Here is a 47,861-nt window from a genome sequence, read left to right on the forward strand (position 1 = left end):
AGCATGTGCGCGCCCTCGCGGATCTGGTCCCGCGCCATCTCCACGCAGTCGTCCCAGCGACCCTCCAGCATGGCCTCCCGGAACTTCTTCGACCCGTTGGCGTTGGTCCGCTCGCCGATCGCCAGGTACGAGGTGTCCTGCCGGAACGGCACGTGCCCGTACAGGGAGGACGCCCCGGGTTCGGGGACCGGCCGGCGGTCGAGCACGGCAGCGCCGCGCACCCGCGCCACGATCTCCCGCAGGTGCTCCGGGGTCGTCCCGCAGCAGCCGCCGACCAGGGCCGGTCCGTACTCCCGTACGAAGTTCTCCTGGGCGTCGGCCAGTTCGGTCGGCGACAGGGGGTAGTGGGCGCCGTCGGCGGTCAGGACCGGCAGGCCCGCGTTCGGCATGACCGAGATCGGGATCCGGGCGTGCCGGGAGAGGTGCCGCAGGTGCTCGGCCATCTCCACCGGGCCCGTGGCGCAGTTCAGGCCGATCATGTCGATGCCGAGCGGCTCCAGGGCGGTCAGCGCCGCGCCGATCTCCGAGCCGAGCAGCATCGTGCCCGTCGTCTCCACCGTGACCTGCACGATCACGGGCAGGTCCACGCCGACCCAGTCGAGGGCCCGGCGGGCGCCGACGACGGCCGCCTTCGTCTGGAGCAGGTCCTGCGAGGTCTCGATGAGCAGGGCGTCGGCGCCGCCGCGGATCAGGCCCTCCGCGTTCTGCTGGAAGGCGTCCCGGAGCGGCCCGTACGTGACGTGTCCCAGGGTCGGCAGCTTCGTGCCGGGTCCCATGGAGCCGAGGACCCAGCGGGGGCGCCCGTCGGCGGCCGTGTGGGCGTCGGCGGAGGCGCGGGCGATGCGGGCGCCGGCCTCGGACAGTTCGTACACCTGGTTCTCGATGCCGTACTCGGCGAGCGCGGTCAGGTTCGCCCCGAAGGTGTTGGTCTCGACGCAGTCCACGCCGACCGAGAAGTAGGCGTCGTGGACGGCGGCGACGATGTCGGGGCGCGTGAGGTTGAGGATCTCGTTGCAGCCCTCCAGCTGCCGGAAGTCGTCCATCGACGGGTCGGCGGCCTGGAGCATGGTGCCCATCGCCCCGTCGGCGACGACGACCCGCGTCGCGAACTCCTCCCTGAGCGACGGCCTCATGTGAGCCCCCTCAGGTGGGTGACGAGCGTCGCCGTGCAGCCGACGCCGTACGTCGTCCTGATCCGGTCCAGGAGGGAGTCCCGGTGCAGCCGGTACTCCTGCGTCCCCACGGAGGCGAGGACGGTCGCCGCGACCGCGCAGCCCAGCTGGGCCGCGCACCGCTCGGGCACGCCCCACAGCGTTCCCGCGAGGAACCCGGCGCGGAAGGCGTCGCCGACGCCGGTGGGGTCGGCGACCGCGGGGACCTCCACGGCGGGCACGGAGAGCGGCTCCCGGCCCTCGCCCCGGATGCGGACGCCGGCCTCGCCGTGGGTGGTGACCCAGGTGCCGACGCGGCGCAGGACCTCCTCCCGGGGCCAGCCGGTCCTCTCCAGGAGGAGCGCCGTCTCGTACTCGTTGGTGAACAGGAACCGGGCCCCGTCCACCAGCTCCCGCACCTGTTCCCCGTCGAGCCGCGCCAGCTGCTGCGAGGGGTCGGCGGCGAAGGGGATCCCCAGGTCACGGCAGGCGCGGGTGTGCCGGAGCATGGCCTCGGGGTCGTCCGGGGAGACCAGGACCAGTTCCAGGCGGCCGGTGCGCGCGGCGACCTCGCGGAGGTCGATCTCGCGCGCCTCGGCCATCGCCCCCGCGTAGAAGGTGGCGATCTGGTTCTGGGCCCGGTCGGTGGTACAGACGAAGCGGGCGGTGTGGAGCGACTCGCTGACGCGCACCGAGTCGGTGTCCACGCCGTGGTCCTTCAGCCAGACCCGGTACGGCTCGAAGTCGGCGCCGACCGCGCCCACGAGGGCGGGCCGCAGTCCGAGGACACCGAGCCCGAAGGCGATGTTCGCTGCCACTCCGCCGCGCCTGACCTCCAGGTTGTCGGCGAGGAACGACAGGGAGACCCGGTCGAGCCGGTCGGCGAGCAGCTGCTCGCTGAACCGGCCGGGGAAGGTCATCAGATGGTCGGTCGCGATGGATCCCGTGACAGCGATGCGCATGGCCTACGCCCCCGCTGCCTTCTTCAGGGCCTCCACCCGGTCCGTGCGCTCCCAGGTGAAGTCGGGGAGCTCGCGGCCGAAGTGGCCGTACGCCGCCGTCGCCGCGTAGATCGGCCGCTTGAGGTCCAGGTCGCGGATGATCGCCGCCGGCCGCAGGTCGAAGACCTCGCCGATCGCCTCCTGGATCCTCTCGTCCGGGAGCGCGCCCGTCCCGAAGGTCTCCACGAAGAGGCCGACCGGCTCGGCCTTGCCGATCGCGTACGCGACCTGCACCTCGCAGCGCTTCGCCAGACCGGCCGCGACGACGTTCTTCGCGACCCAGCGCATGGCGTACGCCGCCGAGCGGTCCACCTTCGACGGGTCCTTGCCGGAGAAGGCGCCGCCGCCGTGCCGGGCCATGCCGCCGTACGTGTCGATGATGATCTTCCGGCCGGTGAGTCCGGCGTCGCCCATCGGGCCGCCGACCTCGAAGCGGCCGGTCGGGTTGACCAGGAGCCGGTAGCCGTCGGACTCCAGGCTGACGCCCTCCTCGACGAGCTGCTTCAGGACGTGCTCGACGACGTACTCGCGGACGTCCGGGGTGAGCAGGCCCTCGACGGAGATGTCGGCGGCGTGCTGGGAGGAGACGACGACCGTGTCGAGGCGGACGGGGCGGTCGCCGTCGTACTCGATGGTGACCTGCGTCTTGCCGTCGGGACGCAGGTACGGCACGGTGCCGTCCTTGCGGACCTCGGTGAGCCGCCGGGAGAGGCGGTGGGCGAGGGCGATCGGCAGCGGCATCAGCTCGGCCGTGTCGTCGCAGGCGTAGCCGAACATCAGGCCCTGGTCGCCGGCGCCCTGGGCCGCCAGCTCGGCGTCCTCGTCCCTCCGGGCGAACCCTTCCACCCGAACCTCGTGGGCGGTGTCGACGCCCTGCGCGATGTCCGGCGACTGGGCGCCGATGGACACCGACACGCCGCAGGAGGCGCCGTCGAAGCCCTTCGCGGAGGAGTCGTAGCCGATGTCGAGGACGGCGTCGCGCACCAGCTGGGCTATCGGCGCGTACGCGGAGGTGGTGACCTCGCCGGCGATGTGGACCTGGCCGGTGGTGATCAGGGTCTCGACGGCCACCCGGGAGTGGGGGTCCTCGGCGAGCAGCGCGTCGAGGATGGTGTCGGAGATCCGGTCGGCGATCTTGTCGGGGTGGCCCTCGGTCACGGACTCCGAGGTGAAGAGGCGGCGGCTCATGCCTGGACCTCCGCCGGGGCCTTGAAGAAGTGCTGCTCGATGGCGCCGAGCGTGCGGATGGAGTCGACCTCCAGGGTCTCCATCTGGATGGCGGTGCCGCTCTCCTGCTCCAGGAGGAAGACGAACTCGACGAAGGACAGCGAGTCGATGAGCCGGTTCTCGATCAGGTCGAGGTCGGACGCGATGTCGTCGCGCTCGGGGTGACGCTCGAGGATCCAGTTCTTCACCGTCTGCAGGCCGTCGGCCATGGTTGCTCTCCTTTTAGCTACTGCTCGTTGGGGGTGCTGGATACGTAGGGGGTGGGGGCGATGATCGGCGCCGCGACCGCGACCGCGTAGTCCACGTCGTGGCTGATGGACACGGTGATCTCGGTGATGCCGGACTCCGCGGCCATCTCGGCGGCCGTCCGGTGCAGCTCCACGAGCGGCCAGCCGCCCTCGGAGCGCCGCACCACGATGTCCGGCCACGGCAGGAACCTGCCCCTGACCCGTAAGGTCTTGAACGCCGCTTCCTTCGCCGCGATCCGCCCGCACAGGCTCAGGACGTCGAGCCCGGAGGACGTACGGCAGTCGGCGAGCTCGCCGGGGGTGAGCATCCGCTCGAAGAACCGCTCCCCGTACTGGGCGAGGAGCCTGCGGACACGGTTGACGGACACGATGTCCATGCCGAGGTTCGCCCACCCCAGTCCGCCCGCCGGCGGGGCGGCGGGACGGGCCGGCACGTCAGATCACCGGCCCGGCCGCGCCGCTCGCACCGGCCGGCATCCGGCGGGAGGCGTCCCGCACCGCCCGGGTGGCGGCCTCCCAGCTGCCGTGGCGCCGGGTCAGCGCGGACAGCCAGCGCTCCAGGCCGAAGGCGACGCAGCTGGTGAAGGCCGGTCCGCCGGTCGACGCGAGGGTGATGTCGCAGCGGTCGCCGAAGAAGTTCCGGTGCGTGTTGACCGAGGCGATCGCCAGGTCCTCGTACAGGAACTCGTACTTCACGGGGGTGAGCCGCTGGAGGACCGCCTTGGAGCTGCCCTTGTCGAAGAAGGGGTCGCAGGCGGCCTCCTTGCGCAGCGGCAGGTCGAGCGCCGCCGCGAAGGCCTGGATGCGGGTGGTGAAGTCCGCGAGGTGCGTCTCGGCGTGCTCGCGCGAGCCGATCGCGACGACCTCCCGCATGCGGAAGCCGAGCTGGCGCCGCATGCCCTCGTAGTGGGTCTCCTTGCGGAAGCACCAGGAGCAGATCGTGACGAGGGTGTCGTCCGCGACCCGGGTGCCCCGGTGGTCGAGGTAGACGGCGTAGCAGGACGCCGAGGGCAGGCCGAGCGCGGCGGGTTCGAGGGCGTCGCTCGGGAAGCGGCCGGCGGTGGTGTCGAAGGGCGTGGTCGCGCGGCGCTCCAGGTCGAGCGGGGCGGCGACGACGGCCTGGTGGGGGAAGTTGTCGTAGTAGTCGAGCTTCGCCAGGTCGGCGGCGGGCAGGAGCGGGGGCATGGTCATCGGGCGGGCGCCCGCGGTCACTCCCCAGCCCTCGAAGGTGTCGTCGAGGAGCCGCAGCAGGCGGGTCCCCTCCGGGCCGAGCGAGGGCAGGCCCCTGGTCTCCCCGACGTTCTGCTCGGGGGTCGTCGTGGTCATGGTCGGTGCACCTCTCGGGTGGGAGGTTCCTGTCAGACGACGGGCAGGGTGTCGTCGGAGAAGATCCCGGTCTTCAGGAAGAAGGCGAGCGGCTTGCGGATCGCCTTGCGCTCGTGGGGGCGGCGGCGCTCGTCGGCGACCAGCGCGTTGCGCAGGGCCAGCGGGTCGGCGATGCCGGCGTCGCGGTAGACGTGCGGGTTGTAGAGGGAGTTGGTGCTGTAGACGACGTACCGCTTGAGGTACGCCTCGACCTCGCGGACCCGGTCGGCGCTCACGGCCTGGCACATCCGCTGGTGGAGCAGGGAGACCAGCTCGCGCCCGAAGGCGATGTGGCGGGACTCGTCCTGGTGGTGGATGCGGTTGACCTCGCGGATGGTGTGGCAGAGGGAGTCGTCCTTCGCCATCCGGGAGTTGTAGTGGTCGACGAGCTCCTCGAAGAAGAGGATGCGGGTGAAGACGAGGAAGTTCTCGACCTCGGGCTCCCAGGCCGCGTCGGCGCGCATGGCGGTGGAGCCGTAGATCTTGTGGCCGTAGCGCCGGCAGAACTCGGAGAAGAACCACATGTGTTCGTTCTCCTCGCCGATGAAGTGGTGGAAGAAGTCCGAGGGGACTTCGAAGCCGGGCATGTGGATGCGGCCGACGACCTCGATGAGGAGTTCGCGGATGCCGTGCACGTTGAGGCTGTAGAAGTTGATGGACTCCCACTTCGACAGGCGCTGAAGCGTTTCCTCACCGAGGGTGTCGAAGTGCTCGGTGCCGTAGACGGTGAGCAGCTCCGGCGTCATCCAGAAACGGTTCTCCTCCAGCGTCTCGGGCCACTGGAAGGTCTGGTACGGGTTGTAGTAGTCCTCGACCGAGCGCTCGCTGAGGCGGCTGAGGACCTCCATGAAGCGGTCGGTGACCGGCAGGGGAGCGATGGCGGTCATGTGGTTGCTCCTTGTGACGTAGGGGGTTAAGGACGGACCTCATAGACCGCGTTGACGGGGGTCTCGGTGGCGCGCCGCCAGCGGGTGAAGCCGGCCTCCTCGGCGATGGCCCGGAAGGCCTTCTCGCCGGAGTGGTTGCCGAGGGCGTGCGGGCCGCGCTGAGCGACCGCGACCGGCAGGCACATCACGGCGGACAGGGCCATGAACATGCGGGCGGCGGGGGTCTGGGTGTCGATGTCCTGCGGGGAGACGTTGGACTCGACGAGCATCCAGGTGCCGTCCGCGTCGAGCGACTTGTGGACGTGCTGGGCGGCGGCCACCGGATCGCCCATGTCGTGCAGGGCGTTGAAGAAGCACACCAGGTCGTAGCCGGAGCCGGGGTAGTCGTCGGCGGAGGCGACCTCGAAGACGACCCGGTCGGACAGACCGGCCTCCTCGGCGAGCTCCCGCGCGATCGAGATGGCCTCCTCCGAGTAGTCGAAGCCGTGGACGGTGGCGTTCGGGAAGGCCTTCGCGATGAGCAGGGTGGTGTGCCCGACGCCGCAGCCGACGTCGGCGACGGTGCCGCCGTCCGTCAGTTTCTCCGTGACCTGGTGGAGGGCGGGCAGCCAGTCCGGGACGAGCTTGTGCTCGTACGTGGGCTGGAAGAAGGAGCCCATGCCGGTGTCGAGGGCCGCGTCGTGCTCGGCCCAGCCGACGCCGTCGCCGGTGCGGTACGCGTCGACGAGCAGGTCCTCGGTGGCGTACAGCGCCTTGAGGGCGGTGAAGAACCCGGCGGCGTAGGTGACCGCCTTCGGGTCGGCGAGGACCTCGACGTGGTCGGCGGGGAGCGTGTACGTGAGGGAGCTGGGGTGCCGCTCGACGTACCCGGCGGAGAGCTGGGCGTGCAGCCACTCCTCGATGTACCGCTCGTTCGTGCCGGTCCTCGCGGCGAGCTGCCCGGCGGTCAGGGGGCCTTCGGAGGCGAGGGCCCTGTAGAGGCCGAGGCGCTCGCCGAGGGCGACGGTCAGGCCGCGGACGGCCGCGCCCGCGTCGGTGATGACCCTCTGGTGGAAGTCGTGGGCGCTCATGCGGCCTTCTCCTCCTCGTACGTCGGCAGGTCACACGTGAACAGGAAGGAGCGGGGGACGCGCGGCACGGAGCGGGCCGGCACCGGGTAGGGCCAGCGGTCGAAGGCGGCGCCGTCCTCACCGGGCTGCTTGACCTCGCGCACGGCCCAGCCGCAGTCGGCGAGCAGCGCCTCGGGCTCCTCGGTGCCGAAGAGCCACGGGTTGCCGTCCTCCTTGAGCGCGCTCATGAAGGTGCGGGCCAGCGGGTTCTCCAGGGCGGACTTCGAGATGACGTCGCCGAGCAGCACGGAGCCGGGAGCGGCGTGCGCGGAGAGGGTCGAGATGAGGGTGCGCACGGCCTGCTCGGGCAGGAAGAACAGCAGGCCCTCGACCACCCACAGGACCGGCTCCTCGCTCTTCCAGCCGGCCTCCTTCAGGGGGCCGGTCCAGTCCTGCGTGAGGTCGACCGGGATCGGGACCCGGGTGCGGCCGGCGGGCTGCGGCTCGTCCTTGAGCATCTCGGCCTTGGCCTCCAGGAGGGCCGGGCGGTCGAGCTCGTAGACGGTGACGCCGTCGGGCCAGGGCAGCCGGAAGAAGCGGGTGTCCATGCCGGCGGCGAGGAAGACGACCTGACGGATGCCGCGCTCCTCCACCGCCTTCACGATGGCCCGGTCGAGGTAGGTGGTGCGGATGGCGAGGAACGGCACGATGCCGCCCCCGTCGTAGCGCGCGAGCAGTTCGAAGCCGATCTCGTCGGCGACGGTGCGCGCGTAGGGATCGGCGAACAGCCGGTCCTCGCGCTCGGTCTCCAGGGCGCGCGCGGCGGCGGTCCACTGGGCGGTGCGGGATACGGCCTCCACAGGAGGTCCCCCTTCGGTTGGTGTCTGGTGATTCGGACGGCCGTGTTCAGGGGCCCGACGAAGGACGGTCCGTCAGGCGCTCATGGCCGTGGCGCAGGTCTTGGCCGGTCGCACGCAGGCGACGGGGTCCTCGGCCGCGGGCATCGACGACAGATGGCCGGCCTCGGCGTCGGCGGGGCGCCGGCGGAAGATGCTGTGCAGGATCATGCTGAACACGGCCGTCCCGTCGGGGGCCACGAGCGTGCACCGCGGCTTGACGGTGCCGGTGGCGGGCTGGAACGGCGACGGGGTGGCGCCGAGGATCTCGACGCGGGCGGTGAGGACGTCACCCGGGCGGACGGGCCGCAGGTAGCGGACCTCGTCGATGCCGGGCGAGCCCGTACAGGCGCTGTAGGCGAGCAGTCCGTCGACGTAGCGGCGCATGAACATCGCCTGCGTGTGGAACCCGCTCGCGATCAGACCGCCGAACGGCGAGTCCTTCGCGAGCTCGGGGTCCGTGTGGAAGGGCTGCGGGTCGAAGCGCCTGCCGAACTCCAGCACCTCCTCCGCCGTGACGGTGACGGTGCCCAGCTCGTGGACGTCGCCGGGCCGGAAGTCCTCGAAGTAGCGCATCGAGCGCCCCCCTTGACCTAGGAGTCTGCGTTTCCTGGCACATCCAATCTACGAATCGACCATTTATTTTGTCAACCCAAAAGAACGCTCGATCCGCCTCATCGGAGGGCCTGTTCGACGTCCTCCCAGAGGTCCTCCACGTCCTCGATGCCGACGGACATCCGCACGAGCCCGGGAGCGATCCCCGCCGCCGCGAGGGCGTCCGCGTCCAGCTCGCGGTGGGAGGTGGACGCCGGATGGGCCACCAGCGTCTCCACGCCGCCGAGCGAGAGCGCGAGCTTCGCGAGCCGTACGCGCTCGATGAAGGCCCGGCCCGCCTCCCGGCCCCCGGCGAGCTCGAAGGAGAGCAGCCCGCCGCCGCCCGCGAGGACCTTCCGGGCGGTGGCGTACGAGGGGTGGCCGGCGCGCCAGGGGTAGTGGACGGCCGTGACGCCGGGGCGGGCCGCGAGGAGCTCGGCGAGCGCCGCGGCGTTGGCGCAGTGCTCGCGCATCCGCAGCGGCAGCGTGGGGATCCCGCGCAGGGTGAGCCAGGCCGCGAACGGGTCCGCGCAGGCGCCGAGTTCGACCGTGCGGGGCCAGACCCGGCGGCGCAGCCCGTCGTCCGCGAAGACGGCGGCGCCGCCGAGGACGTCCGAGTGCCCGGAGAGGTACTTGGTGGTGGAGTGCACGACGACGTCGGCACCGAGCTCCAGGGGACGGCACAGCACCGGTGAGGCGAGCGAGTTGTCGACCAGGCTCGTCACCCCGAGGGCGCGGGCCGTGGCGAGCAGTCCGGGCAGGTCGGGGACCTGGCCGGTGGGGTTGGCGATCGTCTCCAGGACGAGGAGCCGGGTGGCGGGATGGGCGCCTGCGGCCTCCAGCTCGGCCGGATCGTCGCCGGACACCCGTACGACCTCGATGCCGTACCGCTCGGCCAGGTCCGACAGGACCGCGTGCGTCCCCCCGTACAGGCAGCGCTGGGCGACCACCCGGTCGCCGGGCCGCAGGAGGGCGAGCAGCACCCCGCTGATGGCACCCATGCCGGAGGCGAAGGCGATGGCCCCCTCCCCTCCCTCCAGGCCGGCGAGGGTCTGCTCCAGGGCCCGGACGGTCGGGTTGCCGCGGCGGCCGTAGACGTACCGGCCGTCGGGGTCGGCCATCGCCCCGGCGAGCTCGGCGGCGGAGTCGAAGGCGAAGGCGGAGGACTGGACGAGGGGCACGGAGAGCGGCCGGCTCCCCGGGGGGAACGGTTCGTTGACGACGTGCACGGCACGGGTGTTGAGCTCCACGGCGTTCCTTCCTGGATACGGGAAAGGGGCCGCCCGACGTCCGGTGGAGCGGACATCGGGCGGCCCCTTCTGTCTTCGGATCGGGGTGCGACCCGGCTTCGGATCAGGCCACGACCTTCTCGCCCTGCGGGGCGGGGGCGGCGGCCTCGGCCGCGACCGCCTTGTCGCCCTTCATGACGAGCAGGGTGACCACACCGCCGACGGCGGCGACGATCGCGGCGCCGATGAAGGCGGAGGAGAAGCCGTCCGTCAGCTTCGGCAGGTTGCCGAGCTGGTCGGCGCCCTGCGACATGGCGACGGCGGTGAGCGCGGCGAGGCCGAGCGCGGAGCCCACGTTGTAGGTGGTGTTGACGATGCCGGAGGCGAGACCGGCCTGCTCCTGCGGGGCGCCGGACATCGCGGTCATCATCGTCGGGATGTAGGCGAGGGACATGCCGAGCGCGGCGACCAGCGAGGCCGGCAGGACGTCGACCAGGAAGGTGCCGGTGGGCTCGACGGCGGCCAGCCAGACCAGACCGGCGGCGAGGACCAGCAGACCGCCCGCGATGAGCGGCTTGGCGCCGACCTTCATCATGAGCCGCGCGGTGACGGCCGTCATGAAGATCATGAGGAGCACGGTCATCGGGAGCAGCGCGGCGCCGGACTCGAAGGCTCCGAAGCCCAGGACCTGCTGGAGGTACAGGTTGAGGAAGTACCACATCGGGATCCAGGCGGCGCCGAGCAGCGTCATGGCCAGGTTGGCCGAGCCCAGGCGCGGGACCCGCCAGACACTGAGCGGCATGAGGGGCTCGCGGATGCCCTTCTGGACGACGAGGAAGAGGACCAGCAGGACGGCGGCACCGGCCAGTTCCAGGACGGTGGCGGTGGCGCCCCAGCCGACCTCGGGGGCGCGGACGACGGCGAAGACGGCGAGCGCGAGGCCGGCGGTGACGGCGACGGCGCCGAGGACGTCGACGGAGCCGCGGCGGGACTCGACGTTCGGGAGGAGCTTGGCCGCGGCGAGGGTCGCGAGGCCGATCGGGATGTAGATGATGAAGACCCACTGCCAGCTCACCCACTCGGTGAAGACGCCACCGAGGAAGACGCCCGCGGTGCCGCCGGCGGGGGCCGCGGCGCCGTAGAGCGCCATCGCCTTGCCGAGCTCCTTCGGGTCGTGCATGAAGAGCATCATGAGCAGGGTCATGGCGGAGGGCGCGATCAGCGCGCCGCCGACGCCCTGGACGGCGCGGCCGACGATCTCGACCCAGGCGGTCTGCGCGGCCGCGGCCACGACCGAGCCGGCGATCATGACCGCCCAGCCGGAGACGAAGATCCTGCGGGCTCCGACGAGGTCGGAGAGGCGTCCGCCGAGGAGCAGCAGACCGCCGAAGACGATCACGTAGGCGTTGAAGATCCACTGGAGCTCGCTCTGCGAGAAGCCCAGGTCCTTCTGCATCTCGGGGAGCGCGACCCCGATGATCGAGGTGTCCATGATGACCATGAACTGAGCGGCGGCGAGCACGACAAGTGCCCACCAGCGCCGGGGATTGACGGTTGACATTGCCCTGACCCTTCACTCGCTGCTGCATACCCCTAGGGGGTACCTGTGCGGAGCACCGTAGCATACCCATGGGGGGTATGTAAGACCGAGATGAGGGCGCGCGGGAAGCACTCGCTCCGCACCCCCGGCCGGGCACAATGCCCCTCATGACCACCGAGGAAGAGCACGCCCGGGATCTGGACCTGGATCCGGATCTACTGCAGCGGTGGAACGCCACCCTGCTCGCCGCCCGCGCCGGCCGCGAGGGCCCCGACCCCGCCCCGTACGGCCGGAACCTGCTGTCCCGCTGGGCCGAGCCGCAGCGCCGCTACCACACGGTCACCCACCTGAGGGCGGTCCTCGACCGCATCGACGAACTCGCCGACCAGGGCGGGGAGGGCGGCGAACTGGAACTCGTGCGCCTCGCCGCCTGGTTCCACGACGCCGTCTACCGCCCGGACCGCTCGGAGAACGAGGAACGCTCGGCCGCCCTGGCCGAGAAGGCCCTCACCGAAGCCGGCCTCACCCCGCGCGAGGTCACCGAGGTGGCCCGCCTGGTCCGCCTCACCACCACCCACGACCCGGCCCCCGGCGACCTCAACGGCGAGACCCTCTGCGACGCGGACCTCGCCGTCCTGGCCACCGGCCCCGATGCGTACCGGGGGTATGCGGCGGCGGTCCGCGAGGAGTACTCCTTCGTCCCCGCCGACGCCTTCCGCGAAGGCCGCGCCACCGTCCTCCGCCGCCTCCTCTCCCTCCCCCGCCTCTTCCGCACCCCCTACGGCGCGGCGGCCTGGGAGGGGCGGGCCCGGGAGAACCTGGAGCGGGAACTGGCGGAACTGGCGGGCACGTCCGGCAAGGAGTGAGCAGGCCGCCGGACGGGCCCGCCGGCGCCGGCATGCGACGGGGGAGGAAACCCGCCGCCGGCACGATCGTCCCTCCCGCCCTCGGCGCGATCCGCTCGTCGTCGCCGGCCGCCTCCGTGCGGTCCGCGACGGCCCGGGCCGGACAGGGCGACCCCCTCGTCGACCACCTCGCCACCCGGCGTGGGGAACGGGCGCCGGAACGGCTCCGTCCCGCATCCCAAGACGTTCGGGCCACCGCGGAATGACAGGAACAAAAAGCAGGTTGACGCATGTCATGCCGTCTTCCTCAGCCGAGTCCGCGCCCCCCGCCACCGACACCCCGCCCGCCACCCGCATGCCCCTGGCCGTCCACGTCCTCGGCCTCTCCGTCTTCGCCCTCGGCACGAGCGAGTTCATGCTGTCCGGACTCCTGCCGCCCATTGCGGAGGACATGGGCGTCTCCATCCCCCGCGCCGGACTGCTCATCTCCGCCTTCGCCGTCGGCATGGTCGTCGGCGCGCCGCTGCTCGCCGTCGCCACGCTCCGGCTGCCCCGCAAGACGACGCTCGTCGCCCTCATCACCGTCTTCGGCCTCGGGCAGGTCGCCGGCGCGCTGGCCCCGAACTACGCCGTCCTCTTCGCCTCCCGCGTCGTGAGCGCGCTCGCCTGCGCCGGGTTCTGGGCGGTCGGCGCGGCCGTCGCCATCGCGATGGTCCCGGTCGGCTCCCGCGCCAGGGCGATGGCCGTCATGATCGGCGGCCTGTCCGTCGCCAACGTCCTCGGCGTCCCCGCCGGCGCGTTCCTCGGCGAGCACCTCGGCTGGCGCTCGGCGTTCTGGGCGGTCGGCGCGGCCTCCGCGATCGCACTCGTGGGCGTCGTCACCCGCATCCCGCACCTCCCCCTCCCCGAGACCAGGCCGCGCCTCAAGCGGGAACTGGCCATCTACCGCGACCGGCAGGTCCTCCTCTCCGTCACGGTCACCGCGCTCGCCGCGGGCGGCGTCTTCTGCGCCTTCTCCTACCTCGCCCCGCTCCTCACCGACGTCTCCGGACTCGACGAGAGCTGGGTCTCGGCCGTCCTCGGCCTCTTCGGCATCGGCGCCCTGGTCGGTACGACGATCGGCGGCCGCGTCGCCGACGCCCACCTCTTCGGGGTGCTGCTCAGCGGCATCGCCGCCTCGACCGTCTTCCTGACCGCCCTGGCCCTCTTCGCGTCCAGCCCCGTCGTCACGGTCCTGCTCGCGTTCCTCCTCGGCGTCTCCGCCTTCGCCACCGCCCCGGCCCTCAACGCCCGCATGTTCGACGTCGCCGGAGCCGCGCCCACCCTCGCGGGCGCCACCACCACCGCCGCCTTCAACCTCGGCAACACCGGCGGCCCCTGGCTCGGCGGCACCGTCATCGACGCCGGCCTCGGCTACGCCTCCACGGCCTGGGCGGGCGCGGCCATGACGGCCCTGGGCCTCGCCACCGCGGCGGTCGCCCTCAAGCTCCACAAGTCCCCGTCCCGGGTGGTGACTTCGGGAGCGGCCAGGGAGAACCGCGAACAGGAGCGGCAGGCCGGGGCCTCCTGCTGAGGATCCCGCCGGAAGGAAGGCGGCGAGCGGGCGATGAGTTTCCTCGTGACCACCGGTCAGAGATCATGACTGCCCGCACCGGACACGAGAAGCTCCGGACACGAGAAGCCGAGGAACCCCAGATGCGCACCCTGATCAGCACCGCCTTCATCTCGCTCGACGGCGTCGTGGAGGCCCCGGGCGGCGAACCCGGCTACCGCAACTCCGGGTGGACCTTCCAGCACGTCGAGTTCCTCCCCGAGGCGTTCGAGATCAAGGGCCGCGAGCAGAAGGAGGCGGCCGCGATGCTGATGGGCCGGACCAGCTACGAGGCGTTCAGCCCCGTGTGGCCCGACATGGAGGACTTCGCCGACTACAAGGCGATGCCGAAGTACGTCGTCTCCACCACCCTCACCGAGGACGACCTCGTGTCGAACTGGGGCGAGACGACGATCCTGCGCTCGCTCGACGAGGTCGCCGCCCTGAAGGAGACCGAGGGCGGGCCGATCATCGTCCACGGCAGCGCCTCCCTGAACCAGGCCCTCTCGGACGCCGGCCTGATCGACCGGTACCACCTGCTCGTCTTCCCGCTCCTGCTCGGCGCGGGCAAGCGCCTCTTCAGCACCACGGACAAGGACGCGCAGAAGCTGAAGCTGGTCGAGCACGAGGCCTACGCGAACGGCCTGCAGAAGAACGTGTTCGACGTCGTCCGCTGACCCTCCTGCGGCGGCGCCCGTGACCACCCGGATGATCACCCTCGACGGCGCCGCCTCCCGGCAAGAACGCCGGGCGACCGGGCGGGCCGGTGCCGGAGGGCGTCCGGCAGGGCGTCAGGCCGTCGGGCGGCCCTTCGGGCGCCGGAGGCCCGCCTCCGTGAGGTGCCGGAGCAGCTCCTTCGAGCCGACCTCGATCGCGCCCGCCGCCACCGCGTCCGCGTACCGGTCGGAGGGGATGTCGTAGTGGTCCCGCTCGAAGGCGCGCGGCGGGGCGCCGATCGAGGCGGCGAAGGCGTGCAGCTCCTCGAAGGAGACGTCGCTGACCAGGTGCGACCACATGCGGCCGTGGCCCGGCCAGGTCGGCGGGTCGATGTAGAGGGTCACGCGCCGGCTCCCCTCACGTCAGGCCGCCCACCGGGGCCACCACCACGCCCTGCTTGCCGCAGACCCAGTGCGGGTCGGGACCGAGCTCCGGCTCCACGTCGAGGGCGTGCGGATCGCCCGAGGAGCAGACCGGACAGAGCGGCCAGCGCCCGTACCGTTCGAGCAGGGTGTCCTGCACGTCCTGGGCGACGAGCCCGGCGACGTACGACACCCCCTCGGGCCACTGCTCGACCCACCAGCGCCGGTGGGTCACCGCGTCCTCCACCATCGACACGACCTGGGCGGCGGCCACCTGCCGCGCCGCCAGGTCGGCCAGAACCAGCGCGCGAGCGGCGTGCAGCGCCTGCTCCACCGGGTCGATGTCGTCCATGGACCCATTGTGACCCGGCGCGCGCGCCGGAGAGGAAACCGAAGGGGAAGCCGAGGGCGAAGAAGGGCGGGGGCCGCTCCGGATCCGGGGCCGAAGGGGGCCCACGGGGTCTTGTCGCCCCACTCCGCCGAAAGTAGCTTTCAGGTGTGACCAATGACGTGAAGGAAAGTTTCACCGGCGACGCGCCCCCCGCCCCCGCCGCGCTCGCCGCCAAGGTGCGGACCCTCGCGCCGTCCATGACCCGCTCCATGCAGCGGGTCGCCGAGGCCGTCGCCGGAGACCCGGCCGGCTGCGCCGCCCTCACGGTCACCGGCCTCGCCGAGCTCACCGGCACCAGCGAGGCGACCGTCGTCCGCACCGCCCGGCTCCTCGGCTACCCCGGCTACCGCGACCTCCGCCTCGCCCTCGCCGGCCTGGCCGCCCAGCAGCAGTCCGGCCGCGCCCCGGCCGTCACCGCCGACATCGCCGTCGACGACCCCGTCGCCGACGTCGTCGCCAAGCTGGCCTACGACGAGCAGCAGACCCTCGCCGACACCGCCGCCGGACTCGACACCGTCCAGCTCGGCGCCGCCGTCGCCGCCCTCGCCGCCGCCCGCCGCATCGACATCTACGGCATCGGCGCCTCCGGTCTCGTCGCCCAGGACCTCGGCCAGAAGCTGCTCCGGATCGGCCTGATCGCGCACGCCCCCAGCGACCCGCACCTCGCCGTCACCAACGCCGTGCAGCTCCGCTCCGGGGACGTCGCCATCGCCATCACCCACTCCGGCTCCACCGGAGACGTCATAGAACCCCTGCGCGTGGCCTTCGACCACGGCGCCACCACGGTCGCCATCACCGGCCGCCCGGACGGCCCCGTCACCCAGTACGCCGACCACGTCCTGACCACCTCCACGGCCCGCGAGAGCGAACTGCGCCCCGCCGCCATGTCGTCCCGCACCAGCCAGCTCCTGGTCGTGGACTGCCTGTTCACCTGCGTCACCCAGCGCACGTACGAGACGGCCGCTCCCGCCCTCGCCGCCTCGTACGAAGCCCTCGCCCACCGCCACTCCCCCCGCACCCGCTGACCGCACCCCGCCCAGAACCGGCGCCGCCGTCGCCGCCGTACCGAAAGAGCCCCCGTGCCCAGCTCGTACTCCGAACTCCGCGCCCAGCTTGCCACCCTCACCACCGAGGCCTTCCGCCCCGAACTCGCCGAGATCGACCGGCTCCCGACGCTGGACGTCGCCCGCCTCATGAACGGCGAGGACCGGACCGTCCCCGAGGCCGTCGAGCGGCAGCTCCCCGCGATCGCCGCCGCCATCGACGCCACCGCCGCCCGCATGGCCCGCGGCGGACGCCTGATCTACATGGGCGCGGGCACCGCCGGCCGCCTCGGCGTCCTCGACGCCAGCGAGTGCCCGCCCACCTTCAACACCGACCCGTCGCAGGTCGTCGGCCTCATCGCGGGCGGCCCCACCGCCATGGTCAAGGCCGTCGAAGGCGCCGAGGACTCCAGGGAACTCGCGGTCGAGGACCTCACCGCGCTCGGCCTCACCGCCGACGACACCGTCGTCGGCATCTCCGCCTCCGGCCGCACCCCGTACGCCGTCGGCGCCGTCGAACACGCCCGCGCCCGGGGCGCGCTGACCATCGGCCTCGCCTGCAACGAGGACAGCGCGCTCGCCGCCGCCGCCGAGCACGGCATCGAGGTCGTCACCGGGCCCGAGCTCCTCACCGGCTCCACCCGCCTCAAGGCCGGCACCGCCCAGAAGCTCGTCCTCAACATGATCTCGACCCTCACGATGATCCGCCTCGGCAAGACCTACGGAAACCTGATGGTCGACGTCCGCGCCTCCAACGACAAGCTCCAGGCCCGCTCGCGGCGCATCGTCGCCCTCGCCACCGGCGCCCCCGACGAGCAGATCGAGACGGCCCTCGCCGCCGCCGACGGCGAGGTCAAGAACGCCCTCCTCATGATCCTCGCCGACATCGACGCCCCCACGGCCGCCGCACGGCTGACCGCCTCCGGGGGCCACCTGCGCGCGGCGCTGCACCCGCCCACCGCGTGATGTCCGCCGCGTGATCCCCGCCCCGCCCGCTCACCGGCAGAGAACGTCCTCCGCCGGCCGCGCGCCCTCGGTGAGGAAGCGGGTCACGGCCCGGTCGCCGCACGCGTTCCCGTTCCCGAGGTAGACCGCGTGGCCGCCCCTGTCGACCGAGACGAGGCGGGCCCGGTCGCCGAGGGCCTTCCGCATCCTCAGACCCATGGAGTGCGGGGTGGCCGGGTCGCGCAGGTTCTGGATCATGAGCACGTTCGACGGCCCCCGGTCGGTGATCCGGGTCGGCTTCTCCACCGCGCCGCCCTTCCAGAAGGCGCACGGCGTGATGTTCGCCGGCATCCCGGCCGTCAGCGGGTACCGCTCCCGGTCCGCGGCGACGCCCCTCCCGTACGCCGGGACGGAGGCGGGCCAGTCCACGTCGTTGCAGATCACGCCCACGCTGACGGTCGCCGCCTCGTCGGGCATCGGACCGGCCAGCTCGGGCGGCAGGACCGGCACGCCCGCCGGGTCGAGGGCCTGGGACATCAGGCGCGCGAAGGCCGGGAAGGAGGCGTCGGAGTACAGGGCCTGCTGGAGCGCCTGCCGCAGCACGGTGCCGGTCAGCGGGACGCCGGGGGTCGCCGAGGCGCGCGGCGCGCGGTCGAGGCGGGCGGCGAGGCCCAGGAACAGGGGCCGCACGTCCTCGGGCCGTTCGGCGAGGCGCAGCCCCTCCCCCGCCCGGTCCGGGTCCGAGGCCCAGGCGGCGAAGTCCGGGAAGCGGTCCTCGGCACCGCGCGCCATGCCCGCCAGCCAGCCCCGGGCGACGCGCCCCGGGTCGGGGTCGGAGCTGCTGTCGAGGACCCAGCGGTCGGTGCGCTCCGGGAACTCCTGGGCGTACACGGCGGCCACGTACGTCCCGTACGACACGCTCCACGCGGACAGCTTCCGCTCGCCGAGCGCCTGCCGCAGCCGGTCGAGGTCCCGCACCTGGTTGGCGGTCGTCAGCCCGCGCAGCATCGCCCCGCCGTTGTGCTCGCACGCCTCGGCCATCCGGCGGGACCGGGCCGTGTTCTCGCCGATGCCGCCGTCGGCGGCGGGCCAGGACCGCAGGGTCACCAGGCGCCGGTCCTCCTCGGCGAAACCGCACCGGGCCTTCGCGGAGCCTCCGATCCCGCGCGGGTCGAAGGCCACCAGGTCGTACGCGCCGTCCACCTCCTTCGCCAGGGCGGCCCCCTTCTGCCCGAGCCGCTGCACACCGGAGCTGCCCGGCCCGCCCGGGATCACCATGAGCGTCCCGCGCCGCGCCTCGGGCCGGGTGCTGGGCAGCCGGGACACGGCGAGCCGGATCCGTTCTCCGTCGGGATCGGCGTAGTCGAGGGGCACGGAGAGCATGGCGCACCGCTGCCCCGGCAGCGGCTTCACGGCGGGGTCGCAGTCGCCCCAGTCGAGCCCGGCGGGGGAGGCGGAGGCGGGGGAGGCGGAGGCCGGGGAGGCGGAGGCGGCACCGCTGGCGGCGAGCCCGACGCCGGCGACGGCGGCGACGGAGAGGGCGAGCGTCAGGGCCTTGCGCCCACGATTGGCTGTCATGCACACAGCCTCCCGGTCGGGGCCTCCGGCCCCCATCCGGCGGGCCGGTGCTTCGGGAGTGGGGCGAACCCCCGCCCGCCCGGGCGGCGTCGAGGAGAACCTGCGACAGCTCGACCACGACCACAGGAACACGAGACCCGGGGGTGCCTCGCCGGCCGGGCTCGCGGCGTCCGGTGGCCGTGGGGACGACGGTCGGGCGCCGCCCCGGGACCGTCGCCTTCCTCCGGGACACGGTCGAGGAGCTGAAGGCGAACGGTTCCGTCGCGGAGTCGCTGCGCCGTTCGGGCCAGGAGGCGGGCCTGCCGGCCCCGCCGGCCTGAGGACCGGGAGACGCCCGGGGGCCCGGCCGCGCGGTCGCGGCCGGGCCCCCGGAGTCACCTGCGGGTCAGTAGAGGCCCTTGAAGGCGCTCCACCCGCCGGAGCCGATCATCACCCGGGTCCCGTAGAGACCGGTCCCCGTGCCGCTGTAGCGCCACAGCTTCCCGGCGGTGTCGCGGGCCAGCAGGTCGGCGCGCCCGTCGCCGGACAGGTCGCCGACGCCGACGAGCGAGGAGTACCCGCCCCAGCCCGAGCCGACCTTCACGCGCGCGGTGACGCCGCCGGTCGCGGTGCCGTAGTACCGCCAGAGCACGCCCGAGGCGTCCACGCCGAGCAGGTCGCCGCGCCCGTCGCCGTTGAGGTCGCCCGCGCCGACGATCTTCTTGTACAGCTTCCAGTTGGCGCCGATCTTCACCCGGGCCCTGACCCGGTGGTCGGCGGTTCCGCCGTAGAAGTACACGTCACCGGTGGACGCCTGACGGACGACCAGGTCGGCGTACCCGTCGCCGTTCACGTCACCGGAGGACGTGATCACGTCGTACTGTCCCCAGCCCGATCCGACGGCCGTGTACGGCGAGGAGGCCGAGACCGTCTTCCCGCACCCGGGCCGGTAGGCGCGCAGCTGGTCGCCCACGCGTGCGTAGACGTCGGCGCAGCGGTCGCCGTCGAGATCGCCCGTCGGCACGAACACGGAGGTCGTCGCGAACGTGGTCCCCGTCCCGGCGATCCGCGCGGACAGCGCGCCCGTCCCGGTCCCCCGGTACATCGAGACGAGCCCGGCCGTGTCCATCACGAGCAGGTCCCCGAAGCCGTCGTCCCCGGCGAGGTCCCGCCACACGGCGGCGCCGCCGGCCACGGAGACGGCCCCGGAGACGGCCAGGTCGGCGCCCTGTCCGTCGGAGGGCTTCACGGTCAGCGCCCAGGTGTAGGCCCCGTTCGCGACGAGCTTGCCGGCCGCGTCCTTCCCGTCCCAGGAGGGAGCGACGATGCCGCGGGCCTGTCCGGTGAGCGTGCGGACCGTCTTGCCGGACGCCTTGTTCTTCAGGGCGAGCGACCACGTGCCGGGCTTGGACAGGGTCCACCGCGGCTTCCAGGCGCTGGACTTCAGGTTCGCCGACGTCGGCACCGCCGAGTCGAGGACGGTCACGCGGCTCGTGGCACCGCCGAGGCCGACGACCTGGATCGCCTGCTGGGAGTCGACGAAGGCGACGCCTCCGCCGAACCGGTCGATCGTCCAGTTCTGGCCGTAGTTGGACACGCCGGGCGCGAGGGTTCCGAGGGAACGCACGACGGGCGCGCCGGAGCGGACGTCGGTCACGCTCAGCCGGTCGCCGGCGTTGTCGGTCTCGGTGTAGGCGACGAAGCCGTCACCCAGCGACGGCCGGGCGTACCGGGACAGCTGGAAGCGGACCGAGGTCTTCTTCTCCCGGTCGTACACGACGGCGGACGTGTTGTCGCCGCAGCGGGCGTAGATCCACTTGCCGACGACGTCGAAGTCGAAGGTGCCGCAGTCGGTCCCGAGGTCCACCGTCGCGACCGTGGCCCCGGTGCGCAGGTCGACCGCCGAGACGGTGTCGTTCGCCGTGGACGCGGTCCAGAGCCAGGTGCCCCACAGGGCCTGGTTCGTGTTGCCGGAGACCGAGAGGACCTTGCCGGTCTCGATGTCCGCGACGACCGACCGGCTCTCGTAGTTCTCGGTGGCGAGGAAGTGCACGTAGCGGCCGGAGGCGTTGGAGAGGCGGGCCGGCGTGAGCTTGCGCGTGGTGTCCAGCGTGAGCTTGCGCGTGGTCGCACCGGGGGTGGCGGTGGTCACCTGCACCGTCGGGACGCACCAGCTGCAGGGTGCCTCCCCGCGGGACGGCGGGAGGTCGTCCGCCCCGAGCGTGACGAGGCGGCCGTCTCCGGTGTCGGCCCAACGGGCGCCGACGATCCCCGGACCGGCCGGTTCGGCACACGGCGAGGTGCCGGCGGAGGTCACGGCGCAGTTCCAGACCGGGGCGGCGGTGTGCGGCTCGGTGAGGGACAGGTCGTACCCCTGGAGCGTGCGGTAGACGTCGTCGTGCTCGGTGGTGATCCGGCCGTTGGCCAGGGTCAGGCCGGTCCGCCGGGAGCGCTTCGGCGGGACGCCCAGGACCTGGGCGGTGACCGGGGCGGCGGAGACGGCGTCGAGCGTGACGCGGCGGACGCCCCAGTGGGCGGAGTCGGTGCCGCCGACGACGTACAGGGGGCCGTCCGCACCGGTCGAGACCCCGGCCGTGACCTCGGCGAGGACGCCCAGGTCACGCGAGGCGCCGCCGTTGATCGGCGTGGCCTTGAGCGGGTGGTTCGGCGCGTACACGTCGCCGTAGTGGCCGACGATCCAGTCGCCGATGACGGCGAGCTTGCCGAGGTCGTAGGTGTCGTACGGCAGCTTCACCGTCCGGCCGGGGGCACCGGGGTTCTTGCGGGGGACGACGAGGGCCTCACCGGTGCCGGACTCCTGGTACTGGACGATCCAGTCGGCGCTGAGGGCCGCCCTGAGGTAGTAGTACGTGTTGCCGGAGAGGATGGGGACGGGGGTGATCGCTCCGGTGACGAAGTCGACCAGGCCCATGGTCTCGGTGGAGCCCACCTGGTAGCGGATGAGCGCTCCGGCGGCGTCGAACGCGAGGAGCGCGGGCGCACCGGTGATCGTCGCCCCCGCGGGGGCGACGAGGTCCGCGTCCGCCGGGGCGTCGGGGCCGAGGCCCAGGAGGTGCAGGGTTACGGCGCCGTCGGCACCGGTGCTGTAGCTGAGGAGGCGGTTCGCTCCGAAGGCCTGCAGCCAGGTGTGGCCGTCCGGCTTGGTCCTGCTCAGGGCGGTGCCGGCGGCGTGGTCGTAGACGGTGGCCACGGCCTCCTCGCCGTAGAAACCGAAGCAGCCCATCCTGTCGCCGTGATGGGCGATCCGGCCGAGGGACGTGCAGGGGTCGACGAGGACGGACCGGCCGTCCGCGCCGAGGCTCTGCCAGCGCAGCTTGGCCTCGCCGTTGTCCCAGATCTGAACGCCGGTACCGGCCCCGTAGGCGTACAGGACAGGCGGGGTGCTGCTGGGCGGCGCGTCGATCGCGACGTGGTACGGCGCGTCGGACGCGGCCACTGCGGTGGGAGCCCCGGCCACCGGACCGGTGATGCCCAGGGCCGCGCTCAGCGCGAGCGCGACGGCTCTTCGGACGGACAAGTACGTGTCCCCTCGTACGGGAGTGAAGGCGGGTACGACGAGGGAGGGCGGGCGCGACGGGCAGGGCGGTGCGGTGCGGACCGCGCGGCCGGGGGCCGGCGGGACCCCCCCTGTCGGCAGCCGGATCGTACATTCAGGCGAATCGAACGCGCCAGAAACTTGGCTGCGGGGGCCACGAAAGGGCCCGCCCTCGGGCCCGAGGGCGGGCGCGACGGGTCCCGCACGCCCCTCCCCGCCCCCGGCCCCGCCCCTGCCGCCGCAGGCCGCCCAGCCTCCGCACAACCGATCCGCACACCACCTCTGACCTGGGCTTTCCCCTCAACTCCCCGTATTCTTGGGGGACTCGGAGGGGAGATCCGCATGAGCCAGACCGACCGCCACATCCGCACGATCGACGACGTCCTCGCCCTGCTCGACGACCTGTTCTCGCCCGGTGCCGACCGGTGGACGGAGGGCGGGGCCGCGTGGTGGGACGGGTTCTACGCGGACCGGGACAAGCCCGTGCCGTTCTTCGTCGCCGAGCCCGACGAGAACCTCGTGTCGTACGTCGAGCGGGGTCTGCTCCCGGCCGGCGGCCGGGCGCTCGACCTCGGTTGCGGGCCCGGCCGGAACGCCCTCCACCTCGCCTCGGCGGGCTTCGACGTGACCGCGGTCGACCTCTCGCCCACCGCGATCGCCTGGGCGGAGGAACGGGCCGCCGAAGCGGGCGCCGAGAACGTCCGGTTCGTCTGCGGCGACGTCTTCACCGAGCCCCTCGACGGCCCGTACGACCTCGTCTACGACTCCGGCTGCTTCCACCACCTGCCCCCGCACCGCCGCGTCAGCTACCTCGCCCTCCTCGACCGCGTCCTCGCCCCCGGCGGCCGCTTCGCGCTCACCGCGTTCGCGGCCGGTGAGGGCGGCATGGGCTCCGAGCTCCCGGACGCCGAGTTCTACCGGAAGGGCAGCCTGGAGGGAGGCCTCGCCTACACCGACACCTCGCTCCGCACGATCTTCACCGGCCTGACGGAGACCGGTCTGACGGAGACCGGCCTGACGGAGACCGGTCTGACCGAGGTCGAGCTGCGCCGCATGCGTGCGCAGACCGCCGGCTCCCCGGTCTTCGGCGAGTCCTTCCTCTGGACGGCCCTCTTCCGCCGCTGACCCCGCCGGGGGCGCCCCGCCGGGGACGGCTCACCGCATCCCCTCCAGGTGTCGCGCCAGCCGGTCGTACTGCTCCCGCATCCCCGCCTCCATGCCCGCCGCCAGCGCCTGGTCCCGGATCTCGTTCGAGGGCCAGAAGGAGGTGCTGGTCAGGGCCGTGCCGCCGTCCGGGGTCGCGTCGAAGGTGAGGGTCACGCGGACGGGCCCGGCGTCCGGCATCTGCTCGAAGACCTCCGTGTAGTCGAGGCGCTCCGCCGGGACGACGTCCTCGTACGTGCCGGAGAAGACGATCTCCTGGCCGCCCGGCCCGGTCTGGCCCCAGCGCCAGGTGCCGCCGGGGCGCAGGTCGACGTCGACGACCGACGTGGTCAGCCCGGCACCCCCGTACCACTCCCGTACGTGCTCGGGCCTCGTCCAGGCCTCCCAGACGCGGGCCGGCGGGGCGTCGAACGTGCGGGTGACGACCAGCTCGCGATCGGCCGGCGTCGTGAGGAGGGTGACCATGATCCCGATCCCTTCCCGGAGGATCCCGCCCCTTCCAGCATCCGCCGAACGCCCGAGGGCGGCACCCCCACCAGGGGGTGCCGCCCTCGTTCGCGTTCGCGAGTCGCGCGTTCAGCGATGGACTGCCGATCCGTCAGGATCAGAAGTCCATGTCACCGCCCGGCATGCCGCCGCCGGCCGGCGCGGCGGCCTTCTCCGGCTTGTCGGCGATGACGGCCTCGGTGGTGAGGAACAGCGCGGCGATCGACGCGGCGTTCTGCAGCGCGGAGCGCGTGACCTTGGCCGGGTCGATGATGCCCTCGGCGATGAGGTCGACGTACTCGTTGGTCGCGGCGTTCAGGCCGTGGCCGACGGGCAGGTTGCGGACCTTCTCCGCCACGACGCCGCCCTCGAGACCGGCGTTGACGGCGATCTGCTTCAGCGGGGCCTCGAGGGCCAGCTTGACGATGTTGGCACCGGTGGCCTCGTCGCCAGACAGGCCGGCCTCGAGCTTCTCGAAGACGCTGGACGCCTGGAGCAGGGCCACGCCACCACCGGCGACGATGCCCTCCTCGACGGCCGCCTTCGCGTTGCGGACGGCGTCCTCGATGCGGTGCTTGCGCTCCTTGAGCTCGACCTCGGTCGCGGCACCGGCCTTGATGACGGCCACGCCGCCGGCCAGCTTCGCGAGGCGCTCCTGGAGCTTCTCGCGGTCGTAGTCCGAGTCGGAGTTCTCGATCTCGGCGCGGATCTGGTTCACGCGACCGGCGACCTGGTCGCTGTCACCGGCACCGTCGACGATGGTGGTCTCGTCCTTGGTGATGACGACCTTGCGGGCGCGGCCCAGCAGGTCCAGGCCGGCGTTCTCGAGCTTGAGGCCGACCTCCTCGGAGATGACCGTGCCGCCCGTGAGGATGGCGATGTCGTTCAGCATGGCCTTGCGGCGGTCGCCGAAGCCCGGGGCCTTGACCGCGACGGACTTGAAGGTGCCGCGGATCTTGTTGACGACCAGGGTCGACAGGGCCTCGCCCTCGACGTCCTCGGCGATGATCAGCAGCGGCTTGCCCGACTGCATGACCTTCTCCAGGAGCGGGAGGAGGTCCTTCACGGAGGAGATCTTGGAGTTGACGATCAGGAGGTAGGGGTCGTCGAGCGACGCCTCCATGCGCTCCATGTCGGTGGCGAAGTACGCCGAGATGTAGCCCTTGTCGAAGCGCATGCCCTCGGTGAGCTCAAGCTCCAGACCGAAGGTCTGGGACTCCTCGACGGTGATGACGCCTTCCTTGCCGACCTTGTCCATCGCCTCGGCGATGAGCTCGCCGATCTGGGTGTCGGCGGCGGAGATGGAGGCCGTGGAGGCGATCTGCTCCTTGGTCTCGACATCCTTCGCCTGCTCGAGCAGGGCGCCGGAGACGGCCTCGACGGCCTTCTCGATGCCGCGCTTGAGGGCCATCGGGTTGGCGCCGGCGGCGACGTTGCGGAGGCCCTCGCGGACGAGCGCCTGGGCGAGGACGGTGGCGGTGGTCGTACCGTCGCCGGCGACGTCGTCCGTCTTCTTGGCGACTTCCTTGACCAGCTCGGCGCCGATCTTCTCGTACGGGTCCTCGAGCTCGATCTCCTTGGCGATGGAGACACCATCGTTGGTGATCGTGGGGGCACCCCACTTCTTCTCGAGGACGACGTTGCGGCCCTTGGGGCCGAGGGTGACCTTGACGGCGTCAGCGAGCTGGTTCATGCCGCGCTCGAGACCGCGCCGGGCCTCCTCGTCGAACGCGATGATCTTGGCCATGTGAAGTGGTCCTCCCGGACATGGGGTGGATAACGCTCCAGGACCGCGCCGACGCCCGCGACGGACGGCCTCCGCGACTCCGCGTGGTTCCTTGCCCCACCCGGCCGGCGGCCTCGTCTGCCCGATCCTCGTAGCACTCTCACCTTCCGAGTGCTAACGCCAATGATTAGCACTCGCCCTATGAGAGTGCAAGCGACTCTCGGGTTTCGGGAGGTCGATCGAGGGGCGACGGAGCGGGGAGGGGACGGGAACGCGCGAGGGGGCGGGAACGCGCGAGGGGGCGGGAACGCGCGAGGGGGCGGGAACGCGCGAGGGGTCCGCATCCCCTCAGGGATGCGGACCCCTCGACGGCGTTGCGTCGGTGGCCGATCGCGCCGCGCTCAGACGGCGAGCTTGACCATGTCCGCCTGCGGACCCTTCTGGCCCTGCGAGATCTCGAACTCGACCCGCTGGCCCTCTTCGAGGCTGCGGTAGCCATCCATCTGGATCGCACTGTAGTGGACGAAAACATCCGCACCACCGTCTACCGCGATGAAGCCGTAGCCCTTCTCCGCGTTGAACCACTTGACGGTGCCCTGAGCCATGCCTAACTCCCCTATTACTGGCCCTTGCGCGGGACCCGCACTTCGCGGACCCGGGTCAGACCTCTGCGCCGGAACGCGTCGACCGCGGCTGAATGTATCTGCCCAACTGCCCTCTGCAACAGGCTGTTCGACCGATAATTCTGGGCGCGACGGAAAGGGGAATTGGGGAGGATCCCCTGGATCACGGGGCAAGTCGGGCCCGGCAAAGCGCGCAGAAGGTACACAACGCGCACACACTTTGGCTGCTTCTTGTCGTGCGGAGACGCATTCTCATATGCGCCCGGCATGAGCAGCGGAGGGGACTTCCCCAACTCTACCGCGCTCAACCATGCAGAATTGCCCCTTCCGCTTTTCGCGCGGAAGGGGCAATTCGTACTGACCGGTAAGACTCGACGGGCCCGCAGGCCCTCAGCAGCCTCCGGCGACGGCCGGAATGATCGAGACGCCCGCGCCGGCCGGGGTGGCCGTCTCCAGGCCCTGCTCGAAGCGCACGTCGTCGTCGTTCACGTAGACGTTGACGAAGCGGCGCAGCTTGCCCTGGTCGTCCAGGACGCGGGCGGCGATGCCCGTGTGGTTCTTCTCCAGGTCGGCGATGACCTCGGCGAGGGTCGCGCCCTCGGCCTGGACCTCGGCCCGGCCGCCCGTGTAGGTGCGGAGGATGGTGGGGATGCGGACGTTCACGGCCATGTGTTCGTAACCTTTCAGAGCGCCAGGCCGGCGTCGCGGAACGCGTCCAGGCTCGGGCGGATGGTGGCGGTCGCCTGAGAGGTGTCGGCCACCGCGTCCAGGGTCTTGAGCCCGTCGCCGGTGTTGAGGACGACGGTGGTGAGGTCCGGGTCGATCAGACCCGCCTCGACGAGCTTCCGGGTGACGCCGACGGTGACGCCGCCCGCGGTCTCCGCGAAGATGCCCTCGGTCTGCGCGAGGAGCTTGATCGCGTCCACGACCTGCTCGTCGTTCACGTCCTCCACGGCGCCGCCGGTCCGGCGGGCGATGTCGAGGACGTAGGGGCCGTCGGCCGGGTTGCCGATGGCGAGCGACTTGGCGATGGTGTTCGGCTTCTGCGGCCGTACGACGTCGTGGCCCGCCTTGAAGGCGGCGGAGACCGGGGAGCAGCCCTCGGCCTGGGCGCCGAAGATCTTGTACGGCTTGTCCTCGACGAGGCCCAGCTTGATGAGTTCCTGCAGACCCTTGTCGATCTTCGTGAGCTGGGAGCCGGAGGCGATCGGGATGACGAGCTGGTCGGGGACGACCCAGCCGAGCTGCTCGCAGATCTCGTACGCGAGCGTCTTGGAGCCCTCGCCGTAGTACGGGCGGAGGTTGACGTTCACGAAGCCCCAGCCCTCGCCGAGCGGGTCGCCGATGAGCTCCGAGCAGAAGCGGTTGACGTCGTCGTAGTTGCCCTCGATGGCGACGAGGTCACCGCCGTAGACACCGGCCATGACGACCTTGCCCTGCTCCAGGTCGTGCGGGATGAACACGCAGGAGCGGAAGCCGGCGCGGGCGGCGGCGGCGCCGACGGCGCCGGCCAGGTTGCCGGTGGAGGAGCAGGAGAGGGTGGTGAAGCCGAAGGCCCGGGCGGCTTCGAGGGCCTGGGCGACGACCCGGTCCTTGAAGGAGTGGGTCGGGTTGCCGGAGTCGTCCTTGACGAAGAGCTTGCCGGGGGCGACGCCGATCTCGCGGGCGAGGTTGTCGGCCTGGACGAGCTTGGTCCAGCCGGGGTTCAGGTTCGGCTTCTCGGCGACGTCGGCGGGGACGGGCAGCAGCGGGGCGTAGCGCCAGATGTTGGCGGGACCGGCCTCGATCTGCTTGCGCAGCGCCTCGGGGTCACCGGTGGGGAGGTCGTACGCGACTTCGAGCGGTCCGAAGCAGAGTTCGCAGGCGAAGATCGGACCGAGCGGGAAGTGCTCACCGCATTCGCGACAGGAGAGCCCGGACGCGGGACCGAGGTCGACGGTGGTGGGGGTAGCGGTCTGTACAGCCATGGAGGCGAGGCCCTTTCTCCTCATCTTTCCCAATGGCGAATTTTTCGCCATGAGACGGATTTGGCACCTTCCCTAGCCGGGGACCTCGCTGGAGGACGAGTGATAACCGACTGGAGGGTTGCCGGGGCTTCAACGGGCCGTTTCCCTCTGCCCCTCTGGATGAGCGGTATTCGATTGTGAAGCGTGGTGGACTTTCGTTCCTGCGCTCCGACGCGGGCGGCACCCCGACGTGCATCGGGCATCCGCGTTGTTCAAGACTGTAACCGAAGGCCCGGACGCGTGGACCGGCCGTCCGAACCGCGAGATGGAGATCAGGTGCTGGAAGAGGTGGAGCGCTGGCTGGACCGGCGGTCCTGGTCCGTGGCGGACCGACCGCTGGAGCGGATCCTCGCCGCCAAGCGGAACACGAAGGTCAGCGTCGTCCTGCCGGCGCTGAACGAGGAGGCGACGGTCGGGGACATCGTCGCCGTGATCCGCCGCGAGCTGATGACGGAGAAGGTGCCGCTCGTCGACGAGCTGGTGGTGATCGACTCGGGCTCCACGGACCGCACGGCGGAGGTGGCCGCGGCCGCCGGCGCGCGGGTGGTCGCGCGGGACTCGATACTCCCCCGGATACCGGCCGTGCCCGGCAAGGGCGAGGTCCTGTGGCGGTCGCTGATGGTGACGAGCGGGGACGTGGTGTGCTTCGTCGACGCGGACCTGCGGGACTTCTCCGCGGACTTCGTGACGGGGATCGTGGGCCCGCTGCTCACGGACCCGGACGTCGACTTCGTGAAGGCGATGTACGACCGCCCGTTCGGCGCCGGACCCGACGGGCCCGCCCCCGGCGAGGCCCCGGCCCAGGGCGGCAGGGTCACGGAACTGGTGGCCCGCCCGCTGCTCAACCTGCACTGGCCCCGGCTGGCCGGCTTCGTACAGCCCCTGGGCGGCGAGTACGCGGCACGCCGCTCGCTGCTCGAACGCCTCCCGTTCCCGGTCGGTTACGGAGTGGAGCTGGGGCTGCTCGTGGACGCCCTGCACACGGTGGGCCTGGACGCGCTCGCGCAGGTGGACGTGGGGGTGCGCAAGCACCGGCACCAGGACGGGCAGGCGCTGGGCCGGATGGCGGCGGCGATCTACCGCACGGCGCAGCTGCGGCTCTCGCGGGGACACCTGGTGCGGCCCCGGCTCACCCAGTTCGCCCGGGGCGAGAAGGGCTTCGAGCCGACGACGTACGCGGTGGACACGGAGGAGCGCCCGCCGATGACCGAGATCGCGGAGTACGCGCGGCGCCGCGTGGCGTAGCGCGGCACGGCCCCGGGCGGCGACCCCGCGGCGGCGGCCCCGCGGCGACCGAGCGTGGCCGGATCGTCCTGACTCGTATACGTACGTTTGAGCGTTTACGGGACGGGCTAGGTTCGCCACATGGCTACTGTGCTCGTCGCATCCAACCGGGGCCCCGTCTCGTACGTGCTCGGCGAGGGCGGGTCGCTCGACGCCCGGAGGGGCGGCGGCGGCCTGGTCTCGGGCCTGAGCGCCATCGGTTCCCAGGACAGTCTCTGGGTGTGCGCGGCGCTCGGCGAGGGCGACCGGGAGGCGGTCCGGCGGGGCATCGCGGAACCGGGCGTGCGGATGCTGGACATCGACCCGTCCGTCCACGCCGACGCGTACAACGGCATCGCGAACTCGGTGCTGTGGTTCCTCCACCACCACCTGTACGACATCCCGCGCGAGCCGGTCTTCGACGCGGAGTTCCGCCGCCGCTGGGAGTCGTACCGCGCCTACAACCGCGCCTTCGCCGAGGCCCTGGCCGCGGAGGCCGCGGAGGGCGCGGCGGTCCTGGTGCAGGACTACCACCTGGCCCTCGTCCCGGGGCAGCTCCGCGAGCTCCGCCCCGACCTGCGCATCGCGCACTTCACCCACACCCCGTGGGCGTCCCCGCCGTACCTCGGGATGCTCCCGGACGACATCCGCGAGGAACTCCTGCGGGGCATGCTCGGCGCGGACCGGCTGGGCTTCCACACCCGGGCCTGGGCGTCGGCGTTCGAGGAGTGCGCGGGCGACCTCGGTCGCACCCGGGTCGCGGCGCACCCCCTGGGCGTCGACGGCGAGGAGCTGCGGGCGCTGGCGCACCGCCCGGAGGTGGACGAGCGCCTGGCGGAACTCCGGGCGGAGGTCGGCGACCGCAGGACCATCGTCCGCGTCGACCGCACGGAGCTCTCCAAGAACATCCTGCGCGGCCTGCTGGCCTACCGGGAGCTCCTCACGGCCCACCCGGAGTGGCGCGGGCGGGTGGTCCACCTGGCCTCGGCGTACCCCTCCCGCCAGGACCTGGAGTCGTACCGCTCGTACACGGCGGCGGTGAGGGAGCTGGCGGAGGAGATCAACACCGAGTTCGGCACGGCGGACTGGCAGCCGGTCCTGGTCTCGGTGAAGGACGACTTCACCCGTTCCCTGGCCGCCTACCGCCTGGCGGACGTGGCCCTGGTGAACCCGGTGCGCGACGGCATGAACCTGGTCGCGAAGGAGATACCGGTCGTCTCGGAGGCGGGCTGCGCCCTGGTCCTGTCCCGTGAGGCGGGCGCCCACGAGGAACTCCACGAGGACGCCCTCACGGTGAACCCCTTCGACGTCTCGGAGACGGCCGAGGCCCTGCACGCGGCCCTCACGATGTCCCCGTCCGAGCGCACGGACCGCACGAAACGCCTGGCGTCCACGGCCACCTCCCAGCCCCCGCAGCGCTGGTTCCTGGAGCAGCTGGAGGCGCTCGGGGGCTAGGGGCTCGTGCGGCCCTCCCGCCGCTCCCCGCCCCACGCCGCCAGGGGCTCCAGGGCCTCGTTCAGGCGGATGCCGGACGGGGTGAGGGCGTACTCGACGCGGGGCGGAACCTCGTCGTAGGAGACGCGGTCGACGATGCCGTCCGCCTCCATCTCGCGCAGGTGGGAGGCGAGGACCTTCTCGGTGATGCCCGGGACCAGGCGCCGGAGTTCGCCGAAGCGGCGGTGCGGCCGTTCGTGGAGGGCCCAGAGGATGAGCACCTTCCACTTGCCACCGATCACCTCCATCGCGGTGTCGATGCCGCAGACGTGCCCGTCGGGCGCACCCGGCCGGTTCAGTGTCGCCATCCGCCCCACCCCTCTGACCTGTTCGCTCACCTCAGGGTAACCACCCACTTCCGAGTGGGTACTTGAGCAGGTCAGAGGTCTGCAGCAGCCTTGCGGGCATGACAGCGAACACGCCTTCGAAGACCCCCGTCTCCCTTCTCGGCCTCGGCGCCATGGGTGCCGCCCTCGCCCGCGCCTGGCTTGCCGCCGGGCATCCGCTCACCGTCTGGAACCGCACCCCGGCACGCGCCGAGGTGCTCGCCGCCGAGGGCGCGAAGGCCGTGGACAGCGCGGCCGGGGCCGTCGCGGCGAGCGACCTCGTCGTGGTCTGCCTCCTCGACGACGAGTCCGTGGGTTCCGCCCTGGACGGTGTCGACCTGGCGGGCAAGGACCTCGTCGACCTCACCACCACGACTCCCGCCCAGGCCCGCGCCCGGGCCGCGTGGGCCGAGGAGCGGGGCGCCCGCCACCTGGACGGCGGCATCATGGCCGTCCCGCCGATGATCGGGGTCCCCGAGGCCGGCGGTTACGTCTTCTACAGCGGCTCGCGGGAGCTGTTCGAGCTCCACCGGGCCGTCCTCGCCGTCCCGGCCGGGACCGAGTACGTCGGCGAGGACGCCGGCTTCGCCGCCCTGCACGACGTGGCGCTGCTCAGCGGCATGTACGGGATGTTCGCCGGGGCGGCGCACGCCTTCGCGCTGATCCGGCGGGAGGACGTCGATCCCGTGGCGTTCGCCCCGCTGCTCGCCGACTGGCTCGCCGCCATGGCCCAGGGCGTCCACGGGACCGCCGCCCGGCTCAAGAGCGGCGACTACACCGAGGACGTCGTCTCCCCCCTCGCCATGCAGGTGGCGGGCACGCCGACGTTCCTGGCCACGGCCGAGGGGCAGGGCGTCAGCCCGGAACTGCTCCGTCCGTACTTCGAGCTGATGCGCCGTCGGCTGGACGTCGGGAGCGGGGACGAGGATCTGACGGGCGTGGTGGACCTGTTGCTCCGGTGAGCGGGAATCCGTGGCCGGACATCGGTGACGACCCCTCCTCCTGGAGGGTCGTCCCGTGTCACACTCGCCGCGATCGTTCCCCCAGGCGATCCGTTTTTCCCCATGAGACGCATGAGGCAAGCGGAAGGATCGCAAGACACGTGAAGAAGATTGTCGTGGGCATGACCATAGGGTCGGCGCTCACCGCACTCCTCGCCGCGGGGCTCACCCCCGCCGCCGCGCAGGAGGCCAGGGACGCCGCACCGGCGGGCGCGAACGCGCACCGGCCCGACAACCGCCCCGGACCCCTCACGAAGCAGCGCACCGAGCTGCGCGAACAGGCGATCGACCTGATCGCCAAGGGCAGGGCCAGGGCGAACGCCAAGGGCGTCGTCGAGGTCGCACCCGGCAAGTTCACCGAGACCGAGACCACCACCGCCACCCGCCAGGAGAAGATCTTCACGATCCTCTCCGAGTTCGGCGACCAGGGCTCCGGCAAGCTCGGCACCGTCCCCGGCCCGCTGCACAACCGGATACCGCAGCCCGACCGGACCACGGACAACTCCAACGCCTGGACCGCCGACTTCTCGAAGGCCTACTACGAGAACCACTTCAACGGCCCCGGCGAGTCCATGAAGACCTTCTACGAGAAGCTGTCCAACGGCCGCTACTCGGTCTCCAACACCGTCGAGGACTGGGTCAAGGTCCCCGGCAACGCCTCCACCTACGGCGACAACTCCGTCGAGGACACCGGCGGCTCCTGGGCCTTCATCCAGGACACCGGCGACGCCTGGTGGAACGCGCAGCTCGCCGCCGGCAAGACCCCGGCCGAGATCGACGCCTACCTCGCCCAGTTCGACGTCTGGGACCGCAACGACTGGGACCACGACGGCAACTTCGACGAGGCCGACGGCTACATCGACCACTTCCAGGCCGTGCACGCCGGCATGGGCGAGGACGCCGGCGGCGGCGCGCAGGGCGAGGACGCCATCTGGTCCCACCGCTGGTACGTGAACGGCGACGACTACGGGCTGACCGGCCCCGACGTCTCCGGCACGCAGAACAAGGCCGGCGGCGCCCGCATCGGCCAGTCCAAGTACTGGCTCGGCGACTACACCACCGAGGGCGAGAACGGCGGGCTCGGCGTCTTCTGCCACGAGTTCGGCCACGACCTCGGCCTGCCGGACTACTACGACACCGACGGCGGCGAGAACTCCACCGCCTTCTGGACGCTGATGAGCTCCGGCTCCTGGCTCGGCCACGGTGCCGCCGCCGCCGAGGGCATCGGCACCCACCCGGGCCTCATGGGCGCCGAGGAGAAGCTCTTCCTCGGCTGGCTGGACCACGCCGACGCACCGCTCGGCGCCACCGGCACGTACACGCTGAACCCGGCCGCGCTCCAGGTCACCGGCAAGGAGCAGGCCGTCCGCGTCGCGCTCCCGGACAAGACGAGCAGCACCACCTACGCGACGCCCACCTCGGGCACGCACGCCTGGTGGACCGGCTCGGCCGACGGCCTCAACCAGTCCCTCACCCGCTCCGTCCCGGCCGCCCCGCGCGTGACCGTCAGGGCGAGCGCCTGGTACGAGATCGAGGCCGACTTCGACTACCTCTTCGCCGAGTACTCCCTCGACGGCGGGGCGACCTGGGCCCGCGCGGGCGCGTCCGTCTCCGGTTCCTCCGGCGGCAAGTGGACCACGCTGCGCTACTCGTACGACGCCGCCGGCAAGCCGTCCCTCTTCCGCTTCCGCCACCAGAGCGACGGCGGCGTGCACTTCGCCGGCGCGTTCCTGGACGACATCTCGCTGACCTCCGGCGGGACGACCCTGGCGTCGGACGACGTCGAGCAGGGCGCGGGCGGCTGGACCGCGCAGGGCCGCTGGAAGATCTCCACCGGCACCGAGACGGCGACCTCCCCCCGGTACTACCTCCTGGAGAACCGCGAGTACGTCGGCTCCGACGCGCTCCTCGCCGAGGGCCCGTACCAGTTCAGCAAGAACATCACCGCCCCGGACTGGGTCGAGTGGTTCAGGTTCCAGAACGGCATGCTCGTCTGGTACGTCGACCGCTCCTTCGACGACAACAACGTCAGCAACCACCCCGGCGGCGGCTCGGCGATGGCCGTCGACGCCCGCCCGGCCCCCTTCCGGTACGCCGACGGGACCGCGCCCAGCAACCGGCGCCAGCCCTTCGACGCGACCTTCGGCCTGGAGGCCACGGACGCCACCTGCCTCCACAAGGAGGTCCTGACCGGCAAGGGACCGAACCAGACCGTCCAGACCCTGGCGGCCTGCGCCCCCTCCGCCCCGGGCATCCCGGTCTTCGACGACACCGACCCGAACGCGTACTACGACACGACGGCCCCGCAGGCCAGCGTGAAGGTCGCCGGTCACGGCGTGCGCGTCACGGTCACCGGTGACGCCGGCGACGACCTGACGATCAGCGTCGCCAACCCGGCCGCGCACTGATCCGTACGGGAAGAACGCGAGGGCGGTGCGGAGGGGCCGGGGCTCCTCCGCACCGCCCTCGCGGCATCGCGGGGGGCCTCAGCCCTCCCGCACCGCCCCCGCCAGTCCCGTCAGGAACTCGACCACGCCCGCCGGGCCCCGGACCGCGAGGTCCGCGCGGTCGGCCAGCTCCGGGACCTCGGTGGAACCGCTGCACACCAGGACGCCCGGGGTCCCGTCGGAGCGGAGCTTCTCGACCGCCGCGAAGGCCGGCAGGTCGCCCAGGTCGTCGCCCGCGTAGAGCACGGACCCGGCGCCCACCTCCCGCACGTACTTCGCGAGGGCCACGCCCTTGTCCATGCCCGGCGGCCGCAGCTCCAGGACCATGCGGCCGGGCTCCAGGACCAGGCCGTGGGCGACGGCCAGCTCGCCCAGCGGGCCCTTGAGGGCCTCGAAGGCGCCCTCCGGGTCCTGGGCGCGGCGGGTGTGGACCGCGACCGCGCGGCCCTTCTCCTCGATCCAGACGCCCGACCAGGCCCCGGCCCGGTCCAGGAAGCCGGGGAGCTCGGCGCGGACGGAGGCCACGCCGGGGTGCGGGGCGGCGGCCCGGACGGTGCCGGTGACCGCGTCCCAGCGTTCGGCGCCGTAGTGGCCGAGGACGACGAGGTGCTCCAGGCCGGGGACGCCGGCGAAGCCGCCGTACCGGACGGCGACCCCGGCGGGGCGGCCGGTCACGACGGCGACGGAGGCGACCCGGGGTGCGAGCGCGGCGAGGGCGGCCACGGCGCCGGGGTGGGCGCGGGCCTGCTCGGGGTCGGGGACGATGTCGGCGAGGGTGCCGTCGAAGTCGAGGGCGACGACGGCGTTCTCGGGCCGCGCGAGGAGCGCGGCCAGGCCGTCCCGGCCGGCGGGCGTGGTCGGGTGCTGAAGGCTGCTGACCATGCTCCGACCCTACCGAGGTACGGGAGCCACGTCAGCGTGGCCGGGGTCACCCCGGGGCGGGTCACCCTTCCCTGCGCCGCTGCTTCTCCTCGCGGGCCCGGCGCAGCCGGTTGACGGTCACGGGGTCGTGGGCCAGGGCGCGCGGGTCGTCGAGGAGCGCGTTGAGCAGCTGGTAGTAGCGGGTCGGGGAGAGTCCGAGCCGCTCGCGGACGGCCCGCTCCTTGGCGCCGGGACCGGGCCAGGAGCGGCGCTCGACGGCGAGGAGCGCCCGCTCGCGCTCCCCGAGCCCGCCCTCGCCGTCCGCCGTCTCTTCGGTCATACGACCAACCTATTACTCGGCCGCCTCCGCCGCCGTCGCCGCCCGGCCGATCCGGCCGAGGACGTCGGCGGGGCGGGCGCCGGGGGCGACGGCCCCGCCGATGTTCTGCTTGACGTCCTCGCTGACCTTGGCCCAGGAGGTCTTGCCGACCGGCGGGAGCTGTGCGGTGGGGAGGACCTTGAGGAAGACGCGCAGGTTGGCGTGGGCGGGGTCGGTCTCCATGCGGGTGGAGGCGGTGACGGTGACCGGCAGCAGGTCGTTGTCCCCGGCGAACTTCAGGACGTTCTCGTCGCTGAAGACGAAGTTCAGGAAGTCGCCGATCTCCTTGCGGTGGCCGTTCTGCCGGAAGCCCATGATCCAGTCGGCGACGCCCATGGCGGTCCTGGGCGGGCCGTCGACGCCGGGGAGGGGGACCTGCCCGACCTGGACGCCCTTCTTCGCGGCCTCCTTGAGGAGCGAGGGGTGGCCGTTGAGCATGCCGACGTCGCCGTTCGCGAAGGCGGCGAAGGCGGCCTTGCGGTTGAGTCTGCCGGGGGCGACCGGGCCGGTGAGGTCCTTGCCGACGAGGTTCTTGCGGAGCCACTCGAAGGTGCGGATGTTGGCGTCGGAGTCGACGGCGTAGCGGTCGGAGGCGTCGGTCCAGCCGCCGCCCCCGCTGAGCAGCCACATGAGGGCCTCGGCCTGGGCCTCCTCGGGGCCGAGGGGCAGCGCGAAGGGGGTGGGGACGCCCTTGGCCCTGAGCTTCTCGGCGGCCTCGACGAGCTCGTCCCAGGTGGTGGGGGCCTTGGCACCGGCCTCCTGGAAGAGGCCCTTGTTGTAGAAGAGCGGCCGGGTGGAGGCGACGAACGGCATGCCGTACTGGGTGCGCTTGTACTCGCCGGCCGCGACGAGGGGGCCGAGGAAGTTGGCCTGGACGGGTATGGAGAGGAGTTCGTCGGCGGCGTAGAGCTGTCCGGCGGCCGCGTAGTCGGCGTAGGCGCCGATCTGCGCGATGTCGGGGGCCTTGCCCGCCTCGACCATCTCGGCGACCTTGCGGTCGACGTCGTCCCAGGACTCGACCTGGACCTCGACCTTGACGCCGGGGTGCTTCGCCTCGAAGGCGGCGACGAGGTCGGCCCAGTACTTCTTGGTGGTGTCACCGCCGGTCAGGTCGTAGTCGGCGGCGACCAGCCGCAGGGTCACGTCGCCGGAGTCGCCGCCCAGGACGCCGCAGCCGGCGACCGTCGCGGTCAGTCCGAGGGCGGCGGCGGCCGCGGTCAGTCCAAGGAATCGTCGCCGCTCCACGGCTTCATCCACCTTTTGCTCGTCGTTGAGCTGCATGTTTGCTCGTCTTCGGGCCGCAAGTCTCTCCCGGGCACGGGCATGAGGTCTAGTCCACTCGGGTATCACTTCCGCAACTGCGGCGGGAGCATGACCGCATGACGGCCTTCGAATTTGTATCCGTACGCAACAATCCACGAAAGTGGACTAGACCTTTTGGGTCCTCTAGCGACACACTGTCCCCCGTGAGACACGTCATCGCCCTGGATGTGGGCGGCACCGGCATGAAGGCCGCCCTCGTCGGCGCGGACGGCGCCCTGCTGCACGAGGCCCGCCGCGCCACCGGGCGCGAGCGCGGCCCCGAGGCCGTGGTGGAGACCATCCTCGGCTTCGCCGAAGAGCTCCGCGCCCTCGGCCAGGAGCGCTACGGAGAGCCCGCCGCGGCCGCCGGAGTCGCCGTCCCCGGCATCGTCGACGCCGAGAACGGCATCGCCGTCTACGCCGCCAACCTCGGCTGGCGCGACGTTCCCATGCGCGAACTCCTCAGCCGCCGGCTCGACGGCGTCCCCGTCGCCCTCGGCCACGACGTCCGCACCGGCGGCCTCGCCGAAGGCCGCATCGGCGCGGGCAACGGCGCCGACCGCTTCCTCTTCGTCCCCCTCGGCACCGGCATCGCCGGAGCCATCGGCATCGGCGACCGCATCGAGGCCGGCGCCCACGGCTACGCCGGCGAGATCGGCCACATCGTCGTCCGCCCCGGCGGCACCGACTGCGGCTGCGGCCAGCGCGGCTGCCTGGAGCGGTACGCCTCCGCCTCCGCCGTCTCCCTCGCCTGGGCCGAGGCGAGCGGCGACCCCGACGCCGACGCCGCCGACTGCGCGAAGGCCGTCGAATCCGGCGACCCCACGGCCGCACGGGTCTGGCAGGCCGCCGTCGACGCCCTCGCCGACGGGCTCGTCACCGCGCTCACCCTCCTCGACCCCCGCACGCTCATCATCGGTGGCGGACTCGCCGAGGCCGGGGAAACCTTGTTCACGCCCCTCCGGGCCGCCGTGGAGGAACGCGTCACCTTCCAGAAGCTGCCCGCCATCGTCCCGGCGGCCCTCGGGGACACCGCCGGATGCCTGGGCGCGGGGCTCCTCGCCTGGGACCTTCTCGCCGCCCAGCGCCCCACCGACTCGGAGGTTTCCGCCTGATGGCCGATCACAAGGTTCTCGCCGGCGCGCACGTCGTGCTGCCCACCGGAACGGTCGAGAACGGACGCGTGATCGTCGACGGCGACCGCATCGCGGGCTCGGCTCCCGAGGGCGCCCCCACCGTCGACCTGACCGGCCACTGGCTCGTCCCCGGCTTCGTCGACATGCACAACCACGGCGGCGGCGGCGCCTCCTTCACCTCCGGCACCGTCGACGAGGTCCTCAAGGGCGTCCACACCCACCGCCTGCACGGCGCCACCACCGTCGTCGCCTCCTTCGTCACCGGCGAGACGGACTTCCTCGCCCGGCGCGCCGGACTGCTCTCCGAACTCGCCGAACAGGGCGACCTCGCCGGCCTCCACTTCGAGGGCCCCTTCATCTCCCCCTGCCGCAAGGGCGCCCACGACGAGACCCTGCTCCGCGACCCCGACCCGGCCGAGGTCCGCAAGCTGATCGACGCCGCCCGCGGCCAGGCCAGAATGGTCACCCTCGCCACCGAGCTGCCCGGCGGCCTCGACTCCGTGCGCCTCCTCGCCGAGCACGGCGTCATCGCCGCCATCGGCCACACCGACGCCACGTACGAGCAGACGCGGGCGGCCATCGACGCGGGCGCCACCGTCGCCACCCACCTCTACAACGCGATGCCCGCGCTCGGCCACCGCGCCCCCGGCCCGATCGCCGCCCTCCTGGAGGACGAGCGGATCACCGTCGAGCTCATCAACGACGGCACCCACCTCCACCCCGCCGCCCTGGAGCTCGCCTTCCACCACGCGGGACCCGAACGCGTCGCCTTCATCACCGACGCCATGGACGCCGCCGGCTTCGGCGACGGCCGCTACATGCTCGGCCCGCTCGCGGTCGACGTGAAGGACAGCGTCGCCCGTCTCGTCGAGGGCGGCTCCATCGCCGGCTCCACCCTCACCCTGGACCGCGCCTTCAAGCGCGCGGCGACCGTCGACGGCCTCCCCGTCGAAGCGGTCGTTCAGGCCATCTCCGCCAACCCGGCCCGCCTCCTCGGGATGTACGACCGCGTCGGCTCCCTGGAACCCGGCAAGGACGCCGACATCGTCGTCCTCGACGCCGGGTTCGAGCTCAGGGGCGTCATGCGCAAGGGCGAGTGGATCGTCGACCCGACGGCGGGCACAGCCGCCTGATCAGGTGTCACGCGCGAAGGCGGTCGGCCGCGGGGCTGGGCCAACCGCCTTTCCTTTGGCATGATCGGTGCCCGTCGGAACGCACGTTCCACAGGACTTCACACCGAGTACGGGGGGCGGACGGGTCGTGATCCTCACGGTCACCCTCAACACGGCACTGGACCTCACCTACCGGGTCCCCGCCCTCACCCCGCACGCCTCCCACCGGGTCACCCAGGTCATCGAGCGGCCCGGCGGCAAGGGACTCAACGTCGCCCGCGTCCTCGCCGCCCTCGGGTACGAGACGGTCGCCACCGGCTTCGCGGGCGGCGCCACCGGCGCGACCCTGCGGGACCAGCTCGCGTCGACGCCGGTCCGCGACGAACTCGTCGAGACCGCCGGACCCACCCGCCGCACGGTCGCCGTCGTCGACACCGCGAGCGGGGACACCACCCAGCTCAACGAACCGGGCCCGACCGTCACCGCCGCCGAATGGGCCGCCCTCCGCACCCGCTTCACGGCGCTCCTCGACGGAGCCCGCGCAGTCGCCCTCTGCGGCAGCCTCCCGCCGGGCATCCACGTCGGCGCGTACGCGGAACTCGTCCGCCTCGCCAGGACGGCCGGCGTCCCCGTCCTCCTGGACACCAGCGGCGAACCCCTGCGGCGCGGCATCGCCGCCCGCCCCGACCTGGTCAAGCCCAACGCCGACGAGCTGGCCCAGCTGACCGGCGCCCGCGAACCCCACCGGGCCACCCGCGACGCCCGCCGCCGGGGCGCCCGCGCGGTGGTCTCCTCGCTCGGCCCCGAGGGCCTGCTCGCCGCCACCCCCGAGGGCGTCTGGCGCGCGGCCCCGCCCGCCGCCGTGCGGGGCAACCCCACGGGCGCGGGCGACTCCGCCGTCGCCGGCCTCCTCTCGGGCCTGGTCGACGAGGCCGCCTGGCCCGACCGCCTCACCCGCGCGGTCGCCCTCTCGGCGGCGACGGTCCTCTCCCCGGTGGCCGGCGAGTTCGACCCGGCGGCGTACGAGGAACTGCTGACGCGGGTGAAGGTCGTCGAGGAGGCCCCGTAGGGCCCCGGTCCCGCGTCAGCTACCGGTGTGCCCGGCCTCCAGGTAGACCTGGTCGAGGATCGCTTCGCAGGAGTCCCCCGGCTCGCAGGAGATCTTGAGCGCGTTGGAACCCTTGTTCAGGTTCACGTAGGCGTACGTGTACGTCCAGCCCTTCTCCCAGTCGCCCTCGGCGGCCTTCGCGAAGTTGGACATGTTGACCTGGCGCGGCGTCTCGCCGTTGACCGTCAGGGACGTCTTGGCGTCCTTGCCGGGCACGCTGTACGTGATGCGGAGCGTGTACTCGCCGGTCTTCGGCACGTCGACCGACCAGCTCGCGGAGCTGCCGACGCCGCTCAGGGTCACGTAGGCGCCGTTCGTGCCCTTCGCGCCCTTCACACCGGTCCCCGTCGTCGCCGAACCGCCCAGCGTCAGCGTCGCCGCGTCCTGCTTGGGGAGCTCCTCCGGGGTCTTCTCGGCGCTCGGCTCCGTGCTCGGCGTCTCGGAGACCCGGGTGGGCGCGGTCGACGGGGTGTCGCCGCCGGCCCGGGAGCCCTCGTCGTTCTCCTTGCCCGCGTTCGTGATCAGGGCCGCCGCGATGCCGACCACCACGACCGCCACGACCGCGACCGCGCCGATCAGGAGGCCCTTGGTGTTGGGGCCCCGGCCCGAGCCGCCGCGCTGGGGCGGGACCGGGCGGGTCTGCGGCTGGGCGCCGTAGGTCTCGGGCGCGGCGTACTGCGCCTGCGGCCGGCCGTACGGGGACTGCTGCGGCGGCACGTACGCCTGCTGCTGGTGGTGGCCGTACTGGCGCTCGCCGACCGTTCTGACCTGGTTGTACGAGGTCCGGGGCACGCCCGGCTGGGCGGGGGCGGGGCCGGGGTAGCCGTAGCCGCCGCCCTGCGGGGGCCGGGCACCCGCTGCCTGGCCGTCCTCGTAGAGGTAGCCGAACGGATCGTCGTCCTCGGGCGTGTTCGCGCCGTCGTTTCCGGCAGCCATCCGGGTCATCCTCTCCATGCTCGCCAGCCGTCGCCGACCGGGCGAGCCTACCCCGAACGGACCAGCGCGCGGCTCAGCCCGCCCGCCGGTGGACCTTGGCGCGGGAGCGTTTCTCCACGTACATCCGCTGGTCCGCGGAGTTCAGGACCTCTTCCACGGTCATCCCGCACTCGGCCCAGCCGATGCCGAAACTCGCCCCGACGCGGACCGCCCGCCCGTCCACCCGGATCGGCGGGATGATCGCGTTGCGCAGGCGCACGGCCAGGTCGGCGGCGTCCGCCGCGCCGAGGCCGTCGGCGAGGACGACGAACTCGTCACCGCCGAGCCGGGCGACGGTGTCGCCGTCCCGCACGCCGGTGGTGAGCCGGCGCGCGACCTCGATGAGGACGGCGTCGCCGGTGTGGTGCCCGAAGCGGTCGTTGATCGACTTGAAGCCGTCGAGGTCGCAGAAGAGGACCGCGAGCCCCTTGGTCCCGTCGTCGGTCTCGCCTCCGGTGGGCGCGACGATGTGGACGTGGTGGTCGTACGGCCCGGAGCCGTCCGCCGGTTCGAAACCGAAGCCGTGCTCGTGTTCGTGCTCGTACGACTGCGGCTCGTAGCCGGAGTCGTACGCCGGATCGTGGCCGCCCTCGTGCTGTCCGGACTCGTACGGGCTCTCGTAGCCGCCGTCCCGCCGCGCCTCGTACCCGCCGCCGTACGCCGTCTCGACCCCCGGCGCCGAGGGACGCTCGCAGAGCCGGGCGGAGAGCCGGGAGCGCAGCTCGGCGCTGTTGGGGAGGCCGGTGAGGGCGTCGTGCGAGGCGCGGTGGGCGAGCTGGAGCTCGTGCCGCTTGCGCTCCTCGATGTCCTCGACGTGGGTGAGGAGGAAGCGGGGGCCGTCGGCGGTGTCGGCGACGACGGAGTTGCGGAGGGACACCCAGACGTAGGTGCCGTCGCGGCGCCCGAGCCGCAGCTCGGCCCGGCCGCCCTCGGCGGAGGTGCGGAGCAGGGTTCCGATGTCCTCGGGGTGGACGAGGTCGGCGAAGGAGTAGCGCCGCATGACGGAGGCGGGCCGGCCGAGGAGCCGGCACAGGGCGTCGTTGGTGCGGAGGAGCCGGCCGTGCTGGTCGCCGCCCATCTCGGCGATGGCCATGCCGGAGGGGGCGTACTCGAAGGCCTGCCGGAAGGACTCCTCGCTGGCCCGCAGGGCCTGCTGCTCGCGCTCCAGGCGGACCAGGGCGCGCTGCATGTTGGAGCGGAGGCGGGCGTTGCTGATGGCGATCGCCGACTGCGAGGCGTACATCTGGAGCGCCTCCTGGCCCCAGGGGCCGGGGTGCCGGCCGTTGCGCGGGCGGTCGACGGATATGACGCCGAGGAGTTCGCGGCCGGAGCCGGACGGGGCTCCTCCCGTGCGGGCGGAGCCGAGCGTGGGGGCGTACATCGGGGCGTAGAGACGGTCGTGCGGGTGCCACTCGTCCTCGAAGCGGGGCGCGGGGCCGTCGGTGTGCCACTGGGGGACGTCGTCCTCCATGAGGACCCAGCCCTCGGTGTGCGGGATGAACCGCAGGTCGCCCCAGGCGACGCCCATGGACAGGCGGCGGTCCCAGGAGGAGCGGGAGCCGACCCGGCCGGTGATCAGGGCCTCCGCCGCGGAGCTTCCGGCGAAGGCGGCGACGACGAGGTCACCGTCGGGGCGGACGAGGTTGACGCAGGCCAGCTCGTAGTTGAGGCCGGCGACCACGCCGTCGGCGACGGTCTGCAGGGTGTCCGCCAGGCTCCGGGCAGTGTTGAGGTCCGCCACGACCTGATGCAGCTGCCGCAGGGTCGAGAGACGGACGTAAGGCTCCGACTCGGTCTCCATCGCTCGCTCTCCCCGAGACCTCGACAGCAACTCCAGGGTTCTCATCGGCTTCGTACTGCACTGTCACCGCCACTGAATCACAGCGAGCTGCGCACCCGGTACACAGGGTCAGCAATTACTGCCCTCTGTGACTCAAGTCACAGGAGCCCCTGGCGGGTCCTCCCGGCCTCGGCATATGCCAGGACCTAGGTCCGGCGGCCGTGCCCGGCTGGTCCCCCGGCCCGATGCGGGACCCGGGGCCCCGGAGCTAGCGTGCGGGGGTGCTGCAGAAAAGCCCCGCCTCGCCCCCCGTGACCGATCTGGCCGTCCCGCATGCTGAGGGGGTGAGCAACGAAGAGTTCCGGGCGGCGATGTCCCGCCTCGCGGCGGGCGTGGTCCTGGTGACCGCGCACGACCCCGACGACGGCCCGCGCGGCGAGGACGTCGGCATGACGGCCACCGCCTTCATGTCGGTCTCCCTCGACCCGCCCCTGGTCCTCGTCAGCCTCCGCAACGGCTCCCGCATGGACGACCTCCTCGCCGACGTCCCGGTCTGGGCGGTGTCGATCCTCGCCGAGGACCAGCGGCACGTCGCCGGGCGCTTCGCGATGAAGAACCGGGTCAGCGACCGGCTCCTCTTCGCCGACCTGCCGTACGCGCGCGGCGAGGAGAGCGGCGCCCCGCTCGTCGACGGCGCGCTGTCGGTCCTGGAGTGCCGCACGGAGAGCCGCGTCGTGGCGGGCGACCACACGCTGGTGGTGGGCCGGGTCCTGACGGTCGGTCTGTCCTCGGGGGACGGCGGCCCCCTGACGTACTTCCAGGGGAAGTACCGCCGCCTGGGCTGAGGGACTCCGGGCCGAAGGCCCACGGCCGCGCCCGCAGGGTCGCGGGGTCGCGGCCGGGCAGGCCGGGGTCGCGGCCGCATCGGCCGGGCTCCGGGCCCCGGGCGCCGCGTCAGCTCCAGTCGCGGGACTGCCGGGTCCGCTTCGTCTCCGAACGCTGCTTCTTCTCGCGCAGCCGCCGCTCGTTGATCCCGCGCGGGATCTTCGTCGGCCGGCGGGGCTTCGGCGGCGGGGCCGTCGCCTCGGCGAGGAGCGCGGCCAGGCGGACCGCCGCCGTCTCGCGGTTGCGCCACTGGGAGCGGTGCTCCGACGCGCGGACCGTCACGACGCCGCCCACCAGGCGGGAGGCGAGGCGCTCCAGGGCGCGGGCCTTCCACACCTCGGGGAGGGCGTCGGTGGCCGCGAGGTCGAAGCGGAGCTCCACCTGCGAGTCGCTGGTGTTCACGTGCTGGCCGCCCGGCCCCGACGACCGCGAGAAACGCCACTGGAGCTCGGCCTCGGGCAGCGAGACGGAGCCGCGGATGGGGTAGGGACCGGACATGCCTCCCATGTTCCCCGGAGGGGGCCGCGGGAGTCATCCTGTTTTCGCCCCGGGGCCACCGGGAACCGCCGGAGGCGCGCACGCGTTTCTCCAGGCGACGACAGAACGATGAAAGGGACTTTCCATGGCTGTGAGCCTGTCCAAGGGCGGCAACGTCTCCCTGACCAAGGAGGCCCCGGGCCTCACCGCCGTCACCGTGGGCCTCGGCTGGGACGTCCGCACCACCACCGGCACCGACTTCGACCTGGACGCCTCCGCGATCGGCGTGGACGCCGCCGGACGGGTCGCCTCGGACGCCCACTTCGTCTTCTTCAACAACAAGTCGACGCCGGACCAGACCATCGTGCACACCGGTGACAACCGCACCGGCGAGGGCGGCGGCGACGACGAGCAGATCAACGTCAACCTCGCGGCCCTCCCGCCGAACGTCGACAAGATCGTCTTCCCGGTCTCCATCTACGACGCGGTGTCCCGCTCGCAGAACTTCGGCCAGGTGCGCAACGCGTACATCCGCATCGTGAACCAGGCCGGCGGCACCGAGATCGCCCGCTACGACCTCTCCGAGGACGCCGCCGTCGAGACGGCCATGATCTTCGGCGAGCTGTACCGCAACGGCGCCGAGTGGAAGTTCCGCGCCGTCGGCCAGGGCTACGCCTCGGGCCTGGAGGGCATCGCCCGCGACTTCGGCGTCAACCTCTGACGAAGCCGTCGCCTCTGACAGGCCCGTCGCCTTCTGACAGGCCCGTCGCCTTCTGACGGATCCGTCTTCCGTCGGCGGACCCGTCGTCCGCCGGCGGACCCGTCGTCCGTCGGCGGGCGCCACGCGCCGGTCGGGCCCCGGTGGAACGCGCGCCGGGGCCCTACCCTTCTCCACGTGATCGTCGAAGCCCTCCCGCGCACGGAAGCGCACGCCCTCCCCGGGCCGCTGCTCACCGAACTCACCGCGCTGCACGCGTCGAACCAGGAGTTCCACCAGCTCAGCGGCGACTTCCCCGACCCCGACGACATCCGGCCCGAGCAGGTCGCCGCCGCCCTCGCCGACGAACTCGCGCAGCCGACGGCCGAGGTGCTCCTCGCCCGCGCGGAGGGCCGGCTCGTCGCCGTGGCGATCACGCTCGGCCGCCACCCCGACCCGCTCCAGACCGACCCGTGGCTCGGCCTGCTGATGGTCCGCGCCGACGCGCGGCGCGCCGGATACGGCCGCCGGCTCGTCACGTACGTCGAGACCGGCTTCCGCGCCGAGGGCCGCACCGGGCTGCGGCTCGCCGTCCTGGAGAACAACCCGGAGGCGCTGGCCTTCTGGACCGCGCTGGGCTACGAGGAGACGGACCGGCGCCCGGACCTCGCCCACGGCCGCCCGTGCGTCGTGATGCGGAAGTCCTTGGTCCAGGTCCAGGACTTCCCCGGGGCCGGGGACTAGGGCTTCCCCGGCTTTCCGTCACCGTAGAGCCAGACGTCCCAGAGGGCGTCGAGGTCGCGGCCCGCCACGCTCTCCGCGTAGGCCGTGAAGTCGTCCGTGCCGGCGTTGGCGTGACGGTACTTCGCGGGCCAGCCGCGCAGGATCTCGTCGAAGACGCGGTCGCCGACCGTCTCGCGCAGCTTGTGCAGGACCATCGCGCCCCGCTGGTACACGGGCGGGTCGAAGAGGTTCTCGGCGGCGGGCGGGGCGGCCGGCGGGAAGGCCCAGTTCGCGTCCTGGGCGAAGGCCCGCTCGAAGCGGGTCCGCGCGGGCACGTGCTCGTACTCCTCCCCGTACAGCCACTCCGCGTACGTCGCGAAGCCCTCGTTCAGCCAGATGTCCCGCCAGCTCTTCGGCGTGACCGAGTCGCCGAACCACTGGTGCGCCTGCTCGTGGACGAAGGTCGTCCGGTCGAAGGAGCCGGCCGGGAAGAGGGGCCGGGTCTGGGTCTCCAGGGCGTAGTCGAGGCTCTCGTTCCCGGTGACGACGGCTCCGGCGGCGGAGAAGGGGTAGGGGCCGAAGCGTTTCACCTGGCGGGCGAGGATCACGGGGATCTCCTTCCGCAGCGCGGCGCTGCCCGCCGCGGCGGGGCGCTCGACGGCGGTGAGGACGGGCACGGCGCCGAGGGCGGTCGCCGTCCCCGTCTCGTACCGGCCGATCGCGACCGTCGCCAGGTAGCTCGCCATCGGCTCGGCCGTGTGCCACACGGTGGTGACGCGCCCGTCCGGCTCGGTGCGCCGCGCGGTCCTGACGCCGTTGGAGAGGCCTTCGACCCGGGCGGGGAGGGTGAGCACGAGGTCGTAGGAGGCCTTGTCGGAGGGGTGGTGGTTGCCGGGGAACCAGCTCATGGAGCCGGTGGGTTCGCCGACGGCGACCGCCCCGTCCGGCGTGCGCAGCCAGCCCTCCTCGGAGCCGTCGGCGTCCGTGATCGGCTCGGGCACGCCCGAATAGGTGACGGTGGCCCGGAACTCCGTCCCCGCGGGGAGCTCCTCGCGGGGACGGAGGGTCAGCTCGTTCCCGGCCCGGTTGTACGCGGCGGGGGCGCCGTCGACGGTCGCGCCGCGCACGGTGAGGCCGGCGAGGTCGAGGTTGAAGGCGCTGAGGTCCTGGGTGGCGCGGGCGGTGATCTCGGCGGTGCCGTCGAGGCGGCCGGAGGCGGGGTCGTAGGCGAGGGTGAGGCCGTAGTGCCCGACGTCGTAGCCGCCGTTGCCGAGCTTCGGGAAGTACGGGTCGCGCAGCCCGGCGGCCCCGGGGGTGCCCCGGACGCCGCTGGCGATGCCGGTGCAGCCGGGCGCGAGCAGCGCGAGGACCGCGGCGAGGGCGGCGACTGAGGTCCGGCTGCGTCGGGGCACGTACCGATCTTAAAAGGTCAAAAACGAAAAGGGCGGTGGCGCCCGGCGGGGGATCCGGGCGCCACCACCAGCCGGGGGGCGTTACTTCGCGAGCGAGGCGACACCGGCGCGGGCGAACTTCTCGTCGAGGTCGCCCGAGGGCGCGCCGGCCACGCCGATGCCCGCGACCGGGGCGCCCTTGGCGGTCACCGGGGCGCCGCCGGCGAGGAAGAGGGTGCCGGGGATGTCCTTCAGGGTCGGCGCGTCGGCGAGGCGGCCCGCGAGGACGGAGGTGGGGGCGTTCC

47 protein-coding genes and 1 riboswitch are annotated in these 47,861 nt (G+C 72.6%); of the genes, 17 read left to right on the plus strand and 30 right to left on the minus strand.

The genetic code is table 11. The features are described 5' to 3' along the window. The 12 genes from IE180_RS33780 to IE180_RS33835 all read right to left on the minus strand — a co-directional run. Window positions 1-1,133: homocysteine S-methyltransferase family protein (locus IE180_RS33780; RefSeq protein ID WP_190160770.1), on the minus strand; the 1,133-nt coding region annotated here is incomplete at its 3' end. Further along, window positions 1,130-2,113, minus strand: a complete 984-nt coding sequence (locus IE180_RS33785) for a carbohydrate kinase family protein (protein ID WP_190160771.1) — start codon at window positions 2,111-2,113, stop codon at window positions 1,130-1,132. The genes IE180_RS33780 and IE180_RS33785, both read right to left, overlap by 4 nt. Before the next feature lie 3 nt (window positions 2,114-2,116). Further along, a complete protein-coding gene (gene metK, locus IE180_RS33790; protein WP_190160772.1) occupies window positions 2,117-3,340 on the minus strand; it encodes a methionine adenosyltransferase in 1,224 nt (407 codons plus the stop codon). Beyond that, window positions 3,337-3,588: a phosphopantetheine-binding protein gene (locus IE180_RS33795; RefSeq protein WP_190160773.1), complete on the minus strand. Its 252-nt coding sequence runs from the start codon at window positions 3,586-3,588 to the stop codon at window positions 3,337-3,339. Before IE180_RS33795 ends, metK begins: the two co-directional genes overlap by 4 nt. 17 nt (window positions 3,589-3,605) lie before the next feature. Continuing rightward, entirely contained in the window at window positions 3,606-4,061 is a 456-nt protein-coding gene (acpS, locus tag IE180_RS33800) for a holo-ACP synthase (RefSeq protein WP_190160774.1), read from the minus strand. A gap of 1 nt (window position 4,062) precedes the next feature. Beyond that, the gene (locus IE180_RS33805) at window positions 4,063-4,953 is read right to left on the minus strand and encodes a class-II aminoacyl-tRNA synthetase family protein (protein WP_190160775.1); all 891 of its coding nucleotides are present in this window, start codon (window positions 4,951-4,953) and stop codon (window positions 4,063-4,065) included. A 32-nt stretch (window positions 4,954-4,985) separates the two neighbouring features. After that, a complete protein-coding gene (locus tag IE180_RS33810) occupies window positions 4,986-5,879 on the minus strand; it encodes a diiron oxygenase (protein WP_190160776.1) in 894 nt (297 codons plus the stop codon). Window positions 5,880-5,905: 26 nt separating this feature from the next. Continuing rightward, complete coding sequence (locus IE180_RS33815) at window positions 5,906-6,949, minus strand: class I SAM-dependent methyltransferase (protein WP_190160777.1); 1,044 nt, start codon at window positions 6,947-6,949, stop codon at window positions 5,906-5,908. Beyond that, the gene (locus tag IE180_RS33820; RefSeq protein WP_190160778.1) at window positions 6,946-7,788 is read right to left on the minus strand and encodes a class I SAM-dependent methyltransferase; all 843 of its coding nucleotides are present in this window, start codon (window positions 7,786-7,788) and stop codon (window positions 6,946-6,948) included. The genes IE180_RS33815 and IE180_RS33820 overlap by 4 nt, the downstream gene beginning before the upstream one ends. Before the next feature lie 72 nt (window positions 7,789-7,860). Beyond that, window positions 7,861-8,400 carry a MaoC family dehydratase gene (locus tag IE180_RS33825; protein ID WP_190160779.1) on the minus strand — a complete coding sequence of 180 codons (540 nt, stop codon included), beginning with the start codon at window positions 8,398-8,400 and terminating at the stop codon, window positions 7,861-7,863. Between the two features lie 98 nt (window positions 8,401-8,498). Next, window positions 8,499-9,668 carry a trans-sulfuration enzyme family protein gene (locus IE180_RS33830; protein WP_190160780.1) on the minus strand — a complete coding sequence of 390 codons (1,170 nt, stop codon included), beginning with the start codon at window positions 9,666-9,668 and terminating at the stop codon, window positions 8,499-8,501. 103 nt (window positions 9,669-9,771) lie between these two features. Next, window positions 9,772-11,208: an MFS transporter gene (locus IE180_RS33835; protein ID WP_190160781.1), complete on the minus strand. Its 1,437-nt coding sequence runs from the start codon at window positions 11,206-11,208 to the stop codon at window positions 9,772-9,774. Window positions 11,209-11,354: 146 nt separating this feature from the next. Between IE180_RS33835 and IE180_RS33840 the strand changes: the two genes are divergently transcribed. From IE180_RS33840 to IE180_RS33850, 3 genes are all read left to right on the plus strand, one after another. Next, window positions 11,355-12,053, plus strand: coding sequence for an HD domain-containing protein (locus IE180_RS33840; RefSeq protein WP_190160782.1), 699 nt, complete (start codon window positions 11,355-11,357; stop codon window positions 12,051-12,053). A gap of 334 nt (window positions 12,054-12,387) precedes the next feature. Beyond that, the gene (locus tag IE180_RS33845; protein ID WP_190160812.1) at window positions 12,388-13,605 is read left to right on the plus strand and encodes a Cmx/CmrA family chloramphenicol efflux MFS transporter; all 1,218 of its coding nucleotides are present in this window, start codon (window positions 12,388-12,390) and stop codon (window positions 13,603-13,605) included. Between the two features lie 122 nt (window positions 13,606-13,727). Beyond that, window positions 13,728-14,300, plus strand: a complete 573-nt coding sequence (locus IE180_RS33850; protein WP_190160783.1) for a dihydrofolate reductase family protein — start codon at window positions 13,728-13,730, stop codon at window positions 14,298-14,300. A gap of 114 nt (window positions 14,301-14,414) precedes the next feature. On the opposite strand, the gene IE180_RS33855 is transcribed toward IE180_RS33850, so the two are convergent. Beyond that, complete coding sequence (locus tag IE180_RS33855; RefSeq protein ID WP_190160784.1) at window positions 14,415-14,684, minus strand: DUF4031 domain-containing protein; 270 nt, start codon at window positions 14,682-14,684, stop codon at window positions 14,415-14,417. 13 nt (window positions 14,685-14,697) lie between these two features. Next, window positions 14,698-15,054, minus strand: a complete 357-nt coding sequence (locus IE180_RS33860) for a DUF8819 family protein (protein WP_190160785.1) — start codon at window positions 15,052-15,054, stop codon at window positions 14,698-14,700. A gap of 146 nt (window positions 15,055-15,200) precedes the next feature. Here IE180_RS33860 and IE180_RS33865 point away from each other — a divergent pair, with 146 nt between their 5' ends. Both IE180_RS33865 and murQ read left to right on the plus strand, forming a co-directional pair. Next, window positions 15,201-16,118 carry a MurR/RpiR family transcriptional regulator gene (locus tag IE180_RS33865; protein ID WP_190160786.1) on the plus strand — a complete coding sequence of 306 codons (918 nt, stop codon included), beginning with the start codon at window positions 15,201-15,203 and terminating at the stop codon, window positions 16,116-16,118. A 54-nt stretch (window positions 16,119-16,172) separates the two neighbouring features. Continuing rightward, the gene (murQ, locus tag IE180_RS33870; protein WP_190160787.1) at window positions 16,173-17,102 is read left to right on the plus strand and encodes an N-acetylmuramic acid 6-phosphate etherase; all 930 of its coding nucleotides are present in this window, start codon (window positions 16,173-16,175) and stop codon (window positions 17,100-17,102) included. A gap of 30 nt (window positions 17,103-17,132) precedes the next feature. Here murQ and IE180_RS33875 read toward each other — a convergent pair whose 3' ends face one another. Further along, window positions 17,133-18,659, minus strand: a complete 1,527-nt coding sequence (locus IE180_RS33875; protein WP_190160788.1) for an alpha/beta hydrolase — start codon at window positions 18,657-18,659, stop codon at window positions 17,133-17,135. A 179-nt stretch (window positions 18,660-18,838) separates the two neighbouring features. On the opposite strand from IE180_RS33875, the gene IE180_RS33880 reads away from it, so the two are divergent. After that, a complete protein-coding gene (locus tag IE180_RS33880; RefSeq protein ID WP_229861178.1) occupies window positions 18,839-18,979 on the plus strand; it encodes a hypothetical protein in 141 nt (46 codons plus the stop codon). Window positions 18,980-19,044: 65 nt separating this feature from the next. Here the strand turns inward: IE180_RS33880 and IE180_RS33885 are convergent, their stop codons facing one another. Further along, window positions 19,045-22,176, minus strand: a complete 3,132-nt coding sequence (locus IE180_RS33885; RefSeq protein ID WP_190160789.1) for an FG-GAP repeat domain-containing protein — start codon at window positions 22,174-22,176, stop codon at window positions 19,045-19,047. A gap of 360 nt (window positions 22,177-22,536) precedes the next feature. On the opposite strand from IE180_RS33885, the gene IE180_RS33890 reads away from it, so the two are divergent. Next, window positions 22,537-23,319 (plus strand): class I SAM-dependent methyltransferase, encoded by a 783-nt coding sequence (locus tag IE180_RS33890; RefSeq protein ID WP_190160790.1) that lies wholly within the window; start codon window positions 22,537-22,539, stop codon window positions 23,317-23,319. A 30-nt stretch (window positions 23,320-23,349) separates the two neighbouring features. Here IE180_RS33890 and IE180_RS33895 read toward each other — a convergent pair whose 3' ends face one another. From IE180_RS33895 to thrC, 5 genes are all read right to left on the minus strand, one after another. Beyond that, entirely contained in the window at window positions 23,350-23,823 is a 474-nt protein-coding gene (locus IE180_RS33895) for an SRPBCC family protein (RefSeq protein ID WP_190160791.1), read from the minus strand. Window positions 23,824-23,962: 139 nt separating this feature from the next. Beyond that, window positions 23,963-25,591 carry a chaperonin GroEL gene (groL, locus tag IE180_RS33900; RefSeq protein WP_190160792.1) on the minus strand — a complete coding sequence of 543 codons (1,629 nt, stop codon included), beginning with the start codon at window positions 25,589-25,591 and terminating at the stop codon, window positions 23,963-23,965. 380 nt (window positions 25,592-25,971) lie between these two features. Further along, a complete protein-coding gene (locus IE180_RS33905) occupies window positions 25,972-26,175 on the minus strand; it encodes a cold-shock protein (protein WP_015035246.1) in 204 nt (67 codons plus the stop codon). 408 nt (window positions 26,176-26,583) lie between these two features. Further along, the gene (locus IE180_RS33910; protein ID WP_190160793.1) at window positions 26,584-26,862 is read right to left on the minus strand and encodes a MoaD/ThiS family protein; all 279 of its coding nucleotides are present in this window, start codon (window positions 26,860-26,862) and stop codon (window positions 26,584-26,586) included. A gap of 14 nt (window positions 26,863-26,876) precedes the next feature. Continuing rightward, window positions 26,877-28,184, minus strand: coding sequence for a threonine synthase (gene thrC, locus IE180_RS33915; protein WP_190160794.1), 1,308 nt, complete (start codon window positions 28,182-28,184; stop codon window positions 26,877-26,879). Beyond that, window positions 28,178-28,326, minus strand: a riboswitch (SAM riboswitch). (Overlaps the previous gene by 7 nt.) A 149-nt stretch (window positions 28,327-28,475) precedes the next feature. Between thrC and IE180_RS33920 the strand changes: the two genes are divergently transcribed. Next, entirely contained in the window at window positions 28,476-29,444 is a 969-nt protein-coding gene (locus IE180_RS33920; protein WP_190160795.1) for a glucosyl-3-phosphoglycerate synthase, read from the plus strand. A 120-nt stretch (window positions 29,445-29,564) separates the two neighbouring features. Next, window positions 29,565-30,917, plus strand: coding sequence for an alpha,alpha-trehalose-phosphate synthase (UDP-forming) (locus tag IE180_RS33925; protein WP_190160796.1), 1,353 nt, complete (start codon window positions 29,565-29,567; stop codon window positions 30,915-30,917). On the opposite strand, the gene IE180_RS33930 is transcribed toward IE180_RS33925, so the two are convergent. Further along, the gene (locus tag IE180_RS33930) at window positions 30,914-31,264 is read right to left on the minus strand and encodes a winged helix-turn-helix transcriptional regulator (RefSeq protein WP_190160797.1); all 351 of its coding nucleotides are present in this window, start codon (window positions 31,262-31,264) and stop codon (window positions 30,914-30,916) included. The genes IE180_RS33925 and IE180_RS33930 overlap by 4 nt on opposite strands. Before the next feature lie 98 nt (window positions 31,265-31,362). Here IE180_RS33930 and IE180_RS33935 point away from each other — a divergent pair, with 98 nt between their 5' ends. Next, a complete protein-coding gene (locus IE180_RS33935) occupies window positions 31,363-32,244 on the plus strand; it encodes an NAD(P)-dependent oxidoreductase (protein ID WP_190160798.1) in 882 nt (293 codons plus the stop codon). 140 nt (window positions 32,245-32,384) lie between these two features. Then, on the plus strand, window positions 32,385-34,691 hold the full coding sequence (locus IE180_RS33940) for an immune inhibitor A domain-containing protein (protein ID WP_190160799.1): 2,307 nt from the start codon (window positions 32,385-32,387) through the stop codon (window positions 34,689-34,691). Window positions 34,692-34,769: 78 nt separating this feature from the next. On the opposite strand, the gene otsB is transcribed toward IE180_RS33940, so the two are convergent. The 3 genes from otsB to IE180_RS33955 all read right to left on the minus strand — a co-directional run bounded on the left by otsB (window position 34,770) and on the right by IE180_RS33955 (window position 37,251). Beyond that, a complete protein-coding gene (gene otsB, locus IE180_RS33945; protein ID WP_190160800.1) occupies window positions 34,770-35,612 on the minus strand; it encodes a trehalose-phosphatase in 843 nt (280 codons plus the stop codon). A 61-nt stretch (window positions 35,613-35,673) separates the two neighbouring features. Next, complete coding sequence (locus IE180_RS33950; RefSeq protein WP_190160801.1) at window positions 35,674-35,931, minus strand: DUF3263 domain-containing protein; 258 nt, start codon at window positions 35,929-35,931, stop codon at window positions 35,674-35,676. 12 nt (window positions 35,932-35,943) lie between these two features. Beyond that, window positions 35,944-37,251, minus strand: a complete 1,308-nt coding sequence (locus tag IE180_RS33955; protein WP_229861180.1) for an extracellular solute-binding protein — start codon at window positions 37,249-37,251, stop codon at window positions 35,944-35,946. 185 nt (window positions 37,252-37,436) lie between these two features. On the opposite strand from IE180_RS33955, the gene IE180_RS33960 reads away from it, so the two are divergent. The 3 genes from IE180_RS33960 to IE180_RS33970 all read left to right on the plus strand — a co-directional run bounded on the left by IE180_RS33960 (window position 37,437) and on the right by IE180_RS33970 (window position 40,589). After that, window positions 37,437-38,387 carry an ROK family protein gene (locus IE180_RS33960; RefSeq protein ID WP_190160802.1) on the plus strand — a complete coding sequence of 317 codons (951 nt, stop codon included), beginning with the start codon at window positions 37,437-37,439 and terminating at the stop codon, window positions 38,385-38,387. Then, complete coding sequence (nagA, locus tag IE180_RS33965; RefSeq protein WP_190160803.1) at window positions 38,387-39,541, plus strand: N-acetylglucosamine-6-phosphate deacetylase; 1,155 nt, start codon at window positions 38,387-38,389, stop codon at window positions 39,539-39,541. The genes IE180_RS33960 and nagA overlap by 1 nt, the downstream gene beginning before the upstream one ends. A gap of 127 nt (window positions 39,542-39,668) precedes the next feature. Then, window positions 39,669-40,589 carry a 1-phosphofructokinase family hexose kinase gene (locus IE180_RS33970; protein ID WP_190160804.1) on the plus strand — a complete coding sequence of 307 codons (921 nt, stop codon included), beginning with the start codon at window positions 39,669-39,671 and terminating at the stop codon, window positions 40,587-40,589. 15 nt (window positions 40,590-40,604) lie between these two features. Here IE180_RS33970 and IE180_RS33975 read toward each other — a convergent pair whose 3' ends face one another. Beyond that, on the minus strand, window positions 40,605-41,564 hold the full coding sequence (locus IE180_RS33975; RefSeq protein WP_190160805.1) for a CBM35 domain-containing protein: 960 nt from the start codon (window positions 41,562-41,564) through the stop codon (window positions 40,605-40,607). A gap of 73 nt (window positions 41,565-41,637) precedes the next feature. Then, window positions 41,638-43,404, minus strand: coding sequence for a diguanylate cyclase CdgB (gene cdgB / locus IE180_RS33980; RefSeq protein ID WP_190160806.1), 1,767 nt, complete (start codon window positions 43,402-43,404; stop codon window positions 41,638-41,640). A gap of 260 nt (window positions 43,405-43,664) precedes the next feature. Between cdgB and IE180_RS33985 the strand changes: the two genes are divergently transcribed. After that, window positions 43,665-44,228, plus strand: coding sequence for a flavin reductase family protein (locus IE180_RS33985; RefSeq protein ID WP_190160807.1), 564 nt, complete (start codon window positions 43,665-43,667; stop codon window positions 44,226-44,228). 109 nt (window positions 44,229-44,337) lie between these two features. Here IE180_RS33985 and arfB read toward each other — a convergent pair whose 3' ends face one another. Then, complete coding sequence (arfB, locus tag IE180_RS33990; RefSeq protein WP_177181677.1) at window positions 44,338-44,775, minus strand: alternative ribosome rescue aminoacyl-tRNA hydrolase ArfB; 438 nt, start codon at window positions 44,773-44,775, stop codon at window positions 44,338-44,340. A 115-nt stretch (window positions 44,776-44,890) separates the two neighbouring features. On the opposite strand from arfB, the gene IE180_RS33995 reads away from it, so the two are divergent. Beyond that, window positions 44,891-45,466 carry a TerD family protein gene (locus IE180_RS33995; protein ID WP_190160808.1) on the plus strand — a complete coding sequence of 192 codons (576 nt, stop codon included), beginning with the start codon at window positions 44,891-44,893 and terminating at the stop codon, window positions 45,464-45,466. Window positions 45,467-45,640: 174 nt separating this feature from the next. Further along, the gene (locus IE180_RS34000) at window positions 45,641-46,186 is read left to right on the plus strand and encodes a GNAT family N-acetyltransferase (RefSeq protein WP_190160809.1); all 546 of its coding nucleotides are present in this window, start codon (window positions 45,641-45,643) and stop codon (window positions 46,184-46,186) included. Here IE180_RS34000 and IE180_RS34005 read toward each other — a convergent pair. Beyond that, entirely contained in the window at window positions 46,183-47,577 is a 1,395-nt protein-coding gene (locus tag IE180_RS34005) for a M1 family metallopeptidase (RefSeq protein ID WP_190160810.1), read from the minus strand. The two genes, IE180_RS34000 and IE180_RS34005, sit on opposite strands and share 4 nt — an antisense overlap. Before the next feature lie 81 nt (window positions 47,578-47,658). Beyond that, the coding region (locus IE180_RS34010) for a heme-binding protein (RefSeq protein WP_190160811.1) at window positions 47,659-47,861 on the minus strand (203 nt) is incomplete at its 5' end.

The sequence above is a fragment of the Streptomyces litmocidini genome (assembly GCF_014649755.1).
Taxonomy (GTDB): domain Bacteria; phylum Actinomycetota; class Actinomycetes; order Streptomycetales; family Streptomycetaceae; genus Streptomyces; species Streptomyces litmocidini.

Excerpts from the sequence above, each read along its gene's own strand:
- IE180_RS33890 (WP_190160790.1), top strand. The coding sequence starts at position 22,537 with ATGAGCCAGACCGACCGCCACATCCGCACGATCGACGACGTCCTCGCC.
- IE180_RS33805 (WP_190160775.1), bottom strand. The coding sequence starts at position 4,953 with ATGACCACGACGACCCCCGAGCAGAACGTCGGGGAGACCAGGGGCCTG.
- IE180_RS33955 (WP_229861180.1), bottom strand. The coding sequence starts at position 37,251 with ATGCAGCTCAACGACGAGCAAAAGGTGGATGAAGCCGTGGAGCGGCGA.
- IE180_RS33875 (WP_190160788.1), bottom strand. The coding sequence starts at position 18,659 with ATGACAGCCAATCGTGGGCGCAAGGCCCTGACGCTCGCCCTCTCCGTC.
- IE180_RS33810 (WP_190160776.1), bottom strand. The coding sequence starts at position 5,879 with ATGACCGCCATCGCTCCCCTGCCGGTCACCGACCGCTTCATGGAGGTC.
- IE180_RS33905 (WP_015035246.1), bottom strand. The coding sequence starts at position 26,175 with ATGGCTCAGGGCACCGTCAAGTGGTTCAACGCGGAGAAGGGCTACGGC.
- IE180_RS33840 (WP_190160782.1), top strand. The coding sequence starts at position 11,355 with ATGACCACCGAGGAAGAGCACGCCCGGGATCTGGACCTGGATCCGGAT.
- IE180_RS33795 (WP_190160773.1), bottom strand. The coding sequence starts at position 3,588 with ATGGCCGACGGCCTGCAGACGGTGAAGAACTGGATCCTCGAGCGTCAC.
- metK (WP_190160772.1), bottom strand. The coding sequence starts at position 3,340 with ATGAGCCGCCGCCTCTTCACCTCGGAGTCCGTGACCGAGGGCCACCCC.
- arfB (WP_177181677.1), bottom strand. The coding sequence starts at position 44,775 with ATGGGAGGCATGTCCGGTCCCTACCCCATCCGCGGCTCCGTCTCGCTG.
- IE180_RS33950 (WP_190160801.1), bottom strand. The coding sequence starts at position 35,931 with ATGACCGAAGAGACGGCGGACGGCGAGGGCGGGCTCGGGGAGCGCGAG.
- groL (WP_190160792.1), bottom strand. The coding sequence starts at position 25,591 with ATGGCCAAGATCATCGCGTTCGACGAGGAGGCCCGGCGCGGTCTCGAG.
- IE180_RS33975 (WP_190160805.1), bottom strand. The coding sequence starts at position 41,564 with ATGGCTGCCGGAAACGACGGCGCGAACACGCCCGAGGACGACGATCCG.
- IE180_RS33850 (WP_190160783.1), top strand. The coding sequence starts at position 13,728 with ATGCGCACCCTGATCAGCACCGCCTTCATCTCGCTCGACGGCGTCGTG.
- thrC (WP_190160794.1), bottom strand. The coding sequence starts at position 28,184 with ATGAGGAGAAAGGGCCTCGCCTCCATGGCTGTACAGACCGCTACCCCC.
- IE180_RS33930 (WP_190160797.1), bottom strand. The coding sequence starts at position 31,264 with ATGGCGACACTGAACCGGCCGGGTGCGCCCGACGGGCACGTCTGCGGC.
- IE180_RS33910 (WP_190160793.1), bottom strand. The coding sequence starts at position 26,862 with ATGGCCGTGAACGTCCGCATCCCCACCATCCTCCGCACCTACACGGGC.
- IE180_RS33785 (WP_190160771.1), bottom strand. The coding sequence starts at position 2,113 with ATGCGCATCGCTGTCACGGGATCCATCGCGACCGACCATCTGATGACC.
- IE180_RS33935 (WP_190160798.1), top strand. The coding sequence starts at position 31,363 with ATGACAGCGAACACGCCTTCGAAGACCCCCGTCTCCCTTCTCGGCCTC.
- IE180_RS33995 (WP_190160808.1), top strand. The coding sequence starts at position 44,891 with ATGGCTGTGAGCCTGTCCAAGGGCGGCAACGTCTCCCTGACCAAGGAG.
- IE180_RS33895 (WP_190160791.1), bottom strand. The coding sequence starts at position 23,823 with ATGGTCACCCTCCTCACGACGCCGGCCGATCGCGAGCTGGTCGTCACC.
- otsB (WP_190160800.1), bottom strand. The coding sequence starts at position 35,612 with ATGGTCAGCAGCCTTCAGCACCCGACCACGCCCGCCGGCCGGGACGGC.
- IE180_RS33845 (WP_190160812.1), top strand. The coding sequence starts at position 12,388 with ATGCCCCTGGCCGTCCACGTCCTCGGCCTCTCCGTCTTCGCCCTCGGC.
- IE180_RS33835 (WP_190160781.1), bottom strand. The coding sequence starts at position 11,208 with ATGTCAACCGTCAATCCCCGGCGCTGGTGGGCACTTGTCGTGCTCGCC.
- IE180_RS33825 (WP_190160779.1), bottom strand. The coding sequence starts at position 8,400 with ATGCGCTACTTCGAGGACTTCCGGCCCGGCGACGTCCACGAGCTGGGC.
- IE180_RS33925 (WP_190160796.1), top strand. The coding sequence starts at position 29,565 with ATGGCTACTGTGCTCGTCGCATCCAACCGGGGCCCCGTCTCGTACGTG.
- IE180_RS33860 (WP_190160785.1), bottom strand. The coding sequence starts at position 15,054 with ATGGACGACATCGACCCGGTGGAGCAGGCGCTGCACGCCGCTCGCGCG.
- cdgB (WP_190160806.1), bottom strand. The coding sequence starts at position 43,404 with ATGGAGACCGAGTCGGAGCCTTACGTCCGTCTCTCGACCCTGCGGCAG.
- IE180_RS33815 (WP_190160777.1), bottom strand. The coding sequence starts at position 6,949 with ATGAGCGCCCACGACTTCCACCAGAGGGTCATCACCGACGCGGGCGCG.
- nagA (WP_190160803.1), top strand. The coding sequence starts at position 38,387 with ATGGCCGATCACAAGGTTCTCGCCGGCGCGCACGTCGTGCTGCCCACC.